The organism is Paracoccus haeundaensis (genome assembly GCF_006239215.1).
Taxonomy (GTDB): Bacteria; Pseudomonadota; Alphaproteobacteria; order Rhodobacterales; family Rhodobacteraceae; genus Paracoccus; species Paracoccus marcusii.
In genome coordinates, this window is the sequence record NZ_VDDC01000034.1 from 1 (window position 1) to 47386 (window position 47386).

Genomic DNA, 47386 nt, shown 5'->3' on the forward strand with positions numbered 1-47386 from the left:
GCCTGCCCCCGACGCCCCGGCACCCGCCGCGACGGCCCCGGCGGCGGCGCCCGACGCCGCGGCGGAACCCGCCACCCCGGACACCGCGCCCGCACCGGCGAACTGACGACAGACACCACTGCGGGGGGCGCCAGGCGCCCCCCTTCCACTTGCGGTCCGTTGCGGCCACGGGGCGAATCGGTTATTTCGTGGGTCCCGTGATCGTCGTCATTCGGACGGCCCGCTAAGACAGAATTGCACATCACGGGGGCCTCATGGCGCGTTACATCTTCATCACCGGCGGCGTCGTATCCTCGCTTGGCAAGGGGCTGGCTTCGGCGGCGTTGGGGGCGCTGCTGCAGGCCCGGGGGTTCACCGTCCGGCTGCGCAAGCTGGACCCGTATCTGAACGTCGACCCCGGCACGATGAGCCCGTTCGAGCATGGCGAGGTCTTCGTCACCGATGACGGGGCCGAGACCGACCTGGACCTGGGCCATTACGAACGATTCACCGGCGTCGCCGCGCGCCGCACCGACAGCATCAGCAGCGGGCGCGTCTATTCCAACGTGCTGGAGAAGGAACGCCGGGGCGAATACCTGGGCAAGACCATCCAGGTGATCCCGCATGTCACCAACGAGATCAAGGACTTCCTTGCGATCGGCGACGACGAGGTCGACTTCATGCTGTGCGAGATCGGCGGCACGGTCGGCGACATCGAGGGCCTGCCCTTCTTCGAGGCGATCCGCCAATTCATCCACGAGCGGCCGCGCGGCGAATGCATCCTGATGCACCTGACGCTGCTGCCCTATCTGGCCGCCAGCGGAGAGCTGAAGACCAAGCCGACCCAGCACAGCGTCAAGGAGCTGCAGTCCATCGGCCTGGCCCCCGACGTGCTGGTCTGCCGCTCGGAACACCCGATTCCGGAAAAGGAACGCGCCAAGATCGCGCTGTTCTGCAACGTGCGTCCCGATGCGGTCATCCCGGCCTATGACCTCAAGACCATCTATCAGGCGCCCCTGGCCTATCATCGCGCGGGCCTGGACCGTGCCGTGCTGGACGCTTTCCAGATCAGCCCCGCGCCGCGCCCCGACCTGTCGCGGTGGGAGGACGTGATGGACCGGCTGGAGCATGCCGAGGGGCAGGTGAACATCGCCATCGTCGGCAAGTACACCCAGCTGGAGGACGCCTACAAATCCATCGCCGAGGCGCTGACCCATGGCGGCATGGCCAACAAGGTCCGCGTCAAGGCCGACTGGGTCGACAGCGAGAAGCTGGAGGGAGAGGGCGCGCATCTTCTGGACGGCTATCACGGCATCATCGTGCCCGGCGGCTTCGGCGAACGCGGGACCGAGGGGATGGTCGCCGCCGCCCGCTATGCCCGCGAGAAGAAGGTGCCCTATCTGGGGATCTGCCTGGGGATGCAGATGGCCGTGATCGAGGCCGCGCGGAACCTGGCCGACATGCCCGACGCGGGTTCCGAGGAGTTCGACCACGAGGCCGGGCAGACGCGGTTCACCCCGGTCGTCTATCACCTCAAGGAATGGGTGCAGGGGAACTATACCGTCAGCCGCAAGGTCGGCGACGACAAGGGCGGCACCATGCGCCTCGGCTCCTACACCGCCGTCCTGTCCCAGGGGTCGCGGATTTCGGACGTCTACGGCGGCGCAACCGAGATCGAGGATCGCCACCGTCACCGCTATGAGGTCGATGCGACCTATCGCGCGCAGCTGGAGGCCGCGGGCCTGCGCTTTTCGGGCATGTCGCCCGACGGCAAGCTGCCCGAGGTCGTGGAATATGCCGACCACCCGTGGTTCATCGGCGTGCAGTCCCACCCCGAGCTGAAATCCAAGCCCTTCGAACCCGCGCCCCTGTTCGCAGGCTTCGTCCGCGCGGCGATGGAGGAAGGGCGGCTGGTCTGACCGCGCCCGCGCCCGACCCGGACCGGCTTGCCGCCGCGCTGTCCCTGACGGCGCGGCGGTATGCGTTCGCGCGGGTCGAACCGGTGGCCGGGCATCCGCTGGCCGGGTTCTTTCGCCGCGACGTGGCGGCGCTGGCGCGGGCGGCGGTGGCCGGGCGTCCCGAACGCCTTCTGGTGCGGGCCAGCACCGGCGCGCCGGGTTGGGCGGCGGTGCCCTGGGTCGCGTGGTTCGCGCCGCATGTGACGCGCAGCATGCGCCACGGGCTTTACGTCGCCTGCTTCGTGAACGCCCCGGACGAACGGATCGTGCTGTCGCTGCAGCATGGCGCGGCGGACGCGCTGCGCGAGCATGGCCACGACGCCGGCCTGCGCCATCTGCGCGACCGGGCGGCACGCACGCGGGACGGCCTGCCGGGACATGGCTTTGACACGAGGCCCATCGCCTTAGGGTCGGACGCGACGCTGCCGCAAGGCTATCAGGCCGGCTGCGTCCTGTCGCGCAGTTGGGATGCGGCTGCGCCCGATCCGGACGGGTTCGACAGGGCGCTGATGCGCATGCTGGACCTGTATCGCGCGCTGGTCTAGCGGGTGCTTGCGCGGCGGGTGGACAGGATCAGGTTCGTCTCGGATGTCATGACGCCGTCCAGGTCGCGGATGCGGCGCAGGACGTCGTCCAGTTCCGACAGCGACCCCGCCGCCAAGTCCACGATCAGATCCCACCGCCCGTTCGTCGAATGCACCGCCGTCACCTGCGCCATCGCGGTCAGGCGGGCCATGATGCGGTCTGCGCCCCGCCCCTCAATCCCGATCAGCATCAGGCCGCGGACCGGCGCATCCTGCGCATCGGCGCGGGTGATGGCGGTGAAACCCAGGATCTCCTGCCGCTCCAGCAGCCGGGCCAGGCGCAGGCGGACGGTCGCGCGGCTGACGCCCAGCCTGTCCGCCAGGTGCAGCACCGAGGCCCGCCCGTCGCGGCGCAGCTGCGCGATCAGCGCCTGATCCAAATCGTCCATAATGGCACCATTCCCTGCCAATATGGGCAATGATCCCGCCATTCCTGCTGCCTGTCCAGTTGAAACCGACCCATATCGCGCAGCATCATGGACGAAACCCTGCAGGAGAAGACCGATGACCCCGCCCTCGCGCCAGGCGCTTGTTCCCTTTGTCAGCGTCGATCACATGATGCAGCTGGTCCATCACGTGGGCATCGAGCCGCTGCTGGTCGAACTGGCCGACGCGATCGAGGCCGACTTTCGCCGCTGGCCCGATTTCGACAAGACCCCCCGCGTCGCCAGCCATTCCGACATCGGCGTGATCGAACTGATGCCGACGTCGGACGGACAGCATTACGGGTTCAAATACGTGAACGGCCATCCCGGCAACATGCGCCAGGGGCTGCAGACGGTCACCGCCTTTGGCGTGCTGGCCGATGTCGCGACCGGCTATCCGCTGCTGCTGTCCGAGATGACCATCCTGACCGCGCTGCGCACCGCCGCGACCAGCGCCATGGCCGCCCGCTGGCTGGCCCCGCACGATTCGCGGGTGATGGCGATGATCGGGAATGGCGCGCAGGCCGAGTTCCAGGCTCTGGCCTTCAAGGCGATCTGCGGCATCGCCGAGGTGCGCCTCTACGACATCGATCCTGCCGCCACCGCGAAATGCGTGGCGAACCTGGCCGGGCGCGGGCTGCGCGTTGTCCCCTGTGCCAGTGCCGAGGAGGCGATCCTGGGCGCGCAGATCGTGACGACCTGCACCGCGGACAAGCAATATGCGACCATCCTGTCGGACAACATGGTGGGCGCGGGCGTGCATCTAAACGCGGTCGGCGGCGATTGCCCCGGCAAGACCGAACTGCACCGGGACATCCTGCTGCGCGCCGGGATCTTTGTCGAATACCCGCCCCAGACCCGCGTCGAGGGAGAGATCCAGCAGCTGGACCCCGACCATGCCGTGACCGAACTGTGGCAGGTCATCGCGGGCCACGTGCCCGGCCGCACCCGCGCCGACCAGGTCACCCTGTTCGACAGCGTGGGATTCGCGATCGAGGATTTCAGCGCCCTGCGCCACATCCACAAGCGCCTGCAGGGCACAGGGCTGTTCCTGGACCTGGACATGATCGCCGATCCCGACGACCCGCGCGACCTGTTCGGCATGCTGTGTCGCGCGGCACCCCGGCAGGACGCCGCCTGATGTGATCGCCTGCGGCACGATCGCGAATTGCGAAGCCGCAGGTTCCGCCTTAGCTGATCGGCATGTCCATCCAGATCACCCGCCCCATCGGCCCGATCCTGCTGCTTGACGACGTCGCCCTGGGGCGGATGTCGCTGTCGGCCCTGTTCATCATGCCGGGCGATCAGCCCCCGGCCCCGGTCGCCGCGCCCTCAGGTCCGGTCGCGCCTGTGGCGCTGGCCCGCTATGACGGCGCAACCGTCTGGCGGGCGCGATTTGCGCTGCCGGCGGACCGGGCCTCGACCTATGACTGGGATGGCCAGCGGTTCGAGGTCGCGGGCGATCTGACCGGGGATCTGCGGCTGGCCTATGTCTCGTGCAACGGCGAGGAGGTCGGCGACATGGACCGCGAGGGGTCCGAGCGCAACGCCATGTGGGCGCGCCTGCGCGACAACCACCGCCGCACGCCCTTCGCGCTGCTGCTGCATGGTGGCGATCAGGTCTATGCCGACGAGGTCACCGAGGGCCACCCGCTCAGCGACGACTGGCCCGACCGCGTGCCCGACAGCCCGTCGCCCCAGGCGTTGGACGGCCTTCGTGCGCATCTGCGCCAGCGGTTCTTCGACCGCTATGCCGCGCTTTATGGTGCGCCCGAGCTGGCCTGGCTTGCCGCACGGGTGCCGTCGCTGATGCAGTGGGACGATCACGACATCTGCGACGGGTGGGGCTCGCTTCCCCGGTCGCGTACCGAATCGGCAGTGGGAAAGGCGCTGTTCGCCGCCGCGCGAGACAGCTTCCTTCTGTTCCAGCACGGCACCGTGGCGGGCGATCTGCCCGCCCGCTTCGCCGACCCGCAGGGCGGGCATCTGGGCTGGGTCATCAACGCGCCCGGCCTGCGGCTGCTGGCGCCCGACATGCGGTCCGAACGCACGCGGCGCGACATCATGGGGCCGGGCGGCTGGCAGATGATGGACGCGGAGGCGCGTCGCCAGACGCAGGGCCGCACCATGCTGATGTCCAGCGTGCCCTTGCTGGGGCCGCGCATGTCGATCCTGGAATCGCTGATGGTGGCCATTCCGCGGATGCAGAAATACGAGGACGACCTGCGCGACCAGTGGCAAAGCCGCACCCATCGCGACGAATGGCGCCGCATCCTGCGCCTGGTGCGCGACATGGCGCGCCGCGACGGCCATGACGTGACCGCCCTGTCAGGCGAGATCCACCTGGCCACGCGGGCCGAGATGAACCTGGGCGGCGGGCTGCACCTGCATCAGCTGGTGGCGTCGGGCATCGCGCATCGTGCGCCGCCAAAGGGCTGGGCCCGGTTCCTGGGCGCGTTGGCCTGGCTGGGAGAGGACCCGCTGCCGGAACATCCGATCCGCATCCGGCCGCTGCCCGGACAGCGCCACCGCTACATCGCGCAGCGCAACTTCCTGGTGCTGGACCGCCGCAAGGGCGCATGGCAGGCGGCCTGGGACCTGGAGGACAGCGGGCGCACCCCTGCCCTGTCGCTCTAGAACGACAAAGGCCGCCCCGAAGGGCGGCCTTTGACTGTCGGACCATGGTGCCGCAGAAGGGACTCGAACCCCCGACCCCATCATTACGAATGATGTGCTCTACCAGCTGAGCTACTGCGGCATTCTGGTCATGGCGCGCGGATAGCATCTTCGCGCCATGACGAAAAGGGGTCAGCTGTGAAAAATTCGCATCACCGGATCAGCGTCGTGCGCGGGTGTCCGTCCAGTCCGCCGCATCAGTCGGTTCGACATCGGGGCGGACCATGACCGGTTCCGCGGCCGGGGTGACAGTCTGCTCCGGTTCGGGCTGCGGCGCGGGCTGGGGCATGGGCTCCGGCTCGGTGACCAGCACGGGCTCGGGCGTGGTCACGGTCGAGGACGGCTCGTCGATGACCCGATAGTCGCTTTCGCGCGGGACCATACCGGGGGCGACGACCGCCTGCTCGACCCGACGCGGGGCGGGCTTGCCTTCGGGCTCTGCCGGGCCGGGCGGGTGCGGCTGCACGGGTTCGGTCAGGTCTGGCACGTCATCCGCGGGCTTGGGCGCACCGACCAGCAGCGGCAGCATCTCGGCCCCGGTGGCCGATGTCGTGCTGTGCCGCGTCTCGGGCTCGCGCCAGGTCAGCGTGTCAAAGCCACCACAGCTGTCGCAGACCGGGGCCCAGGCCTGCATGACGTTGTGGCACTTGTCACAGCACCACTGGGGTCCACGCGATGCCGACAGGGCACGGGTCAGCCAGCCACGCACGACGCTGTCGTCGGCACCCTCGCCGCGTTCGACGGCAGCCATTATCGACAGAGTCCGTACGGTCGGATGCTTTTCCGCCAGATCGCCCAAGGCGCGGCGCGCGCCGGGAAAGTCCTCTGCGGCCAGCAGCAGTTCGGCCTTCAGCAGGCGGGTTTCCTCGTGATCGGCGTTCTTCTTGATCAGTGCGTCAAAGCGGCGCAGGCGGGCGGCCGGGGTCTCGTCCGGGACGATCTCGGCATAGGCGGCCGCGACGTCGGGATGCGGGCGCACCGACCAGGTCTTCTCCAGGATCCGCGAGGCGTTGCGGTAATCCTTCTGCGCGACATAGCTGCGCGCGGCCAGAACGGCGGCGGGGACCAGGTCCGGCGACGCCTTGGCGGCCGAAATCGCCGCCTCGCGCGCGCTGATGGAATTGCCCTGCGCCAGCACGTCGCTGGCCTCCTGCAGGGCCAGGACGGCATCGCGGCGCAGCGCCACGTCCTTGGGCAGGTCGCCCTGCGTGCGCTTGTCCTTCAGAGTCCGGCGGGCACCCTTCCAGTCCTGTTCCCGGGTCTGCAGGTCCAGCAGAGTGTCCTGAACCTCCTTGTGGCGCGGCTTCAGCGCATAGGCCTTCTGCGCCAGCAGCAGCGCCTTGTGGGTGTCACCCTCGGCTAGCTTCTGGCGCATCAGCCCGCGGATGCCCACAAAGCGGGTGCGGTCGTCGTCCAGCAGCGTGCGATAGATGCCGATGGCCTTGCCGGTGTCGCCCGACGTTTCGGCCGCCTGCGCGGCCAGAAGGTTCGTCAGATGCGGCTGGTTCAGGTACTTCGCGGCCTTCGCGGCCTTGTCCTGCGCCAGCTTCCCCTCGCCCGAGGCGACGGCCAGCATGCCCTCGCCAAAGGCGGCATAACCCTTGCGCTCGCGCGAGCGGGCGAAATGGCGGTTGATGGCGGTTTCGTCGCCCACCAGGAACCGCAGGACGGCCAGTGCCAGCCCCAGCAGCTTGAAGATCAGCCAGGCGGCGATCATCAGCACGAACAGCGCCACCAGCGCCTTCAGCGGCGACAGCGCGTATTCGATGCCGCCATATTCGATGCGCAGCACCTGCCCGGTTTCGGACAGGTGGACCGCCCCCAGGGCCAAGGCCAGGACGACGGCAAAGAAGAACAGGATTTTCAGCAGTGACAACAGCATCGGGCGGCCCTCAGTTCGTGCCCGAGGACAGGTCGGACAATGCCGCCCGTGCCTGGGAATAGGCGGTTGCGCGGGACAGCCAGTCGGCCATCGCGGGAGCTGCCGTGGCGGGCTCCGGCAGGGCCTGCATCTGCGTCAGCGCGGCGTCGATCCGGCCCGCCTGCACGTCGGCATCGGCCCGCGACAGAATCGCGTCGGCATCGTCGCCCTCGCGCGGCTCGACCGACCGGGCGCCCGTCTGGGCGCGCAGGAAGTTGGTCAGCAGGTTCCCCTCGCCGCTGGCGCTGGTGTTGCGCAGGCTAGCGCGCAGCGCGGCACGCGCGGCCTCGGGGAAATCGGCCTGCAGTTCGGTCAGGCTGGGTACCTGCGCCTGCAGCGCTTCGGGCGTGTCCAGCCCCGCACCTTCCAGCGCTTCGCGAGCCTGGTCGGGCGTCACGCCCGCGTCCAGCGCGGTCTGCAGCGCCGCGATGGCGGCCACGGCCTCGGCCCGGCGGGTGCTTTCGGTGGCGGCACTCTGCAGCTCCTCGGCCTGGGCGCGGGTCTGGTCCAAGCTGGACTGCGCCTCGGCGGCGGCTGCCTCGATCTGCTGCTGCAATTCGGCTGCGGCCTCAGGGTCGAAGGCCGGGCGGGCCGCCAGTTCGTCCAGGCGGGCCTGCTGTTCGTCCAGACGGTCGCGCAGGGCGGCAAGCTCCTCCGTGCCAGCAGCCGGCGTCGCGTCGCCATCGGCCTGCGGGGCGTCCGATTCGGGGGCGGGCTGACCAAGGGCCGCGACCTGCTCCTCCAGCGCCTCGATGCGGGGCATCAGATCGTCGGGCACGCCACCGGCAGCCGGGGCCGCGGCGATCGCCTGTTCGGCGGCCTCGCGTCCGGCCTGCGAGGCTGCGTCGATCATCGCCTGATCGTCACCCTGCTGCGCCATCGGCGCGGCAGGCACCCAACCCGCGGGCAGATGCGGCAGCGCATAGATCGTGGCAGCGGACCCCAGCCCGGCCGCGACGACGCCACCCAGGACCACGGGCCAGAAGCCGGTCTTGCGCACCGGCGCCGCCGCTCTCGCGGGCGTCGTGTGCGGGGGCACGCTGTCGGTCTTGGGATGATCGGATTTGGGCTGATCGGATGTCGGGGCGAAGGGGATGTCCTTCGGCGCAGCCGTCGCACGCGTGCCGGGCACGGGCTTCTTCTCCGCCGCGGGCATGGTGTCGGTGCTGTCGCCCACCAAGGCCGACGACGCGGGGCGAACCTCTCCGGGCTGGCCCGCCTGCGCGGGGGTGCCTGCGCCTACGGGCGCGTGGTCGATCACGCCGACATGGGCAGGGATCTTGCGGATCTCGGGTCCGGTAGTGGATTCGTTGGCCGGGGACTTGTCCCCGTTGGTGGTGTCTTTCGGTGTCTTCACGTCCCTGTCCCCGTCTTGTGCCCGTATGGATGGCGGTCGCGCGGCACATGCGCCGGCCGCAGCCTAATCAGCGCGGGCTGAACGCTCAACCCGCCCATCTCAGCTTTGTTCCGCCGCCAGCATCGCGCGGATTGCCGCATCCATCGCCCGCCCTGACGGCTGGTCGGCGACCGCCCGGCGCGCGGCGGGCGCGGTCCAGGCCGCGGCCGCGGCATCGCTGATCGCGACCAGCCACAAGGGCGCCCGCGCCCCCGTCGCCATTCCCGCCAGAAGCCGCGCCGATCGCGGCGAATAGACCGGCACCACCACCGGGCGCGCGCCCATCAGCGCCGCGCGGGCGCGGGCCGTCAGGGGCTGGGGCCGCTGGTCATAGACCACGACCCCCGGCACAGCCAGCCGCTGTGCCAGGTGCCGCCCATGCGGATGGACCAACGGAACCGGGCTGGCCGCGATCAGGGGCGCCAGGCTGTCGGCGGTGCCCGCCCCCTGGATCACCGCGAATCCCGCGTCGCGCGCCACTTGGCCCGTACGTTCACCGACGCAGATCGCGGGCCGGCCGCGCCCGGGCCCCGCGGACGCCACCGCATGGGCCGAGGTGAAGACCAGACCGGGCGCCCGTGCCAGGGCCGCGCCGTCATGGTCCACCGGCACGATCTGCAGGATCGGTGCCACGATGACATCCACGCCGATCCGCGCGGCGGTACGCTCGGAATCGTCGCCGGGGCGGGTCATCAGCAGGATCGGGCGGGGCGCGGGCGGCATTGGCATCCTGTCGGGCGGGTGTTACGCCCCTGTGGGTACGCGTCCCCCCTCATCCGGGCAAGAGCCATGACCGAGACGATCTTTCTGGGCATCGAGAGCAGCTGCGACGACACCGCCGCCGCGGTGGTCACCGGCGACCGGCGCATCCTGTCCAGCGTGGTCAGCAGCCAGTCCGACCTGCATGCCGATTTCGGCGGCGTCGTGCCCGAGATCGCGGCCCGCGCCCATGCCGAACGCCTGGACCTGGTCGTCGAACAGGCGCTGGCTGATGCCGGGCTGGGTCTGGACGCGCTGACGGGCGTCGCGGTCACCGCCGGGCCCGGCCTGATCGGCGGCGTGATGGCGGGCGTGATGTGCGCCAAGGGCATCGCCGCCGGCACCGGCCTGCCGCTGGTGGGAGTGAACCACCTGGCGGGCCACGCGCTGACCCCGCGTCTGACCGACGGGGTCGACTATCCCTATCTGATGCTGCTGGTGTCGGGCGGGCATTGCCAGTTCCTGCGCGTGGACGGGCCGGACGCCTTCACCCGCCTAGGCGGCACCATCGACGACGCGCCCGGAGAAGCCTTTGACAAGGTCGCGAAACTGCTGGCCCTGCCGCAGCCCGGCGGCCCGCATGTCGAGGCCGAGGCGGCAGGCGGCGACGCCCATCGCATCCCCCTGCCCCGCCCGCTGCTGGACCGCCCCGGCTGCGATATGAGCTTTTCGGGGCTGAAGACCGCTGTGCTGCGCGCCCGCGACACGCTGATCGCGGATCAGGGGGGCCTGCGCGCCGCCGACCGGCGCGACCTGTGCGCGGCCTTCCAGTCGGCCGTCGCCGATGTGCTGGCGGAAAAGTCGCGCCGCGCGCTGGCGCTGTCGCCGGTGCCGGTGCTGGCCGTCGCCGGGGGCGTCGCCGCGAACGGCGAGATTCGCGCGGCGCTGGAACAGGTCGCGGCACGCGCCGGCGCGCGGTTCCTGGCCCCGCCCCTGCGCCTGTGCACCGACAACGGCGCGATGATCGCATGGGCCGGGATCGAGCGGTTCCGCATGGGTCAGCGCGACGACATGACGCTGTCGGCGCGCCCGCGCTGGCCGCTGGATCAGGGCGCCGCGCCCATGCTGGGCAGCGGCAAGCGGGGGGCCAAGGCATGATCGGCATTCTGGGCGCGGGCGCCTTTGGCACGGCGCTGGCCGTGGCGCTGACCGCTAACAGGCCGGTGACCCTGTGGGGCCGCCGCATCGACTGGCAGGGGGAAAACCCGCGTCTGCCCGGCGTGGCCATGCCCGATGCGGTGACCGTGACGCAGGACCTGGACGCCGCGCTGGCCTGCGACACGATCCTGCTGGCGCTGCCCGCGCAGGCCCTGGGGTCGTTCCTGGACGAACAGGGCCCGCGCCTGGCGGGCAAGGCGCTGGTCAGCACCGCCAAGGGGATCGACCTGCAGCATCTGACCGGACCATCGGCGCTGATCGCGCAGGCGGCGCCCGATGCGGTGGTGGCGGTCCTGACCGGGCCGTCCTTCGCCGCCGACATCGCGCGTGGGTTGCCCACGGCGCTGACGCTGGCCTGTGCGGACGGGGCCGCGGCGCAGGTGCTGCAGGACCGCCTGTCGACGCCGGTCCTGCGGCTTTACCGCACGACGGACGTGACCGGGGCCGAACTGGGTGGCGCGCTGAAGAACGTGATCGCCATCGCCGCGGGCACGGTGATCGGCGCGGGCCTGGGCGACAGCGCGCGCGCCGCCATCATCACCCGCGGCTTTGCCGAGATGACGCGGCTGGCCATCCATCTGGGCGCGCGGCCCGAGACGCTGACCGGTCTGTCCGGCCTGGGCGACCTGACGCTGACCTGCACCTCTGCGGGGTCGCGGAACTTCCGGTTCGGCTGTGCGATCGGGTCGGGATCGGCCTGGGACAGCGCGACCACCGTCGAAGGTGCCGCCACCGCCCGCGCCCTGGCGCTGATGGCGGCGCGCGACGGGCTGGACCTGCCCATCGCCGCGATGGTCGCCCGCCTTGCCGAGGGGCGCGTTTCGGTGGAAAAGGCCATGGACCACCTGCTGAGCCGACCCCTGAAGGAGGAATGATGCCCCTGTTCGCCGTGATCTGCCGGGACAAGCCCGGTGCGCTGCAAGTCCGCCTGGACACCCGCGACGCCCATCTGGCCCATATCCGCGACAGCGGCATCGTGGCGATGGCCGGTCCCCTGATGGAGGACGGGCAGATGTGCGGATCGCTGGTCGTCCTGGACACCGACGATCTGGACGCCGCGCAGGCCTGGGCCGCGGCCGATCCCTACAAGGCGGCGGGGCTGTTCGCCTCGGTCGACGTGATCGCCTGGAACAAGGTCATCGGCTGATGGCGCATTGGCTGTTCAAGTCCGAACCCGACGTCTTCGGCTGGGACGACCTGGTCGCCCGGGGCGACGCGGGGGAACAATGGGACGGGGTGCGCAACTATCAGGCGCGCAACAACATGCGCGCGATGCAGGTGGGCGAACTGGGCCTGTTCTATCATTCCAACATCGGCAAGGAGGCCGTGGGCATCGTCGAGGTGATCGCCCCGGCCCATCCCGACACCACCGCGTCCGACCCGAAATGGGAATGCGTGGACATCCGCGCGGTGCGCAAGCTGCCCCGCGCGATCAGCCTGGACGAGGCCAAGGCCGAACCCCGGCTGCGCGACATGGTGCTGGTGAACAATTCGCGCCTGTCCGTGCAGCCGGTCAGCGATGCGGAATGGACGGTGATCCTGGAACTGGCGGGCGATAGGGGCTGACGGCGTCGGTTGCGGCGCGCGACCGGCCCGCCAAGGCGCCGGATCGCGGCCGCGCTGCGGGCACACCCCGTCCCCGCGATGGTTCCGGGCTTCTGCCCTCACCCCAGCATAGGGGCGCGCGGGGGCGGCTGGCAAAGGCCGAACGCGTCCAGTTTTACGCGTTTGCGCTTCAATCCCGGGCGGTCGCGCGCTAGGGTCGCGGCCGTTCCCATCCCTGCACATCCCCTTGGAGGTCCCATGTCCCAACGTCTGCATCTTGTCTTCGGAGGAGAGCTGGTCGACCCGTCCAGCACCAAGTTCCGCGACCCCTCGCAGATCCACATGGTCGGCATCTTCCCCGATTACGACAGCGCCTTCGCCGCCTGGAAATCCGAGGCGCAGCGCACCGTCGACAGCGCCCATACCCGCTATTTCATCGCCCATCTGCACCGCCTGCGCGACGAGGAACGCGCCGTCAGCGCGACCGAGGAACTGGGCGACTGATGGCCACGGCGGGGTCCGGGCTGGGCCAGCTGGGGCTGTGGCTGCATCTGCGCGGCCGCCGCGGCGACGGCCCCGCCCTGCCCGCCATCCCCGCCGGCACCGGCCCTGCGCTGGCGATCCACACCAGCGCCGACGCCCTGCGCGCCGAACCCCAGATCCTGGGCCGCCTGTCGCGCGCGCGGCCCGGCCTGCGCCTGGTGCGCCTGTCGGTCCAGGGACCGGACGATCCGGGCGACGACCCCGCGCTGGTGTCGCAGGTGCTGGACCGGGCAAGGCCGCGTGCCGTCCTGCTCTTGGGCACCGACCTGCCGCCGGCGCTGATCGCGGCCGCCGTCGCGCGCCAGATCCCGGTCATCCTGGCCGAATTCCGGCTGACCGGCAACGATCTGGGCTGGGGCCTGCATGCCCGGATGCGTCGCCAGTTGCTGTCGCAGATGCGGGCGGTGATGGTCTGCGACGCGACCAGCCTCGATCTGGCCCGGCGCATGGGCCTGGGCGCGGGCGATCTGGCGATGACCGGCCCCGTATCCGAGATCCGCGAACCGCTGCGCTGTTCGGAAACCGAACGGGCATCGATGGCCCAGCAGATGAACGGCCGCCACGCCTGGTTCGCGGCCAGCCTGCCCCCGGCCGAGGAGCAGGCCATCCTGTCCGCCCATCAGGCCGCCCTGCGCCGCTCGCACCGGGCCCTGCTGATCATCGCGCCCGATGATCCAAGGCGCATCGACGGCCTGGCCCGCGACATCGAGGCCTGCGGCCTGACCGTCGCCCGTCGCAGCGAGGACGAGGATTTCGGCGACGAGATCCAGGTCCTGCTGACCGACGGCCCGACCGAGATGGGCCTGTGGTACCGGCTGGCACCCGTCAGCTTCATGGGCGGCACCCTGTCGGGCGACGCCGACGCGATGCGCCACCCCTTCGAACCCGCGGCCCTGGGATCGGCGATCGTGCACGGGCCGCAGGCCGGACCGCATGCGACCGAATGGCAGCAGCTGACCGGCGCCCATGCGGTGCGTCAGGTCCGCACCGCCGACGACCTGGCCCAGGCCGTCACCGAACTGACCCAGCCGGAAACCATCGCCACGCTGGCCAGCAATGCCTGGATGGTCAGCACCGGCGGCGCCGATGTCGCGATCCGCATCGCTGACCGGGTGATCGCCGCCCTGGACCCTGTCGAAAGCCCCGCCCCATGACGGTGACCCGCGCCCCCGGCTTCTGGTTCCACAGCCCGCCCACCGCCACGGCCCGCCTGCTGGCGCCCCTGGGGGCGGCCTATGCCCGCGCCACGGCCCGCCGCCTGGCGCAGGGTGCGCGGGCGCGGGTCGGCGTGCCGGTCATCTGCGTGGGCAACCTGAACGCGGGCGGCACCGGCAAGACGCCCACGGTGATCCACCTGCAGATGGCGCTGGCGGCGCGCGGGGTGGCGGCGCATGTCGTATCCAGGGGCTATGGCGGGTCGGCCACAGGGCCGCTGCGCGTGGACGAACGGCGCCACGACGCGGCCCTGACCGGGGACGAGCCCCTGCTGATGGCGGCGTTCGGCCCGGTCTGGGTCGCGGGCGACCGCGTGGCGGGGGCGCGGGCCGCGGCGGCCGACGGCGCGCAGGCGATCATCCTGGACGACGGCTTCCAGGACCCGGCCTTGGCGCATGATCTGGGCATTGTCGTGGTGGACGCGGCCAAGGGGTTCGGCAACGGGCTGTGCATCCCCGCGGGTCCGCTGCGCGAGCCGGTGGCCGTGGGGCTGGCGCGCGCCGACCTGCTGCTGTCCATCGGACCCGATGCGGCGCAGGCGGGCTTTGCCCCGCCCCCCGGCGCGCCCGTGCATCTGCGCGGTCAGCTGGCACCGTTGCAGATGGGGTTCGACTGGCGCGGCCACCGGGTGCTGGCCTTTGCCGGCATCGGCCACCCCGAGAAGTTCTTTGCCACCCTGACGGGCCTGGGCGCCCAGATCGTCCGGGCCGAGGCGCTGGACGACCATCAGCCCTTCACCCCGGCGCTGTTGACCCGGCTGGAGACCGAGGCCCGGCTGGTCGGCGCGCAGCTGGTCACCACCGAAAAGGACGCGGCCCGCCTGCCCCGCCCTTTCCGCCCCAAGGTGATGGCGCTGCCCGTGCGGCTGGCCTTGGCTGACGACGCGCCGCTGACGGCCGCGCTGGACCGGCTGTTTGAAATCGCGCCCCCGATGCCGATATAAGGGCGAACGATGCCCGAAAGGATCACCATGTCGCCCACTGCCAAAAGCCGGCTGAGCTTTTACCTGCTGCTGCTGCTGACGCTGTACGCGGCCCTGGCCGGCGCGGGCTGAGGGGGCATCATGTCGCAACGTTTCGGCGGGCGCTTTTCGCCCGACGCGCAGCCGGGGACGCGCCCGGGCGCATCCCTGCCCCCCACCCCCCGCCACCCGCACGAGGGTCGGCCCAAGTGGATTACCCTGGCGGCGACGCCCTTCCTGCTGGGGGCGTTCTTCCAGGGGGCCACGGGGATGGTCACCGACCTTGCAGCCTTCGGCCTGGTTGCAAGCGGCATGGTCCTGACGCGCGAGGGGCTGGTCGCGCAGGCGACCTATGCCGCGCGTCGCGTGGCCAAGCGCCCGGCCATTCCGCGCAAGCTGTTCGGCGGCGTGCTGGCAGGGATCGGATTGGGCCTGGGGGCCGCCGAACCGGGGGTCTGGGCCGAGGCCGGGTTGATCGGCATGGCCGGTCTGGCCCTGCACCAGCTGTCCTTCGGCCTTGACCCGTGGCGCGACAAGACCGCGGCGGGCGTGAACAGCTTTCAGCAGGATCGCGCACAGCGCATGATCGACGAGGCCGAGGGCCATCTGGACCAGATGCGCGACGCGATCGCGCGCAGCGGCGACCGCCGGCTGGTCGCGCGCGTGGCGATGTTCGACGCATCCGTGCGGCACCTGTTCGACCGGGTGCGCGACAATCCCGCCGGGCTGGCATCCGCGCGGCGCTATCTGGGCGTCTACCTGATGGGCGCGCGCGACGCGACGATCCGCTTTGCCGACCTCTATGCGCGGACGCAGGACCAGAAGGCGCGGCGGGATTATGAGGTGTTCCTGGACGATCTGGAAAAGGACTTCATCGCCCGCGCCGACCGGCTGATGGACGGCGACCGCGATGCGCTGGATGTCGAGATGTCGGTCCTGCGCGACCGGCTGGCCCGCGAGGGGCTGACCGGCGCCGCGACGCGCGTCGACCCTGCCGAACGCCCCGCCCTGCAAAGCGCGGAGGCGCAGACGCTGGACGATCTGCTGCGCACCCCGTTCCCGGGACAGAAGGTCCCGCGCGACTGATGCCCCGCTTTGCCCTGCAGGTCGAATATGACGGCGCGCCCTTTGCCGGATGGCAGGCGCAGGCCGACCAGCCCAGCGTCCAGGGCGCGATCGAAACCGCGCTGGCGCGGCTGGACCCCGCTTTCGCCACCCGCCGCATCGCGGCCGCCGGGCGCACCGATGCGGGCGTGCATGCCACCGGACAGGTGGCCCATGCCGACCTGGATCGCGACTGGGACCCCTTCCGCCTGTCCGAGGCGTTGAACTGGCACCTGAAGCCCGCGCCCGTCGCCATCCTGCGGGCGGCGCGGGTGCCGGATGATTTCCACGCCCGGTTTTCGGCCGTGGAGCGGCGCTATCTGTTCCGGCTGGTGGCGCGGCGGGCGCCGCTGACGCATGGGCGCGGACAAGTGTGGCAGGTGCTGAACCCGCTGGACGTGGATGCGATGCGCGCGGGCGCGGCCCATCTGATCGGGCATCACGACTTTACCACCTTCCGGTCGTCGATCTGTCAGGCGAAAAGCCCACTGAAGTCGCTGGACGAGATCAGGATCGAGGTCGCGGACATCCCGCAGGGATACGAATACCGCTTTCACCTGCGCGCGCGGTCCTTCCTGCACAACCAGGTCCGGTCCATCGTTGGGACACTGGAACGGGTCGGCGCGGGATCATGGGCGCCGGAACGGGTGGGACAGGCGCTGGCGGCGCGCGACCGGGCGGCCTGCGGGCCGGTCTGTCCGCCCCACGGCCTGTACCTGACCGGGGTGGGCTACCCCTGCGACCCCTTCGACGGGCCGATCGGCAGGTAGGACTGACCGCGACGGCGACGGCGCGGACGTTCGTCGCGGCGCGAGATCACGATCTTGAGCGTGTTCCACAGGATCCACAGATCCAGCCGCAGGCTGCGATGGCGCTGATAGATCAGGTCGATCTTCAGCTTGGCCGGCAGGCAGCGGCGGTAATAGGCCATCTCGGTCGCCTCGGCCGACTTGCAGCGGGCCAAGATGCGGTCCTCGTGGCGGTGATAGATCAGCGTGGCCAGCCCGGTGACGCCGGGGCGCGAATGCAGCACCTGGGCATAGACGGCAGGAAAGCGTTCGACATATTCGCGCAGCGGCGGGCGGGGTCCGACAAAGCTCATGTCGCCGCGCAGGATGTTGAACAGCTGCGGCAGCTCGTCGATACGCGACCGGCGCAGGAAGCGGCCCATCGGCGTGATGCGCCACGCCTTGTGCGCGCCGGTGGCCCCGAAATCGTCCTCCTCGCACAGCATGGTGCGGAATTTCCACTGCGTGAAGGGCTGGTTCGGGGCACGCATGCGGTGCGCGGCATAAAGGATCGGCCGGCCCTGCAGCAGCAGCAATAATCCCGCGACGGTCAGCATCACGACCGACAGCGGCACCAGCAGGATCAGCACCAGGATCAGGTCGAACGCGCGCTTGGAGACCGGCATGGGATTGACGCCGGGAGCCCGCGCCTCGCCGATGAACCATGCCATGCGGGGCGCGCTGAGCGGTCCCAGATGCGCGGCATCGGCCTTTTCCCAATCATGGTGGATCGTCACGACACCGTCCGCATTGCACATTTCACGCCAGTCAACCTCATCGCGACTAGCACGACATGCAAGCATTGGAAACGGGTGCGGCGCTTTCCTGCGCACTGACTTGCGCGGGCATGGCACTTCGGCCACTGTCGGGGCGAAAGAGGCGGAGGCCCGGCGACACGATGCGGAAATTTCTGGTCCTTCTGGACGACAGCAGGGAATGCCTGAACGCGATGCGCTTCGCCGCGATGCGCGCGGCCAAGTCCCAGGGGGCGGCGGTCGTGATCCTGTCGGTCATTCCCGCCGAGGAGATCCAGCACGGATTCGGCGTGGCAGACGTGATGCGCGCCGAGGCCCGCGAGCGGATCGAGGCGCATTTCGAGGTCTTTGCCAAATGGATGCGGTCGCGCCCCGGGGTCGAGCCGGAGCTGGTCATCCGCGAGGGCGACACCGCCGAGGAGCTGCTGGCCCAGATCACCGAGGACGGAGAGATCGGCGTGGTCGTGCTGGGCCTGTCCTCGGACAAGAGCAGCACCAACCCGGTCCTGACGCGGCTGATGCGCGATCCGACCGCCCTGCCCTGCGCCATTTCGCTGGTGCCCGGCGATCTGTCCAAGGAGCGGCTGGAGGCCATCACCTGAGATCCCCGGCGGCTTGACCCAAGCGCCCCGGATCGCCATATCGGGATCAAAGGAGCGCCCCCATGTTCATCCAGACCGAGACGACGCCGAACCCCGCAACGCTGAAATTCCTGCCCGGAGAGACGGTGCTGGGCAGCGGCACGGCCGATTTCCCGACCCCCGAGACCGGGGCCGCATCGCCCCTGGCGCGGCGGATCTTTGCGGTGGACGGCGTGACCGGCGTGTTTCTGGGCCGTGATTTCGTGACCGTCACCAAGGCCGACCAGGTGCCGTGGGATCACCTGAAGCCGTCCGTGCTGGGCGCGATCATGGAGCATTTCCAGTCGGGTGCCCCGGCGATCGAGGGCGCGGCGGCGGACACCGGCGGCCATGTCGCCCATGAAGCAGGCCCGGACGCCGAGATCGTGGTGCAGATCAAAGAGCTGCTGGACACGCGCGTCCGCCCGGCGGTTGCGCAGGACGGCGGCGACATCACCTTCCACGGCTTCGATCGCGGCATCGTCTATCTGCACATGCAGGGGGCCTGCGCGGGCTGCCCGTCCTCGACCCTGACGCTGAAGATGGGGATCGAGAACCTGCTGCGTCATTACATCCCCGAGGTCGTCGAGGTCAGGCCCGTTGCCTGACCAGATCACTCCCGATCCAGTGGTTCTGGGTTTCGACACATCGGCCGCGCATTGCGCGGCCGCTTTGCTGCGCGGCGACGCGGTTCTGGCGGCGGTCCATGAGGACATGGCCAAGGGACAGGCGGAGCGCCTGATGCCGATGCTGGAGGAGATGCTGACCGGCGCGGGCCTGGGCTGGGGCGACCTGGATGTGATCGGGGTCGGCACGGGGCCGGGTAACTTCACCGGCATCCGCGTGGCGGTGGCGGCGGCGCGCGGCCTGGCCCTGTCCCTGGGCATCCCCGCCATCGGGGTCGAGGCGCCCGAGGCGCTGGCCTGGGGCCTGCCGCGGCCTTGCCGGGTGGTGATCGCGGGCCGGGGCGACATGGTCATCTGGCAGGACTTTGCCGAGGGCGCGGAGGGCCGGCCGCAGCAGGCTGCGGCTGGCGCGCTGCCGCCCGGCCCCGCGCAGGCTGCGCCTGCGACAGGAATTGCCGAGGGTGTGGCGCGCCTGGCCGCGGCCCGCGCGCATCTGCCGCAGCCCCGCCCCGCGCCGGTCTATCTGCGCCCAGCGGACGCGGCGCCCGCCCGCGATGCGCCCCCGGTGATCCTGGCGTGACACCCGAGGATCTGGCCGCACTGCATGCGCGGTGCTTCGACAGCCCGCGCCCCTGGTCGGCCGACGAATTCGCCAGCCTTCTGGCGGGTCGTGGGACGTTCCTGCTCGAGGCGCCGCACGGTTTCCTGATGGGGCGCGCCATCGCCGGCGAGGCCGAGTTGCTGACCGTGGCCGTGGACCCGCAGGCGCGGCGGGCGGGCACGGGCCGCGCGCTGGTTGCCGCATTCGCGGGCAAAGCGGCGGCGATGGAGGCCGAGGAGGCCTTTCTGGAGGTCGCGCATGACAACCTTGCGGCACGGCGGCTGTATCAGGCCACGGGATGGCTGGAAGCGGGCGTCCGGCGTCGATATTACGGGCCTGCGACGGACGCGATCGTGATGCGTCTGACGCTGCGTGCGACCCAAGAAGGCGGTTGACCGGACCCTGTGCGATGCGCCCTAATCGGGCGATCAGCGGGCCCGTTGAATCGCCCGCGAAAAACAGGATGAGGTTCCTTTATGTCCCTGATGAAATCGCTGCTGGCGGGCTCTGCCCTGGCCGTGCTGTCGACCGGTGCGGCGCTGGCCGATCCGGCGCTGATCTATGACCTGGGCGGCAAGTTCGACAAGTCGTTCAACGAGGCGGCGTTCGGCGGCGCGCAGCGTTGGGTCGAGGAGACCGGCGGCACCTATCGCGAGCTGGAGATGCAGTCCGAGGCACAGCGCGAACAGGCCCTGCGCCGCCTAGCCGAAAGCGGATCGAACCCCATCGTCATGACCGGCTTCGCCTTTGGCGACGTGCTGACCAAGGTCGCGGGCGATTACCCGGACACGAAATTCGCCATCATCGACATGGTGGTCGAGGCGCCGAACGTGCAATCGGTCGTCTTCACCGAGGAGCAGGGCAGCTATCTGGCCGGCGTCATGGCCGGGATGGCGTCCGAATCCGGCACCGTCGGCTTCATCGGCGGCATGGACATCCCGCTGATCCGCAAGTTCGAATGCGGCTTTGCCCAAGGCTTCAAGTCGGTCCAGCCCGAAGGCTCGCTGGTCAGCAACTATACCGGCACGACGCCCGCCGCCTGGAACGACCCCGTCAAGGGTGGTGAGCTGGCGCGCGCGCAGAAATCGCAGGGCGCCGACGTGATCTATGCGGCCGCCGGCGGCACCGGCATCGGCGTGCTGCAGGCCGCCGCCGACGAGGGCATCCTGGCCATCGGCGTGGACAGCAACCAGAACGCGCTGCATCCGGGCCAGATCCTGACCTCGATGGTCAAGCGCGTGGACAATGCGGTCTTCGACGCCTTCACGGCGGGCACCGACCTGGAGCCGGGCGTCAAGGTCATGGACCTGGCCGCGGGCGGCGTGGACGTCGCGGTCGACGACAACAACGCCGAGCTGGTCACCGCCGAGATGCAGGCCGCCGTGGACGAGGCCAAGGCTGCCATCGCCTCGGGCGAGGTCACGGTGCATGACTTCATGACCGACAACGCCTGCCCGGCGTCGTAATGACCACTGCGGGCGACATGCTGGGGGGGCGGTCGGACACGGCCGCCCCCGCTGCCATCGAGCTGCGCGGCATCTCGAAGGCGTTCGGGGCCGTTCAGGCGAACCGCGACATCAGCCTGGCCGTGCCCAAGGGCACGATCCACGGCATCATCGGAGAGAACGGCGCCGGGAAATCGACGCTGATGTCGATCCTGTACGGGTTCTACAAACCCGATGCGGGCCAGATCCTGGTGGGCGGAAAGCCGATCAGCATCAGCGACAGCCAGACCGCGATCCGTGCGGGCATCGGCATGGTGTTCCAGCACTTCAAGCTGGTGCAGAACTTCACCGTGCTGGAGAACATCATCCTGGGCGTCGAGGATGGCGCCCTGCTGCGCCCGTCGCTGTCCAAGGCGCGCGGCGTCCTGAAGCGCCTGGCCGCCGAATACCAGTTGAACGTGGACCCCGACGAGGTGGTGGAAAACCTTTCCGTCGGACACCAGCAGCGGGTCGAGATCCTCAAGGCGCTGTATCGCCAGGCCGACATCCTGATCCTGGACGAACCGACCGGCGTGCTGACGCCCGCCGAGGCCGACCACCTGTTCCGCATCCTCAAGGGGCTGCGCGACGAGGGCAAGACGATCATCCTGATCACGCACAAGCTGCGCGAGATCATGGAGATCACCGACAACGTGTCCGTGATGCGCCGCGGCGAGATGGTCGCCTCGGTCCGGACCGCCCAGACCAGCCCCGAGCAGCTGGCCGAGCTGATGGTCGGCCGCAAGGTGCTGCTGAACGTGGACAAGCAGCCGGCGCGGCCGCAGGCCCCGGTCCTTGAGGTGCGCGGCCTGACCATGGTCGATGCCGAGGGGGTGGAACGCCTGCGCGGCATCGACCTGGACATCCGCGCCGGAGAGATCCTGGGCATCGCGGGCGTCAGCGGCAACGGCCAGACCCAGCTGCTGGAGATCCTGGGCGGATACCCGGAAAAGGGCGCCAAGGTCACGGGCGAGGTGCGCATGAACGGCGCCGCCCTGCCCCTGACCGGATCGGGCTGCGATGCCGGTCAGCGCCGCCGCGACGGCGTGGGCCACATCCCCGAGGACCGTCAGGTCGAAGGCCTGATCATGGATTTCGCCGCGTGGGAGAACGTGGCCTTCGGCTGGCACGACGCGCCCGAGTTCAACAAGGGCTGGCTGATGGACAACGACGCCATCCGCCGCGACGCCCAGGCCAAGATGGAGCGGTTCGACGTGCGCCCGCGCGACTGCCACCTGGCGGCGCGCAACTTCTCGGGCGGGAACCAGCAGAAGATCGTCGTCGCCCGCGAGATCGAGCGCAACCCCGACCTGCTGCTGATCGGCCAGCCCACGCGTGGCGTGGACATCGGCGCGATCGAGTTCATCCACAAGCAGATCGTGGCGCTGCGCGACGCGGGCAAGGCGATCCTGCTGGTCAGCGTGGAGCTGGACGAGATCCTAGCCCTGTCGGACCGCGTGGCCGTGATGTTCGACGGCCGCATCATGGGCGAACGCATGCCCGCACAGACCACCACCGGGGAACTGGGCCTGCTGATGGCGGGCATCACCGACACTAGGAACGTCCCCGACGATGCGGGCATCCCGCCGGGAACCGCCCATGACCTGCCGGAGGGACGCGCCTGATGGACAAGATGCCGAAATGGGCGGACGTCATCCTGACGCCGCTGATCTCTCTGGTGCTGGCGATGGGCATCTCCGCGCTGGTGATCCTGGCCATCGGGGAAAGCCCCTGGATGGCGCTGACCACGATGGTCGAAGGGGCGCTCGGCTCCAGCTATGGCTGGGGCTTCACGCTGTATTACGCGACGAACTTCATCTTCACGGGGCTGGCGGTGATGGTCGCTTATCACGCCGCCCTGTTCAACATCGGCGGCGAGGGGCAGGCGGCGATGGGCGGCCTGGGGGTCGCGCTGGTGCTGCTGTTCCTGCCGCTGCCGCATTGGGCGATCGCCCTGCCGGTGGCGATGCTGGGCGCCGCGGCCTTCGGGGCGGCCTGGGCCTTCATCCCCGCGATCCTGCAGGCGAAACGCGGCAGCCACATCGTGATCACCACGATCATGTTCAACTTCATCGCCGCGGCCACGCTGAACTATGTGCTGGTGAACCAGCTGCGCCCGACGGGCAGCATGGACCCGGCCTCCGCCCGCTTTCCCGAGGCCACGAACCTGCCCGCGCTGACCGACATCGCGGCGGGCATGGGGTTTGAATGGGGCCGCAACACCCCGGTCAACGTGACCTTCCTGGTGGCGCTGGCTGCCTGCTTCCTGATCTGGGTGCTGATCTGGCGCACGCGTCTGGGCTATCAGATCCGCGCCTTCGGCAAGTCCGAACCGGGCGCGGTCTATGCGGGCATCAACCCGGTGCGCATCACCGTCATCGCCATGCTGATCTCGGGCGCGCTGGCGGGGATGATGGCCATCAACAACGTGATGGGCGAATCCGAACGCCTGGTCCTGAACGCGGTCGAGGGTGCGGGCTTCATCGGCATCGCGGTCGCGTTGATGGGCCGCAACCACCCCCTGGGCATCCTGCTGGCGGCACTGCTGTTCGGCTTCCTGTATCAAGGTGGCGGAGAGCTGGCGCTGTGGACCACCATCCCGCGTGAGCTGATCATCGTCATCCAGGCCCTGGTGATCCTGTTCACCGGCGCGCTGGACAACATGGTCCGCATGCCGTTGGAACGGTTGTTCCTGACCATGAAACGGACCAGCCGGGGGGCGGTGAAATGAACATCCGCGACTCGCTGATCGCAATCATCGTCCTGGCCATCTGCCTGGTCTGGGCCTTTGCCGACGGCGCCGCCGCCCAGCAGGGCATCGGCAGCGCGCTGCGCCTGATGACGCCGCTGCTGCTGGCCTGCCTGGCGGGGCTTTACTCCGAACGCGCCGGGGTCTTCGACATCGGGCTGGAGGGCAAGATGCTGATGGCGGCCTTCACCGCCGCATCGGTCGCCTACATCACCGGCAGCGCCTGGCTGGGCCTGGCCGCGGGCATCGCCGGGTCGCTTGCGCTGTCGCTGATCCATGGCCTCGCCTCGATCACCTTCATGGGCAATCAGCTGATCTCGGGCGTGGCGATCAACTTCCTGGCCTCGGGGCTGACGGTGCTGGTCGGACAGAACGCCTTCGGGCTGGGCGGGCGCACGCCGGCCCTGACCGGTGCAGGGCGGTTCAACCCGATCACCCTGCCCGGCGCCGAGGCGCTGCGCGACGTGCCCGTGCTGGGCCCGATCTATTCCGGGCTGATCTCGGGGCAGACGATCCTGGTCTATGTGGCCTTTGCGCTGGTGCCGATCACGTGGTGGGTGCTGTACCGCACCCGGTTCGGCCTGCGCCTGCGCGCGGTGGGGGAAAACCCCGCCTCGGTCGATACGGCGGGCGTGTCTGTCACCCGGCTGCGCTATACCGCGGTGGCCATCGCAGGGGTGCTGTGCGGCATCGCGGGCGCCTATCTGGCGACCGGCCTGTCGGCGGGCTTCGTCAAGGAGATGACCGCCGGGCGCGGCTTCATCGCGCTGGCCGCGCTGATCTTCGCCAAGTGGCGGCCGTGGCAGGCGCTGTTCGCGACCTTCCTGTTCGGCCTGCTGGAGGCGATCGCCAACCTCTATCCCAACCTGGACCTGGGGATCATCACGGTGCCGTCCATGTTCATGAACGCGCTGCCCTATATCCTGACGGTGGTGATCCTGGCCGGCTTCGTCGGCCGCGCCATCCCGCCCCGCGCCGGAGGAGAGCCCTATGTCAAGGAGCGCTGAGCTTGCCGCCCTGATCCGCGACCGCGCGGGTCAGGAGGCGCCCGAATACGGGCTGATCCTGGGGTCCGGGCTGGGCCACCTGTCGGCATGCGTCGACGGCGTGGCGATCCCCTATGACGATCTGCCGGGCTTTCCCCATGCGGGCGTGTCGGGCCATGTGCCCCAACTGGTCATCGGCCAGCTGGAGGGGGTGCGGGTCGCGGTCTTCGGGGGGCGGTCGCATTACTATGAATCCGGGCGGGCGGACGCGATGCGTCTGCCGCTGGAGGTGCTGGCGGCCTTGGGATGCGACAAGCTGATCCTGACCAACGCCGCCGGGTCGCTGCGCCCCGACATCCCGACCGGCGGGCTGATGCTGCTGAACGACCACATCGCGTTTGCCGGCACCAACCCCCTGATCGGAGAGGCGACCGACGCGCGCTTCGTGCCCATGACCGACGCGCATGACGCTACGATGCGCGCGGCCCTGCTGGCCGCGGCCGAGGCCGAGGGGGTCGAGATGCCCCAGGGCGTCTACTGCTGGTTCTCGGGGCCCAGCTTCGAGACCCCGGCCGAGATCCGTGCCGCGCGCACGCTTGGCGCAGATGCGGTGGGCATGTCGACGGTGCCCGAGATCATCCTGGCACGGTTCCTGGGCCTCAGGGCGGCGGCAATCTCGGTCGTCACCAACATGGGGGCGGGGCTGTCGGACGAATCGATCAGCCACGACCACACCAAGGCAATGGCCCCTCTGGGCGCGGCCAAGCTGGAAACCGTGCTGCGCCGTTTCCTGAAGGATCAGGCCAGGTAGCGGGCGAACCAGTCCAGCGTCCGCTGCCACGCCAGTTCCGCGGCCTCGGGGTCGTATCGCGGCGTGGAATCGTTGTGAAAGCCGTGGTTGGTGCCCGGATAGACATGCGCCTCGTAGGTTTTGCCGGCCTCCTTCAGCGCGGCCTCGTAGGCGGGCCAGGTGGCGTTGACGTTCTCGTCGATCTCGGCGAACTGGAACAGCAGCGGCACCTCGATCTTGGGAACGTCCGCCACGGGGGCCTGCCGGCCATAGAACGGCACCGACGCGCCCAGTTCCGGATAGGCCACCGCCAGCGCGTTGCATACGCCCCCGCCATAACAGAAGCCCACCGCGCCGACCTTGCCCGTCGACTGCTCATGCGCCATCAGATGTTCGGCCCCCGCAAAGAAATCGTTCATCAGCAGGGTCGGATCGACCTCGGCCTGCAGGGCGCGCCCCTCCTCGTCATTGCCGGGATAGCCGCCCTTGGAGGTCAGCCCGTCCGGCGCCAGCGCCAGATAGCCCGCCTTGGCCAGGCGCCGCGCGACATCCTCGATATAGGGGTTCAGGCCGCGGTTCTCGTGGATCACCAGGACCGCGGGCCAGGGCCCCTCGCCCGCCGGGGCCACCTGATAGGCACGAACCTCGCCATGCCCCTCGGGCGACGGATAGGTCACGTATTCGGGAAGGATATCGGGATCGGTAAAGCTGACCTGCTGGGCCAGCGCATAGTTCGGCCGCAGCATGTTCAACAGCGCCAGCGCCGTGACGCCGCCGACCGCGAACTTGCCAGCCCGGTCCAGGAACTGCCGCTTGGTGATGCGGCCGTGGGCATAGAAATCGTACAGCTCCAGCAGTTCCTGCGGGAAATCCTTGGCACTCATCCGGGTCATCGCGCTCTCCTGACATGGGGTCGCGGTCAGACTAGGCCAGCCCGCCCCCCTGCCCGATCACAAATCGGCGACCGCCCTGCGCGCGGGGCCTGCATCCGCCGTCCGCGACGAACCGCCCGCGGTCATCCGGGCCAGCCCCGCCTCGACCAAGCCGGTGGCGGCGTCCAGGTCGGACAGGTCGTCCAGTGCGACGATCTGTCCGCGCCCGTCGTCATGACGCGACCGGTGCTTGTCATAGCGCGGGTCGTAATGATCGCGCAGCAACCCCTCGGACAGATGCTGCCACCGGCCCTGCGCCAGCGCCTGCCGCCAGCGCTCGACACGCTCGGCGGGGTGCAGGGGGGCCATCAGGTCCAAAATCGCGGCGACGCGCGCGGGATCGTCGACCATGTCGCGATAGGTCGCGGCGGTGAACGCCGCGCGCGCGGCGACCGGCACCTGCATCTGCAGGCGGGGCGCGGCGCAGATCGCCTGCCACATCGCCTTGGGGACGGTGATTTGGCCGATGCGGCTACTCTCGGCCTCGACCAGCAGGGGGCGGGCGGGGTCCAGACACTCCAGCGCGACGGCCAGGCGTCCTTCGAACATCTTCTGGCTGGGCTGGCCCTCGGGGTGGCCGCCGAACAGGCTGCCGCGATGGTTGGCCAGCCCCTCCAGGTCGATCACCTGATGGCCGCGCTGCGCCAGCCGCTGCAGGATCGCGGTCTTGGCGCTGCCCGTGTTGCCGTCCAGCACGATCACGGGGGCCGCGATCGGACCGTTCTGCACCCGGTCCACGACCAGCGACCGCCATGCCTTGTAGCCGCCCTGAACCCGCGCCACGCGCCAGCCGATCTGGCTCAGGATCGTGCCGAAGCTGCCAGAGCGCTGCCCACCGCGCCAGCAATAGACCAGCGGCTGCCACGCGCCGCCCCGATCGGCCAGCGGCCCCTGCAGGTGCCGCGCCGCATTGGCCGCGACCAGCGCCGCGCCCAGCTTGCGGGCGTCAAAGGGTGACACATGCTTGTAGATCGTGCCCACGCGGGCACGTTCCGCATCCGACAGGACCGGCAGGTTGATCGCTCCGGGCAGGTGATCCTCGGCGTATTCCGCCGGGGCGCGGACATCGATGATGTCGTCGAACCCGGCCAGAACCGGGTCCGCCGCGCTGGCAAGCGTCAGATCCAAGATCAGAAGACGTAGACGGGCGTGCCGATGGGCACCTGGTCGAACAGGCTCATCACGGCCTCATTGCGCATGCGCAGGCAGCCGTTGGAGACCGCCCGCCCGATCGATCCGGGATCGGTCGTGCCGTGGATGCGGATGGCGGTGTCGTTGCCCCGGTCGTCATACAGGTACAGCGCCCGCGCCCCCAGGGGGTTCTGCGGACCGCCGGGCATGCCGTCGGCGTATTTGGCATAGGCGCCGGGGTTGCGTTCGATCATGTCGTCGGTCGGGCGCCAACTGGGCCATTCGACCTTGCGGCCGATCGTGGCCTTGCCCTTCCAGACCAGTTCGGCCGTGCCGACGGCGACGCCGTAGCGGACCGCCTTGCCCGGTGCCACGACGTGATACAGGAAGAAATCGCGGCTGACGACGACGATGCTGCCGGTCTCGAAATCGTCCCGGATCTCGACCTCGATGGGGGCATAGGGATCGACCGCCGCCTCCTGGGCGCCGGCCAGCGTCGGGGCCAGGGCGGGTGCGGCCACCAGCAGGGCGGCCAGAGAGATCATCTGACGACGGTTCATGGCGCAGTTCCAATCGGTTTGCTTTTCCTCCGGATACAGCGAAACGCCCCCGGCCCGCAACTCACGAGGGCGTTCGGCCGCCTCGCGGCCTTGACCGCGCGTCCCCCGCGCCACATCTGTCACCCATGACCCAAGCCGCAGCCCCGATCCCCGCCGATGGCCTGCCCGTCACCCGCCTGGCCATCCGGGGCATGAGCTGCGCGGCCTGTTCGGGACGCGTGGGCCGCGTGCTGTCGGCCCGCCCCGATGTGGCGGATGCGCAGGTGAACCTGGCCACACACCGCGCCCAGGTCAGCCACGATCCCGCCCTGACCCCGCAGGCCTTGGCGCAAATCGTGACGGATCTGGGCTATCCCGCGACCGTCATCGCCGACCGCGCCCCCCCACCCCCGGACGAGGCCCCTGCCCTGCGCCGTGCGGCCCTGACCGCCGCCGCCCTGACCCTGCCCGTCGCGGTGGTCGAGATGGGTGGCCATCTGGTCCCGGCCTTCCACCACTGGCTGCATACGCTGGTTCCCATGCGCGCGTTGTGGGTCGTGCAGATGATCCTGACGCTGGCGGTGCTGGCCGGACCGGGGCGGCGGTTCTTCGGCACGGGGCTTGCCGCCCTGCGCCGCGGCGCCCCCGAGATGAACAGCCTCGTGGCGCTTGGCGCGGGCACGGCCTTTGCCTTTTCCGCCGTCGTGACCCTGGCCCCCGGCCTGGTCCCCGCCGCCTCGCGCCAGGTGTGGTTCGAGGCCGCGGCGGTGATCGTCACACTGATCCTGACCGGCCGCTGGCTGGAGGCGCGCGCCAAGGGCCAGGCCGGCGCCGCGATCCGCGCGCTGCTGGCCCTGACGCCCGATCACGCGACCGCCCTGCGCGACGGGCATCCGGTGCGTGTCGCGGTGGCCGACCTGCAGCCGGGCGATCTGGTGCAGCTGGCGCCCGGCGAACGCATCGCGCTGGACGGCGTGCTGACCGAAGGCGAAGGCCATGTCGACGAATCCATGCTGACGGGTGAACCCGTCCCGGTGCTGCGCGCGCCCGGCGACACGGTGACCGGCGGCACGGTCAACGGCGCAGCCGCGTTGACCTATCGCGTCACGGCCACGGGGCCGGACACCGTGCTGTCGCGGATCGTGGCCCTGGTCGAAGAAGCGCAGGCCGCCCGCCTGCCGGTGCAGGCGCTGGTCGACCGGGTCACGCGGATCTTCGTTCCGGTGGTGATGGGCCTGGCGGTGCTGGCCTTTGCGCTGTGGCTGACCTTTGGCCCCGACCTTGCGCATGCGGTGGTGGCGGCGGTGTCGGTGCTGATCATCGCCTGCCCCTGCGCGATGGGCCTGGCGGTGCCGATGTCGATCATGGTGGGCAGCGGGCGCGGCGCGCGGCTTGGCATCCTGTTCCGCCAGGGCGATGCCCTGCAGAAACTGGCGGGCGCGCGGGTGGTGGCCTTTGACAAGACCGGGACGCTGACGCAAGGCCGCCCCCGCGTGACGCAGATCTGGACCCACGGCATCGACCGCGACGCCGCCCTGCGCCTGACCGCCGCGGCCGAGGCCCGATCCGAACACCCCCTGGGCCGCGCGATCCTGGCCAAGGCAGGCGGCATGACGCTGTCCCCGGCGCAATCGGTGACCGCTCTGCCCGGACGCGGCCTGACCGCGATGGTCGAGGGGCGGTCGCTGCTGATCGGCAATGCCGCAGCGCTGCAGGCGGCGGGCATCGTGCCGGACGCAGCCCTGATCCGCCATGCCGATGCCGCATCGACCGATGGCGCGACCCCGGTGCATCTGGCCGCCGACGGCCGCCACGTGGCGACATTCGCGCTGGCCGATCCCGAGCGCCCCGAATCCGCCGCGGCCATCGCCGCCCTGCGCAACATGGGCCTGCGGACCCAGATGCTGTCGGGCGACCTGCCCGCCACCGCGCAGGCCATGGGCGCGCGGCTTGGCATCGACGGGGCGCAGGGCGGGCTGACCCCCGATGACAAGCTGACCGCGATCCGCGCGATGGGGCCGGGCAGCGTCTTCGTGGGCGACGGCATCAACGATGCGCCGGCGCTGGCCGCCGCCGACACGGGCATCGCCATCGGCACCGGGACCGACATCGCCATCGAGGCCGCCGATGCGGTCCTGATGGCGGGCGATCCGCAGGGCGTCGCCCGCGCGATCCGTCTGTCGCGCGCCGTGATGCGCAACATCCGCCAGAACCTGTTCTGGGCATTCGCCTACAATGCCGCGCTGATCCCGGTTGCCATGGGCGCGCTGGTGCCCTTTGGTGGGCCGCAACTGTCGCCCATGCTGGGGGCGGGCGCGATGGCGCTGTCCTCGGTCTTCGTGGTGACCAATGCCCTGCGCCTGAGGACTGCCGCATGACCTTGACCCGCCGCCACCTGCTGACCACCGCCGCCGCCGCCACACTGGTCCGCCCCGCCCAGGCACAGGCGCTGCCGCGCATCCTGTGCTTTGGCGACAGCCTGACCGCCGGTTTCGGCCTGGGCCCGACCGAGGGGCTGGTCCCGCAGCTGTCGGCCTGGCTGGCCGATGCGGGGCGCCCGGCGGACCTGATCGATGCGGGGCTGTCGGGGGACACGACCTATGGCGGCCGCGTGCGGATCGAGCTGTCGATGCGCCGCCACCGCCCCGATGCCGTCATGGTCGAGCTGGGCGGCAACGACATGCTGCGCCGCTGGCAGCCCGCCGATGCCGAGGCGAACCTGGACGCGATCCTGCAGACCGCGGGCAGCGGCAGGCGGCCCCTGCTGCTGGTCGGCATCCACGCCCCGGCGGGCCAGCCTGACTGGCGCCGTGCCTGGAGCGGGATCTGGCCGCGTTTGGCAGAACGCCACGGCGCCCTGCTGCTGCAGGATCTGTATGCGCCGCTGGCACAGGTGCCCGCGACCGACCGGGCGCCCCTGCTGCTGCGGGACGGGGTTCACCCGTCGGCGCAGGGGGTGGCGCTGATCGTTCGGCACCTGGGTCCGGTGGCCGCCCAGCTGGTCGAACGGGCGGCCTGAGGGCCCTCAGTGGCCCTGATGGTCGCCGTGGTCGTGATCGGCGGGGGCGGCATCCTCGCGCTGGTTGTCGACGACGACCTGCACCTCCTCGGTGCCGCAATCGCCAAAATCCATCGACAGGGTCAGCGTGTCGCCATCGGCCAGCGGTTCGGCCAAGCCCAGCATCATGATGTGGTCGCCGCCGCGGTTCAGGGCGTGGGTCTGACCGGCGGCGACGGCGATCCCGTCCTCGATCCGGGTCATCTTCATGACGCCGCCTTCCTCGACATGGGTGTGCAGCTCGACCCGCTCGGCCGCGTCGGACGACACGCCCTGCAGGGTGCAGGCGACCTGACGGTGGTTTTCCAGCTGCATGAAGACCGCGCCCACCTTGGGGTTGGTGCTGCGCGCATAGGCGTCGTTGGCGTGCATGCCGTCATGGGCAAGGGCGGCCACCGGGGTCAGCATCGCGACGGCGGCCAGGATCGACAGTTTCATTCGGCAAGGTCCTTGGATGGGGCCGGGGCGGGCACAGGCCGCACCGCACGGGCCGGGGTTCCGGACATGCAAAAGCCCCGCCGGAACGGCAGGGCCATGCATCATCCGACGATCATCGGATCAGGCGGTCGCGGCAGCCGATTCGGCCTTGACCAGGTCGCGCTTGATCTTCTGGGCGCGGTCCGACAGCTCGGTGTCCTTGGCTTTGGCCAGGAAGGCGTCCAGGCCGCCACGGTGATCGACCGAACGCAGCGCCGCGGCCGAGATGCGCAGCGAGTAGCCACGGCCCAGCTTTTCGGACAGCAGCGTGACCTCGTTCAGGTTCGGCAGGAACCGGCGACGGGTCTTGTTGTTGGCATGGCTGACATTGTTACCGCTCATCGGGCCTTTGCCGGTCAGTTCGCAGACGCGCGACATGGTGTGTTCCTTCGTCTCAGCTGTGCGGGCGGGGGGTCCGTCCCAATGTGAAAAGGCGCCGCGAGGCAGCGCCCGGAATTCCGTTCGCGGGTGGCTACCGCATGAGGGGCGCGTCGTCAAGCCTTGTCAGGTGATTCCATAGCCGCGCTCCAGCGCGATCAGGCGCTCCTTGCGCCACAGGCCGCCCGCATATCCGGTCATGCTGCCATCGGTGCCGATGACCCGGTGACAAGGTACGACCAGCGCTAGCCGGTTCGCCCCATTGGCCGCCGCGACCGCGCGGACGGCGGTGGGATGGCCGATGGCTGCCGCAAGCTGGGCATAGCTGCGTGTCCGGCCCGCGGGAATCGCCTGCAGTTCCTGCCAGACGCGGGTCTGGAACGGCGTGCCGCGCAGGCGCACCGGCAGGTCCAGCCGCCCGTCGCTGCCCGCGAAGAACCGGGCCAGGGCGGCCTCGGCCCGGTCGGTCACCGCGGTGCGGCCCAGCCCGATCCGCCCCCCCGCCATCACCGACAGCCGCCGCAGCCCCTGGGGCAGCGCCTTGCGGTCGGTGAATTCCAGCAGGTGCAGGGCGTCGTCATCGGCGATGGCGATCATCCCGCCCAGGGGCGTATCGATCCAGTCCGCGCGCAGGTCCGCGGCCCCCCGCATCTGGTGCGGCGCATGCCCGAACAGGCGTGCAAAGGCCTGCCGGAACCCCGATGCCGAATCGAACCTCGCGTCCAGCTGTGCGTCGATCATCCTGCCTCCTTGCGTCAATGTGGTCAGGCCCGCGCGCAGCCGTGCCGCGCGCGCCAGCTGCAGAAAGCTGGTGCCCAGATGCTGGCGGAACAGCCGCCGCACGGTCGAGGGGTCATGCCCCAGGGCGGTCAGATCCGCCTCGGACCAGCGGCGGGCGGGGTCGGCGGCCAGCGCCGCGCCCAACGTGGCGACCAGCGGCGGCACCTGCCCCTCGGGACGGCAGCGCAGGCAGGGGCGGAACCCCGCGGCCCGCGCGGCGGCGGCATCCGCGAACCAGCGGCAGTTGTCGCGCCGCGGCTTGCGCGCCGGGCAGCTCAGCCGGCAAAATATCCCGGTCGAGGTGACGCCGACCAGCGCCCGCCCGTCATATCCCGGATCGCGCGCCAGCAGCGCGGCATACAGATCGTCATGGTCCGGCATCGCCCCCTCCTGTGCGGACCGATCTAGCCGATTCGCGGACAGGGCGGGGCGCGTTTTCGGGCATTTCATCGCGGCTGCCGCAACCAGTCCAGCATCTGGCGCGCGGCCTCGACCGGGGGCAGCGCGCCTTGGGTGACACGGGCGCCCAGATCACTGATGCGCGCGCGGGCGTCCGGGGCGTCCAGCTGCGCCAGAAGCCCGCCCTGCAGTTCGGCCATGAACCAGTCGCGCGCCTGTTCAGCCCGGATGCGGTCGAAATGACCGGCCTCGCGGCGCCAGTCGGCCAGATGGCGCATGCAGGACCAGGCCTCGGGCAGGCCCGCGCCGGTGGTCGCGCTGACCGGCATGGCCTTTGGAAAGCCGTCGGGGTCCTGCGGACGCTTGCGCAGCAGGCGCAGCGCGCCCGTGTAATCGGCCACCGTCCGGCGCGCGGGCGACAGCAGGTCGCCATCGGCCTTGTTCACCAGAATCAGGTCGGCCATCTCCATGATGCCGCGCTTGACCCCCTGCAATTCATCGCCGCCCGCAGGCGCCAGCAGTAGGATGAACAGGTCCGACATCTGTGCGACCAGGGTTTCGGACTGGCCGACGCCCACCGTCTCGATCAGGACGACGTCGTGGCCCGCGGCCTCGCACAGGCGGATCGCCTCGCGCGTGCGGCGGGCGACGCCGCCCAGATGGGCGCTGGACGGGCTGGGCCGGACATAGGCGCGCGGGTTGCGCGACAGAAGCTCCATCCGCGTCTTGTCCCCCAGGATCGAACCGCCCGACCGGGTCGAGGACGGATCGACCGCCAGCACCGCGACGCGCAGCCCCTGTTCGGTCAGCATCGTGCCGAACGCCTCGATGAAGGTCGACTTGCCCACCCCCGGCGTGCCCGACAGCCCGATCCGCAAGGCCGTGCTGTCGGGCAGCGCCGCGATCAGGCGGCCTGCGCGGTCGCGGTGGTCGGGGCGGGTCGATTCCACCAGCGTGATCGCGCGCGACAGCGCCCGCCGATCGCCCCGCAGCAAGGGTGTCAGAAGATCGTCCGTCGTCATCGCCGCCTTGTCCCGCTTTGCGCGAGACACTGGACCAGCCACCGCCGGGGGGCAACCCCGTCGACCTTGTGCCATGGGCTGGCAGGGCTTAATCTGGCGCCATCCCGCGTGGAGGTCCCGTCATGCCCATCCTGTCCCGCCGCACCGTCCTGATGGGCGCCGCGGCCGTGATGCTGCCCCTGGGGGTGCGGGCTGCGCCGCCGTCGGGCTGGCGGCTGATGATGGTCGAATCGCCCGCCTGCCACCATTGCCGCGCCTGGCACGCGCAGATTGGGCCGGGCTATGCGACCTCGGCCGCGGGGCGGGCCGCGCCGATCCTGCATGTCGACGTGGATGGCCCCTATCCCGATGGGCTGGCACTGGCGCGGCGACCCTGGATCACGCCCACCTTCGTGCTGCTGTCGGACGGATCCGAGGCGGGCCGGATCGAGGGTTATGTCGGCCAGCGCTATTTCTATCCCGTGCTGGAGGAGATGATGCGCGGTGCGGGACTGACACTGGGCGCGTGATATTCCCGCGGTGGCGGCGGGCCGGGCTTTCTGTCGCGGTCGGCATGCGCTAGTCAGGCACCCAGACAATTTGCGAAGGTGCCGCCATGCATGACATCCGTGCGATCCGTGACAATCCCGATGCCTTCGAGGCGGCGCTGAACCGCCGCGGGCTGACCGGCCTGACCGCGCAGATCCTGTCGCTGGACGAGGCCCGCCGCGGTCACATCGCCGCCGCCGAGACCGCGCAGGCTGACCAGAACAAGGCCAGCAAGGACGTGGGCGCCGCCAAGGCGCGGGGCGACGACGCCGAGTTCGAGCGTCTGCGCGCGCTGGTCGCCACGACCAAGGCCGACATCGCCCGCATGCAGGCAGAGGCCGCCGATCTGGACACGCAGCTGCGCGATCTGCTGCTGGGCATCCCGAACCTGCCGCTGGACCGTGTCCCCGAGGGCCGGGACGAGGACGACAATGTCGAGCTGCGTCGGTGGGGCACGCCTGCGGCCCTGGACTTCGCCCCGGTCGAGCATTTCCAGATCCCGGGCGTCGTGCCGGGCATGGATTTTCAGACCGGCGCCAAGCTGTCCGGCAGCCGCTTCGTCGTGCTGAAGGGGGCGGTCGCGCGCATCCATCGCGCGCTGGCGCAGTTCATGGTCGACCTGCATGTCGACCAGCACGGGCTGGAGGAGACCTGGACCCCGGTCCTGGTGCTGGAACAGATGATGCTGGGCACCGGCCAGCTGCCCAAGTTCGGAGAGGACAGCTATCTGACCCGCGAAGGGTACTGGCTGATCCCCACATCCGAGGTGACGCTGACGAACACCGTGAACGGCGACCTGCTGGACCAGGCCGCCCTGCCCCGCCGCATGGTCGCCCACAGCCAGTGCTTCCGATCCGAGGCAGGCAGTGCGGGCCGCGACACCACCGGCATGCTGCGCCAGCACCAGTTCGAGAAGGTCGAGATGGTGTCGATCACCGACGCCGATTCCGGTCTGGCCGAACATGACCGCATGACCCGCTGCGCCGAGGCCGTGCTGGAGGCGCTGGAGCTGCCCTATCGCACGATGATCCTGTGCACCGGCGACATGGGCGCGGGCGCACGCATCACCCACGACCTGGAGGTCTGGCTGCCGGGCCAGGACCGCTATCGCGAGATCAGCAGCGTCAGCTATTGCGGCGACTATCAGGGACGGCGGATGAACGCGCGCTATCGCCCGGCGGGCGGGGGCAAGCCGGAATTCGTGCACACCCTGAACGGGTCCGGCCTGGCCGTCGGACGCGCGCTGATCGCGGTGCTGGAAAACGGCCAGCAGGCCGACGGATCGGTCCGCCTGCCCGCGGTCCTGCACCCCTATCTGAAGGGCGCGACCACGCTGACTGCCCAGGGATCGCTGGCCTGACACCCCGATTGCGGACGGCGCGAAACTGCCGCAGGCCGGCGCGCGTTGGCCTGCATGACACGGATCGGTTCAGTCTTGCATCTGGTGGTCGCCGCGATCTTCGTGATCTGCGGCGTGATTTTTGCGATGCAGCCCGATGCGCGCATCATCACGGACGCGGCGCGTCTGGCGGCGCCGCTGCTGCCGCCCGTCGCGCCGACCAGCATCGCCATTCCCCACCTGTACCTGAACCCCGACAACCTGTTGATGTGGATGCTGCTGATCGCCGTCTGGATGATGGTGATGCTGGATGCGGTCGGGCAGTGGATCGACCCGTCTGATGACGAGCCGATCCGCGCGGGCCGACCGCGCGTGTGGCCGATGCTGCTGGGGGCGCTGGTCCTGGCATCGGTCTGGCCGCTGCTGATCGACAATCCGGGCGTGCTGACCCTGGCCTCTGTCGCCGGGGCCATCGCCGCCACGGTGGGTGCCCGGCGCGCGGCAGGTCGGCACCGCCCCGCGATCGGGTTTCTGGCCGGATGGGCCACCGCCCTGGCCTCGGCCGCGCTGGCGGAGCTGACCGCCGTGCAGTTCGGTCTGTCCGCGCAGGTCGTGTCGGCGGTGGCGATCCTGCCCGCCGCGGCCCTCGGCATGGCCGCGCAGATGTGGATCGGCCCAAGCGTGGGCTATTCCGTGGCGCTGATCTGGGCATTCTGCGGGCTGGCCATCTCGACCATGGGCAGCGATCCGATGATCGCGCTGGCCGCGATCATCGGGATCAGCGCGATGGCCACGGTGCTGATCCGCGCGGCCAGCTGAGCCGGGTCAGCTGCCCTTGGGTTTCTGGCGATGCTTATGCTTGGACAGCGCGCCAGACTGCACGATCTTGGTGGCCTTGGCCTTGTAGGGGTTCTCGCCGCCCTGATCGCGGAAGAACAGGCGGATCGGCGTGCCGGGCATGTCGAAATCGGTCCGCAGTCCGTTGATCAGATACCGCTGATAGCTGGTGGGGATCTGGTCGGTATGGGTCGATTTCACGATGAACGCGGGCGGACGCGTCTTGACCTGCGTCATGTAGCGCAGGCGGATGCGGCGACCGCCGGGGGCCGGGGGCGGATGGCTTTCGGTCATCGCGCCCAGCCACTGGTTCAGGCGGGCGGTCGGCACGCGGCGGTTCCAGACCTCGTGCGCCTTGATGACAGCGTTGTGCAGGCGGTCCAGCCCCTTGCCGGTCTTGGCCGACACGGTGATCAGCGGCGCGCCGCGCAGCTGCGGCAGCAGCTTTTCGAAACTGGCGCGCATCTCGTTCAGCTTGTGGGACTTGTCGTCCTCGGTGTCCCACTTGTTGACGGCAATGACGACGGCGCGACCCTCGGTCTCGGCGAAATCGGCGATGCGCAGATCCTGGGTCTCGAAGGGGATCTCGACGTCCAGCAGGACGACGACGACCTCGGCGAAACGCACGGCCCGCAGGCCGTCGGCCACCGACAGCTTCTCCAGCTTCTCGGTCACGCGGGCGCGCTTGCGCATGCCGGCCGTGTCGAAGATGCGCATGGGCGTGCCCATGAAGTTCGTGGTCACGCTGATCGAATCGCGGGTGATCCCGGCCTCGGGACCGGTCAGCAGGCGGTCCTGCCCCAGGATCTTGTTGATCAGCGTCGACTTGCCCGCATTGGGGCGGCCGATCACGGCGATCTGCAGGGGACGGGCCTCGGATGGGCGCCAGTCCTCGGAACCCTCGCCCGATTCGGCGTCCTCCTCGGACAGGTCCAGGTCAGTCACGGCCTCGATCGGGGCGGGACGCTCGGCCTCGATCCGGTCGGCCAGGGGCATCAGCACGCCGTAAAGGTCGTCCATCCCCTCGCCATGCTCAGCCGAGATGCGCAGGGGCTCGCCCAGGCCAAGGGCATAGGCCTCCATGGCCCCCGCCTCTCCGGCACGGCCCTCGGACTTGTTGGCGGCGACAATGACATGCTTGGCGCGGCGGCGCAGGATCTCGGCGAAATACTCGTCGGCCGCGGTGATGCCGATACGAGCATCGACGACGAACAGGCAGATGTCGGCCTCGTCAACGGCGCGTTCGGTCAGGCGGCGCATGCGCCCCTGAAGGCTGTCATCCTCGGCCATCTCCAAGCCCGCGCTGTCGATCACGACAAAGCGCAGGTCGCCAAGGCGGCCCGCGCCCTCGCGGATGTCGCGGGTCACGCCGGGCTGGTCATCGACCAGTGCAAGTTTCTTGCCAACCAGACGGTTGAACAGGGTGGACTTGCCCACATTGGGCCGCCCGACGATCGCAAGGGTGAATGTCATCTGAACGCATGCAACTGGCCGTTGCGCGCAACGACGTAAAGGGTTTGACCGGCGACCACCGGGGCCGATGCCGCCCCACCGGGGATCGCCACCTGACCGACCAGCGCGCCGGAGGCGGGATCGAAGCTGCGCAACATGCCATCGCTGGAGGCGATATGCAACCGCCCCCCGGCCAGCACGGGACCGTAATGCGCGTGGACCGCATCCTGACGCCGCACGCGCTGCGTGGTGTAATACGGCAGGGGCTGGCGCCAGACGACGCCGCCCGTCGCCGCATCCAGCCGGACCAGCTGGGCCTGGTCGTTCACGGCAAAGACCGACCCGCCCGCGACGACGACCGGGCTGTTGGCGCCCTCGTCCGCGGTCCAGTCGTTCAGGCCGGTTGACAGCTCGACCGCGCTGATGCGCCCCGAGGAAGTGCCCGAATAGACGCGCCCGCCCGCGATCACCGGATCGCCGGTCACGTCACGGACCACCGCGATGGCGCGTCCGGGACGGGTGCCCGCGATCTGCGACGTCCAGTTGGTCAGGCCCGACTGACGGTCCACCGCCACGATCTGCCCCGACGAGAACGGGAACACCACCGTGTCGCCCTGTACGGCCGGGACCGACACGCCCATGACGCCGGACCCCGACGGCGTGCCTGCCGCCTGCCACAGCACGCGCCCGTCGCTGGCGCGCACGGCCCAGCCCACGGCGTTCCGGGCCGCGACATAGACCACGCCGTCCTGCACGGCCGGGCCGCCGCCGATCGAGGCCTCGACCCGCTGGCGCCACAGCACGGCGCCGCTGGCCGCGTCCAGCGCGACCAGTTCGCCGAAACCGGTGGTGACGAAGACGCGCCCGCCCTCATAGGCCAGACCGCCGCCCGAGGCGCTGTCGACATTCTCCAGCGCAGGCGTCACGTCGGTGGACCAGGCGCGCCCGCCGTTCAGCGCGGTCGCGGTGACGCGGGCGCGGCTGTCCAGGGTGAAGACCCGGCCCGCCGCCACGACGGGGTCGGCGGTGATGCGGTGACGACGGGTTTCGCCCTGGCCGATGGACGCGGACCACAGGGCCGTGCCGCCCGCGCCCAGGGCCAGATGGCCCGGCGCATGGGCGGCGTTGCCGCCGCGATGGGTCCATTCGCCGTTGGTGACCGGGGCGGACAGGGACAGCGCGGTGCCGGTGATCCCCGCCGCACCCTCGACCGCGGGACCGTCGGCCGAGATGACGGCCAGGGGGTCCAGGCGCTCTCCGGGCAGGATGATTTCGCGGTCGCCGCAGCCGGCAAGTCCCAGTCCGGCGGCCATCGCCAAGGTCAGTCGCAGCATGGCGGTCATCCCTGTCTCTCAGTCCGTTATTCGGTCGGTTCGGGCGTCTCGCCCAAGGCGATCATCATCTCGGACAGGCGACGACGCAAGGCCTCGGTCAGGCCGTCCTTGTCCTGGATCTGACGGATCAGGGTGATCGCATCCTCGGGGCGCCCGGCACCGATCAGGGCCACGGCCTTCTGTTCCAGCGCCAGCAGCTCGAACGGTGCACCGGCGCGCGACAGGCGGGTCAGGATGGCATCGCGTTCGGCCGCATCCATCTGCGCGCCCTGCGCCATCACCAGCTTCAGTTGCGCCAGCTCTCCCAGAACGCTGTCGGGCTGGGCATCGGCCACGCCCTGCAGCGCCTGTGCGCGGGCATCGGGATCGGTCTGCGCGCCCGCGGCCAGCAGCCCGGTCAGCGCCTGCCGCCCGGCCGAGCCGCGCGGATCGACGGCCAGAACGGCGGCGGGGTCGTTCTCGGCCTCGGCCGCCAGGATTGCATCGCCCCAGGCCTGCGCGGCGGCGCGGTCCTGGGCGGCGCTGTATTCGCGCCAGGCGGTGAATCCGACCACCGCCACGATCACCAGGACCACGATCCAGCCGTAACGGCGCATCGCCCTGTACAGGCGGTCGCGCCGCAGCTCTTCGGTGACTTCGTCGATGAAGGTGTCGCTCTGGTTGGCCATGCCCGCCCTGCCGATCTGTCCTGTGTTCCCGTGGTCTTATACCGCGATGGACGGAAATGCCAATGCCGGCGCGGGCGCTACGCAAAAGGCCCGCCACAAGGGGCGGGCCTTTCGATCGATGCGTCCGACCTCACATGCGCGAGGCGACGTTCTCCCAGTTCACCAGCTTGTCCAGGAAGTTCTCCAGGTACTTGGGGCGCGCGTTGCGGAAGTCGATGTAGTAGCTGTGCTCCCACACGTCGCAGCCCAGCAGCGCCGTCTGACCGGTGCACAGCGGGTTGACGCCGTTCTCGGTCTTGGTGATCTCCAGCTTGCCGTCGGCATTCTTGACCAGCCAGACCCAGCCCGACCCGAACTGGCCGACGCCGGCCTCGGCGAACTTCTTCTTGAACTCCTCGACCGAACCGAAGCTGTCCTTGATCGCGGCTTCCAGGTTGGCGGGCATCGGGCCGGGGTTCGGGCCCATCATCTCCCAGAACTGGGCGTGGTTCCAATGCTGGCTGGCATTGTTGAAGATGCCGTTCTGCGCCACGGCGCCCTTCTGGTAGGTGCCCTTGACGATATCTTCCAGCGACTTGCCTTCCCACTCAGTCCCGGCCACCAGCTCGTTCAGCTTGGTGACATAGGCGTTGTGGTGCTTGTCGTGGTGATACTCCAGCGTCTCGCGCGACATGCCGCCGGCTTCCAGGGCATCGTGCGAATAGGGAAGATCGGGAAGGGTGAAGGCCATTTTGCGGTCCTTTCGAAAGGGTTGGTTCGGCTCGGCGCGAACGGTCGCGCATTCGGGGGACCAACGCAAGGGGTGGACCGGGGTTCCGATCCCCCCTTGCGCCAAGGCGGTCAGCGCGGCGCCAGCTGGCTGCCCGGCGTGGCCGCATTGGTCAGGATCAGCGACAGGTAATCCGCCGTCGAGCGAAAGCCGATCACGCGGAACCCGCCGTCCACCCGCCAGAAGGCCGCGGCGGTCTGCGCCATGCGCGTGCGGCGCAAGACGCCCGACGGCAGGGCCGCGGCATCGACCGGGGCCAGTTTCGCGATCACGTCTGCGGCATGGGGGCCCGTCACATCAAAGACCGCACGCGCATCCGACATGTCGGCCACCAGCCCGTGTTCACCCGTCAGCGCCTGCGTCAGGTCCGACAGCGCGGCGGAAAGGTCCGATGCGGGCAGGATCAGCAACAGCTCGTCCGACGACATCCACGCCAGGGTGCGGCTGCCGTCGGTCACGGTGCCGGTCGCGTCGGGGATGGCCAGGCCCGCGGCCTCGGCCAGGGCGTCGCCCGCGCGGTCCAGATCGGCCCGGATGGTGATCATGCCCAGGCCCGCGACGGGGGTGATGGTAGCCAGCGCTTCAGCCATTCTGACGGCTTCCTTCCTTGTCGTAGAAGACCGGATCGACGATCCGCGCCTGCATCACCGCACCGTCCGGCATCGGGAAATCCAGGACCTGCCCCATGCGGGCCGGACCGTGGCGGACCAGGCCCATCGCGATGGGCTTGTCCAGCGTCGGCGAGTGATAGCTGGAGGTGACGCGCCCCTGGGTCTTGCGCTGGCCGTTGCCGTTCGTGCCGTCGGCCACCGCATAGGCGCCGTCGGGTATGACCTTGCCGGACAGGCTCTCCAGCCCCACCAGCTTCCAGCGGGTGCCGTCGGTCATGTGGCTGCGGCGTTGGGCGCGCTTGCCGATATAGTCGGCCTTCTTTTTGGATATCGCCCAGTCCAGCCCCAGATCCTGGGGGATGATGGTGCCGTCGGTCTCGTCCCCGATCATGATGAAGCCCTTTTCGGCGCGCATCACGTGCATGGCCTCGGTCCCGTAGGGGGTGATGCCCAGGTCGCGGCCGACCTCGTGCAGACGCTCCCACAGCTCCAGCCCGCGATTGGCGGGCACCGCGATCTCATAGCTGAGCTCGCCCGAGAAGCTGATGCGGAAGATGCGGGCGGGGATGCCGGCGATGTCGCCTTCGGCCCATTGCATGAAGGGAAGCGCCTCGGCCGACAGATCGATGCTGCCCGGCAGGCGTTCCAGCAGGGCGCGGGCCTTGGGTCCGGCCACGGCGATCTGTGCGAACTGTTCGGTCAGGTTGGCGGTATAGACCTTCCAGTCCCACCATTCGCATTGCAGCCAGTCCTCCATGTGCCCATGGATGCGGTCCGCGCCGCCGGTGGTGGTGTGGCACAGCCAGGTGTCGTCGGACAGGCGCGCCACGACGCCGTCATCCATCAGGAAACCGTTCTCGTTGCACATCAGGCCATAGCGGCATTTGCCGACCGGCAGGGTGGACATCATGTTGGTGTACAGCATGTCCAGGAACCGCCCGGCATCGGGCCCCTTGACGATGATCTTGCCCAGGGTCGAGGCGTCCAGCGTGCCGACGCCCGCCCGCACCGCCAGAATCTCGCGGTTGACGGCGGCGTGGCGATCCTCGGTCGCGCGGGGATAGGCATAGGGGCGGCGCCAGTGGCCCACCGGCTCCCAACTGGCGCCGTTGCGGTCGTGCCAGGCGTGGATCGGCGTCTTGCGCAGCGGCTGGAACGCCTCGTCCTTGGCCTCGGCCGCGATGGTGGCCAGGGTCAGCGGCGTGTAGGGCGGGCGGAACGTGGTGGTGCCGGTCGCCTGGATGGGCTGGTTCAGCGCGTTGGACAGCACCGCCAAGCCGTTGATGTTGGACAGCTTGCCCTGGTCGGTCGCCATGCCAAGCGTGGTATAGCGCTTGGTGTGCTCGACGCTGGCATAGCCCTCCTGGGCGGCCAGTTCGACATCGGTGACCTTCACGTCGTTCTGGAAATCCAGCCACATCTTGGCGCGCAGCTTGTAGGGCGCGCGGGCGGGCATGACCCAGACGGGCATGGTCGCACCCGCAGGGCTTTCCAAGTCGCCGGCGCAGTGCAGATCGCCATTGGCGGCCCCCGCGACGGTCACGTTGCCCTGCCCGTCCGCACCCAGGGGCGGGCGGTCGGGGTCGGGGCGGAACATCGATTGCGCCTCGTCCCAGGTCAGCTTGCCGCCGCAATGCGAATAGAGGTGCACGACCGGCGACCAGCCGCCCGACATGGCCACCACGTCGCAATCGACGGTCTGGCGCGGCGCGCCGTCGCCTTGGTGGTCGCACAGCACCACCCCCTCGACATGCTTGGCGCCCTTGACCTTGGCGACGGCCGTGCCGGTCAGGACGGTGATGCCCGCGGCCCGCGCGGCCTGGGGCAGCGCCCCGTCGGCGGTGGGTCGGGCATCGACGATGGCCGGCACCTCCAGCCCCGCGGCATGGGCCGTCAGGGCGGTGCGATAGGCGTCGTCGTTGTTCGTGACCACGACGATGCGCCGCCCCGGTGCCACGGCGTAATCGGTGATGAAATCGCGGACGGCGCTGGCCAGCATCACGCCCGGCACGTCGTTGCAGGCAAAGGACAAGGGACGCTCCAGCGCGCCGGTCGCGGCGATCACCCGGCCCGCCCGGATGCGCCACAGGCGCTGGCGGGGGATGCCCTGGTTCGGGTCGTGATCGGCCAGCGATTCCCGCGCGATCAGATAGCCGTGGTCGTAAAGGCCGGTGGCCATGGTGTTGCGGCGCAGCGTGACGGTGTCGCGGCCCCGCAGGTCGGCCAGCAGCGCGTCGATGGCGGCCTGTCCGCCGTCGTGGTCGGTGGGCGTGCGCCCGCCCCAATGGGCGCCCTGTTCCAGGACCAGGACCGTGCCGCCCGCCTTGGCCGCATCGCGGGCGGCGGTCAGGCCCGCGATGCCGCCGCCGACCACGACCGTGTCGGCAAAGCCGTAGGCCTGTTCATAGCGGTCCGGATCGGGGTCGGTCGGTGCCCGGCCCAGGCCCGCGCTGCGGCGGATGATCGGTTCGAACAGGTGCTTCCAGAAGGGGCGCGGATGGATGAACGTCTTGTAGTAAAAGCCTGCGGGAAAGACCGGCGACAGCCAGTTGTTCACCGCGCCCACATCGGCATCCAGGCTGGGCCAGCAGTTTTGGCTGCGCGTGACCATGCCGTGGGTCAGGGGCGTGGTGGTGGCGCGCTGGTTCGGTTCGAACCGGCCGCCCTGGCCCAGGCCCAGCAGCGCGTTCGGCTCCTCGGCGCCCGAGGCCAGGGGACCGCGTGGGCGGTGATACTTGAAGGACCGGCCCATCAGCATCTGGCCGTTGGCCAGAAGCGCCGAGGCGATGGTGTCGCCCGTCAGCCCGCGCAGGTGGCGGCCGTCAAAGCGGAACGGCACCTGCCAGGCACGGTCGATGCGGCGGCCACCGGCGGGCAATCGGAAGGGGGGCGTGTGGGTCATTCGGCGATGCCTTCGGCGGGGGTCCAGTCGGGTGTCCAGTCGGGGCGGACCTTGCGGATCGCCTCCACGATCTGGGCAGGGGGATGGGGCGTCTGCGCCTTGTAGGTGCCGAACACCTGCAGCGTGGCGGTGCAGCGCGCGGCCAAAAACCACTTGCCGCAGCCATAGGCGTGGCGCCAGCGTTCGAAATGCACGCCCTTGGCGTTCTTCCGCGCGAACAGGTAGCTTTCGAACTCCTCGTCGGTGCCGTTCGGGCCGATGCGGGCCAGGTGCGCCTCTCCGCCCGGATGCAGTTCGGTTTCCTCGGCGTTCACACCGCAATAGGGACAGGTCAGGATCAGCATCGGGCTTCCTTGGGGTGCGAGAGTTGCGGATGCGAAAAGGCACCGCAGCGGCGCAAGCCGGCGGTGCCGTCTGTCCGACATACCGTCGGACGCAGGCCGGGGGCTGACCGCCCCCGGACCCCCGTGGTCGCGCAGGACGACCGGGCCGTCCCGCGCGTCAGGGCATCAGTTGGCCGGAGCCGGGGTTGCCGGTTCGGCAGGGGCGTCGACGGCCGCGGGGCTGTCGGTCTCGACAGAGACGGCAGGGGCGTCGGCCGCAGGTTCGGCCGCCGGCGTGTCGACGCTGATGTTGGTCGTGTCGCCTTCGACCGGGTCGGTCGTGGCAACGCCGGTCGGTTCGCCTGACATGAAGAAGAACAGCAGTGCAACGACGACGACGATGCCGCCGACGATGAAGTAGAGGCCATTGTTGTTGCGGTCAGCCATGATGAACCCTTTCGGTCGGACCTGTCATGGCAAGGCAATTCGCGGATGGCGTCCGGGGTTCCGTCGCGGGAAAACATCGGCGCGCCCTCGCCTAATGCGCGACGCCGGCGGCGACCGATTCGTCGATGAACCGGCCCTCGCGGAAGCGGTTCAGCCCGAAATCGGCGGCCAGCGGACCCGGCGTTCCCTTGGCAACCAGCTCGGCCATCGCCCAGCCGGAACCGGGGATCGCCTTGAACCCGCCGGTGCCCCACCCGCAGTTCACGAAGATGCCACCCACCGGGGTCGACGACAGGATCGGGGACCGGTCGCCGGTCATGTCGACGATGCCGCCCCATTGGCGCAGCATCTTCAGGCGGCTGATCATCGGGAAGGTCTCGATCAGGGCGCGGACGGTCTCCTCGACATGCTGCCAGGAGCCGCGCTGGGTAAAGTTGTTGAACCCGTCGGTGCCGCCGCCGATCACCATCTCTCCCTTGTCGGATTGCGACATGTAGCCGTGGACGGTGTTTGCCATCACGACCACGTCCATGCAGGGCTTGATCGGTTCGCTGACAAGCGCCTGCAGCGCGACGCTTTCGATGGGCAGGCGGAACCCGGCCATGGCCGCCAGCTGGCTGGAATGGCCCGCGACCACGATCGCCAGCTTGTCGCAGCCGATGCGCCCCTTGGCGGTGTTGACGGCGCGGACCTGGCCGCCCTCGGTCTCGACCCCGGTCACCTCGCAGTTCTGGATGATGTGCATGCCCATGTCGGAACAGGCCCGCGCATAGCCCCAGGCCACCGCGTCATGGCGCGCCGTGCCCCCGCGGGCCTGATAAAGGCCGCCCAGCACCGGATAGCGCGGCCCGTCCAGGTTGATGATCGGCACCTTGGCCTTCAGCTGCTGGGGGTCCAGCCATTCGGTCTGAACGCCCTGCAGGTTGTTGGCATAGACGGTGCGCTTGTAGCCGCGGATCTCGTGCTCGGTCTGGGCCAGCATGATCAGCCCGCGCGGGCTGAACATGATGTTGTAGTTCAGGTCCTGGGACAGGGTCTCGTACAGGCTGCGCGACTTTTCATAGATCGCCGCCGACGGGTCCTGCAGATAGTTCGACCGGATGATGGTCGTATTGCGACCCGTGTTGCCGCCGCCCAGCCAGCCCTTCTCGATCACCGCGACGTCGGTGATGCCGAAGTTCTTGCCCAGGTAATAGGCCGTCGCCAGCCCGTGCCCGCCCGCACCGACCACGATCACCTTGTAGCGCGATTTCGGTTCCGGGCTGGCCCAGGCCCGCGTCCAGCCCTTGTGCTGACGCAGCGCCTCGCGGGCGATGGCAAAGACGGAATAGCGTCGGGCGCGGGGGGCTTCGGGCATGGTGCCTCTCAGGAAACGGGTTGCCTGCACCATGGCTGTGGCGGGCCCGACCCTCAAGGCGGCTTGCGGCAGATCGCGGCGAAATGCGACATGCGACATTCGGACAGCCCTGTCGCAGCGCGCTTTCGGTCCGCCGCCATCCGCGCTAGGAACGGGGCCAACCGGAGGTGACGCATGTTCTGGATCCTGGCTGCCGCCCTGACGGCCATCACGGCCCTTGCCATCCTGTCGCCCCTGCGGCGGGGTCGCGGGGGTGCCGCCCCTGCCGCGGCCTACGACCTGCGCGTCTATCGCGACCAGCTGGCCGAGGTCGAACGCGACCTGGACCGCGGCGTGATCGGCCCCGACGACGCGCAGCGCCTGCGCGCCGAGATCGGGCGCAAGGTGCTGGACGCCGACCGTCGCGCCGCGCTGTCGGCCCCTGCCGCGCGCGGCGGCCGCGCGCTGTGGCCCGCGGTCGCGCTGGTCGCGATGCTGGCC

General features: G+C 70.0%; 49 protein-coding genes and 1 tRNA gene. 28 read left to right on the top strand and 22 right to left on the bottom strand.

All coding sequences use genetic code 11. The annotated features are described in order from the left end of the window. Positions 1-254: 254 nt before the first annotated feature. Both FHD67_RS15745 and FHD67_RS15750 read left to right on the top strand, forming a co-directional pair. Entirely contained in the window at positions 255-1898 is a 1644-nt protein-coding gene (locus tag FHD67_RS15745; RefSeq protein ID WP_045983291.1) for a CTP synthase, read from the top strand. Beyond that, positions 1787-2482, top strand: coding sequence for an MrcB family domain-containing protein (locus FHD67_RS15750; protein ID WP_139599262.1), 696 nt, complete (start codon positions 1787-1789; stop codon positions 2480-2482). Before FHD67_RS15745 ends, FHD67_RS15750 begins: the two co-directional genes overlap by 112 nt. Here FHD67_RS15750 and FHD67_RS15755 read toward each other — a convergent pair. Beyond that, a complete protein-coding gene (locus FHD67_RS15755; protein WP_046001327.1) occupies positions 2479-2910 on the bottom strand; it encodes an Lrp/AsnC family transcriptional regulator in 432 nt (143 codons plus the stop codon). The two genes, FHD67_RS15750 and FHD67_RS15755, sit on opposite strands and share 4 nt — an antisense overlap. Before the next feature lie 115 nt (positions 2911-3025). Here FHD67_RS15755 and FHD67_RS15760 point away from each other — a divergent pair, with 115 nt between their 5' ends. Both FHD67_RS15760 and FHD67_RS15765 read left to right on the top strand, forming a co-directional pair. Then, positions 3026-4087, top strand: coding sequence for an ornithine cyclodeaminase (locus tag FHD67_RS15760; protein ID WP_139599263.1), 1062 nt, complete (start codon positions 3026-3028; stop codon positions 4085-4087). Positions 4088-4149: 62 nt separating this feature from the next. Then, the gene (locus FHD67_RS15765) at positions 4150-5583 is read left to right on the top strand and encodes an alkaline phosphatase D family protein (RefSeq protein WP_139599264.1); all 1434 of its coding nucleotides are present in this window, start codon (positions 4150-4152) and stop codon (positions 5581-5583) included. 45 nt (positions 5584-5628) lie between these two features. Here FHD67_RS15765 and FHD67_RS15770 read toward each other — a convergent pair. The 4 genes from FHD67_RS15770 to FHD67_RS15785 form a co-directional block, all read right to left on the bottom strand. After that, positions 5629-5704 (bottom strand) — tRNA-Thr (locus FHD67_RS15770). A gap of 78 nt (positions 5705-5782) precedes the next feature. Beyond that, complete coding sequence (locus tag FHD67_RS15775) at positions 5783-7504, bottom strand: heme biosynthesis protein HemY (RefSeq protein ID WP_139599265.1); 1722 nt, start codon at positions 7502-7504, stop codon at positions 5783-5785. 10 nt (positions 7505-7514) lie between these two features. After that, positions 7515-8900, bottom strand: a complete 1386-nt coding sequence (locus FHD67_RS15780) for a hypothetical protein (RefSeq protein ID WP_139599266.1) — start codon at positions 8898-8900, stop codon at positions 7515-7517. 99 nt (positions 8901-8999) lie between these two features. Further along, complete coding sequence (locus FHD67_RS15785; protein ID WP_139599267.1) at positions 9000-9662, bottom strand: uroporphyrinogen-III synthase; 663 nt, start codon at positions 9660-9662, stop codon at positions 9000-9002. 66 nt (positions 9663-9728) lie between these two features. On the opposite strand from FHD67_RS15785, the gene tsaD reads away from it, so the two are divergent. The 9 genes from tsaD (at position 9729) to truA (ending at position 16994) form a co-directional block, all read left to right on the top strand. Further along, entirely contained in the window at positions 9729-10796 is a 1068-nt protein-coding gene (gene tsaD, locus FHD67_RS15790) for a tRNA (adenosine(37)-N6)-threonylcarbamoyltransferase complex transferase subunit TsaD (protein WP_139599268.1), read from the top strand. Beyond that, a complete protein-coding gene (locus tag FHD67_RS15795) occupies positions 10793-11731 on the top strand; it encodes an NAD(P)H-dependent glycerol-3-phosphate dehydrogenase (RefSeq protein WP_139599269.1) in 939 nt (312 codons plus the stop codon). Before tsaD ends, FHD67_RS15795 begins: the two co-directional genes overlap by 4 nt. Further along, complete coding sequence (locus tag FHD67_RS15800; RefSeq protein WP_045983301.1) at positions 11731-12003, top strand: YciI family protein; 273 nt, start codon at positions 11731-11733, stop codon at positions 12001-12003. Before FHD67_RS15795 ends, FHD67_RS15800 begins: the two co-directional genes overlap by 1 nt. Beyond that, entirely contained in the window at positions 12003-12422 is a 420-nt protein-coding gene (locus tag FHD67_RS15805; RefSeq protein ID WP_046001318.1) for an EVE domain-containing protein, read from the top strand. Before FHD67_RS15800 ends, FHD67_RS15805 begins: the two co-directional genes overlap by 1 nt. A gap of 237 nt (positions 12423-12659) precedes the next feature. Continuing rightward, positions 12660-12905, top strand: a complete 246-nt coding sequence (locus FHD67_RS15810) for a DUF4170 domain-containing protein (protein WP_045983303.1) — start codon at positions 12660-12662, stop codon at positions 12903-12905. Then, positions 12905-14098 carry a 3-deoxy-D-manno-octulosonic acid transferase gene (locus FHD67_RS15815; protein WP_139599270.1) on the top strand — a complete coding sequence of 398 codons (1194 nt, stop codon included), beginning with the start codon at positions 12905-12907 and terminating at the stop codon, positions 14096-14098. Before FHD67_RS15810 ends, FHD67_RS15815 begins: the two co-directional genes overlap by 1 nt. Further along, positions 14095-15102: a tetraacyldisaccharide 4'-kinase gene (lpxK, locus tag FHD67_RS15820; protein ID WP_139599271.1), complete on the top strand. Its 1008-nt coding sequence runs from the start codon at positions 14095-14097 to the stop codon at positions 15100-15102. Before FHD67_RS15815 ends, lpxK begins: the two co-directional genes overlap by 4 nt. Before the next feature lie 120 nt (positions 15103-15222). Next, positions 15223-16206, top strand: coding sequence for a 5-bromo-4-chloroindolyl phosphate hydrolysis family protein (locus FHD67_RS15825; RefSeq protein ID WP_139599272.1), 984 nt, complete (start codon positions 15223-15225; stop codon positions 16204-16206). Further along, positions 16206-16994, top strand: a complete 789-nt coding sequence (gene truA / locus FHD67_RS15830; RefSeq protein WP_139599273.1) for a tRNA pseudouridine(38-40) synthase TruA — start codon at positions 16206-16208, stop codon at positions 16992-16994. The genes FHD67_RS15825 and truA overlap by 1 nt, the downstream gene beginning before the upstream one ends. Here the strand turns inward: truA and FHD67_RS15835 are convergent. Beyond that, entirely contained in the window at positions 16955-17749 is a 795-nt protein-coding gene (locus FHD67_RS15835; RefSeq protein ID WP_084693897.1) for a sugar transferase, read from the bottom strand. The two genes, truA and FHD67_RS15835, sit on opposite strands and share 40 nt — an antisense overlap. A 161-nt stretch (positions 17750-17910) precedes the next feature. Here FHD67_RS15835 and FHD67_RS15840 point away from each other — a divergent pair, with 161 nt between their 5' ends. The 9 genes from FHD67_RS15840 to FHD67_RS15880 all read left to right on the top strand — a co-directional run bounded on the left by FHD67_RS15840 (position 17911) and on the right by FHD67_RS15880 (position 25644). Beyond that, positions 17911-18369, top strand: coding sequence for a universal stress protein (locus FHD67_RS15840; protein ID WP_042250295.1), 459 nt, complete (start codon positions 17911-17913; stop codon positions 18367-18369). Between the two features lie 62 nt (positions 18370-18431). Continuing rightward, a complete protein-coding gene (locus FHD67_RS15845; protein ID WP_046001314.1) occupies positions 18432-18995 on the top strand; it encodes a NifU family protein in 564 nt (187 codons plus the stop codon). Continuing rightward, positions 18988-19593 (top strand): tRNA (adenosine(37)-N6)-threonylcarbamoyltransferase complex dimerization subunit type 1 TsaB, encoded by a 606-nt coding sequence (gene tsaB, locus FHD67_RS15850; protein ID WP_246071321.1) that lies wholly within the window; start codon positions 18988-18990, stop codon positions 19591-19593. Before FHD67_RS15845 ends, tsaB begins: the two co-directional genes overlap by 8 nt. Further along, positions 19590-20009, top strand: a complete 420-nt coding sequence (locus FHD67_RS15855; protein ID WP_139599274.1) for a GNAT family N-acetyltransferase — start codon at positions 19590-19592, stop codon at positions 20007-20009. Before tsaB ends, FHD67_RS15855 begins: the two co-directional genes overlap by 4 nt. An 81-nt stretch (positions 20010-20090) precedes the next feature. Further along, positions 20091-21080, top strand: a complete 990-nt coding sequence (locus tag FHD67_RS15860) for a BMP family lipoprotein (RefSeq protein WP_046001312.1) — start codon at positions 20091-20093, stop codon at positions 21078-21080. Next, positions 21080-22723, top strand: a complete 1644-nt coding sequence (locus tag FHD67_RS15865; RefSeq protein WP_246071322.1) for an ABC transporter ATP-binding protein — start codon at positions 21080-21082, stop codon at positions 22721-22723. The genes FHD67_RS15860 and FHD67_RS15865 overlap by 1 nt, the downstream gene beginning before the upstream one ends. Further along, complete coding sequence (locus tag FHD67_RS15870) at positions 22723-23829, top strand: ABC transporter permease (RefSeq protein ID WP_046001311.1); 1107 nt, start codon at positions 22723-22725, stop codon at positions 23827-23829. Before FHD67_RS15865 ends, FHD67_RS15870 begins: the two co-directional genes overlap by 1 nt. Further along, entirely contained in the window at positions 23826-24854 is a 1029-nt protein-coding gene (locus tag FHD67_RS15875) for an ABC transporter permease (protein WP_139599275.1), read from the top strand. Before FHD67_RS15870 ends, FHD67_RS15875 begins: the two co-directional genes overlap by 4 nt. Then, positions 24838-25644, top strand: coding sequence for a purine-nucleoside phosphorylase (locus FHD67_RS15880; RefSeq protein WP_139599276.1), 807 nt, complete (start codon positions 24838-24840; stop codon positions 25642-25644). Before FHD67_RS15875 ends, FHD67_RS15880 begins: the two co-directional genes overlap by 17 nt. Here the strand turns inward: FHD67_RS15880 and yghX are convergent. From yghX to FHD67_RS15895, 3 genes are read right to left on the bottom strand one after another with little or no spacing between them, the layout of a single operon-like run. Then, entirely contained in the window at positions 25632-26516 is an 885-nt protein-coding gene (gene yghX / locus FHD67_RS15885; RefSeq protein ID WP_045983273.1) for a YghX family hydrolase, read from the bottom strand. The genes FHD67_RS15880 and yghX overlap by 13 nt on opposite strands. A gap of 57 nt (positions 26517-26573) precedes the next feature. Then, on the bottom strand, positions 26574-27683 hold the full coding sequence (gene mnmH, locus FHD67_RS15890) for a tRNA 2-selenouridine(34) synthase MnmH (protein ID WP_139599277.1): 1110 nt from the start codon (positions 27681-27683) through the stop codon (positions 26574-26576). A 2-nt stretch (positions 27684-27685) separates the two neighbouring features. Next, positions 27686-28246 carry a L,D-transpeptidase gene (locus tag FHD67_RS15895; RefSeq protein ID WP_046001308.1) on the bottom strand — a complete coding sequence of 187 codons (561 nt, stop codon included), beginning with the start codon at positions 28244-28246 and terminating at the stop codon, positions 27686-27688. A 125-nt stretch (positions 28247-28371) separates the two neighbouring features. Here FHD67_RS15895 and FHD67_RS15900 point away from each other — a divergent pair, with 125 nt between their 5' ends. Further along, positions 28372-30603, top strand: a complete 2232-nt coding sequence (locus FHD67_RS15900) for a heavy metal translocating P-type ATPase (RefSeq protein WP_139599278.1) — start codon at positions 28372-28374, stop codon at positions 30601-30603. Then, positions 30600-31244, top strand: a complete 645-nt coding sequence (locus FHD67_RS15905) for an arylesterase (RefSeq protein WP_139599279.1) — start codon at positions 30600-30602, stop codon at positions 31242-31244. The genes FHD67_RS15900 and FHD67_RS15905 overlap by 4 nt, the downstream gene beginning before the upstream one ends. A gap of 6 nt (positions 31245-31250) precedes the next feature. On the opposite strand, the gene FHD67_RS15910 is transcribed toward FHD67_RS15905, so the two are convergent. From FHD67_RS15910 to meaB, 4 genes are all read right to left on the bottom strand, one after another. Then, the gene (locus FHD67_RS15910) at positions 31251-31721 is read right to left on the bottom strand and encodes a copper chaperone PCu(A)C (RefSeq protein ID WP_046001307.1); all 471 of its coding nucleotides are present in this window, start codon (positions 31719-31721) and stop codon (positions 31251-31253) included. A gap of 120 nt (positions 31722-31841) precedes the next feature. Then, entirely contained in the window at positions 31842-32138 is a 297-nt protein-coding gene (rpmB, locus tag FHD67_RS15915; RefSeq protein WP_046001306.1) for a 50S ribosomal protein L28, read from the bottom strand. 126 nt (positions 32139-32264) lie between these two features. Then, on the bottom strand, positions 32265-33299 hold the full coding sequence (locus tag FHD67_RS15920; RefSeq protein WP_139599280.1) for a bifunctional transcriptional activator/DNA repair enzyme AdaA: 1035 nt from the start codon (positions 33297-33299) through the stop codon (positions 32265-32267). Between the two features lie 65 nt (positions 33300-33364). Continuing rightward, positions 33365-34339 carry a methylmalonyl Co-A mutase-associated GTPase MeaB gene (gene meaB, locus FHD67_RS15925; protein ID WP_046001304.1) on the bottom strand — a complete coding sequence of 325 codons (975 nt, stop codon included), beginning with the start codon at positions 34337-34339 and terminating at the stop codon, positions 33365-33367. Between the two features lie 122 nt (positions 34340-34461). Here meaB and FHD67_RS15930 point away from each other — a divergent pair, with 122 nt between their 5' ends. The 3 genes from FHD67_RS15930 to FHD67_RS15940 all read left to right on the top strand — a co-directional run bounded on the left by FHD67_RS15930 (position 34462) and on the right by FHD67_RS15940 (position 37025). Beyond that, positions 34462-34848: a SoxS protein gene (locus FHD67_RS15930; RefSeq protein WP_246071323.1), complete on the top strand. Its 387-nt coding sequence runs from the start codon at positions 34462-34464 to the stop codon at positions 34846-34848. An 86-nt stretch (positions 34849-34934) separates the two neighbouring features. Next, complete coding sequence (gene serS, locus FHD67_RS15935) at positions 34935-36227, top strand: serine--tRNA ligase (RefSeq protein WP_139599282.1); 1293 nt, start codon at positions 34935-34937, stop codon at positions 36225-36227. A gap of 75 nt (positions 36228-36302) precedes the next feature. Then, complete coding sequence (locus FHD67_RS15940) at positions 36303-37025, top strand: hypothetical protein (protein WP_046001302.1); 723 nt, start codon at positions 36303-36305, stop codon at positions 37023-37025. Positions 37026-37031: 6 nt separating this feature from the next. Here the strand turns inward: FHD67_RS15940 and der are convergent, their stop codons facing one another. The 9 genes from der to FHD67_RS15985 all read right to left on the bottom strand — a co-directional run bounded on the left by der (position 37032) and on the right by FHD67_RS15985 (position 46906). Further along, the gene (gene der / locus FHD67_RS15945) at positions 37032-38516 is read right to left on the bottom strand and encodes a ribosome biogenesis GTPase Der (protein ID WP_046001301.1); all 1485 of its coding nucleotides are present in this window, start codon (positions 38514-38516) and stop codon (positions 37032-37034) included. Beyond that, on the bottom strand, positions 38513-39829 hold the full coding sequence (locus tag FHD67_RS15950; RefSeq protein ID WP_045983618.1) for an outer membrane protein assembly factor BamB family protein: 1317 nt from the start codon (positions 39827-39829) through the stop codon (positions 38513-38515). Before FHD67_RS15950 ends, der begins: the two co-directional genes overlap by 4 nt. 26 nt (positions 39830-39855) lie before the next feature. Next, positions 39856-40497, bottom strand: a complete 642-nt coding sequence (locus FHD67_RS15955) for a tetratricopeptide repeat protein (protein ID WP_139599284.1) — start codon at positions 40495-40497, stop codon at positions 39856-39858. 130 nt (positions 40498-40627) lie between these two features. After that, positions 40628-41227, bottom strand: coding sequence for a superoxide dismutase (locus FHD67_RS15960; RefSeq protein WP_045983614.1), 600 nt, complete (start codon positions 41225-41227; stop codon positions 40628-40630). Positions 41228-41337: 110 nt separating this feature from the next. Next, positions 41338-41856, bottom strand: a complete 519-nt coding sequence (locus FHD67_RS15965; protein ID WP_139599285.1) for a sarcosine oxidase subunit gamma — start codon at positions 41854-41856, stop codon at positions 41338-41340. Further along, the gene (locus FHD67_RS15970) at positions 41849-44779 is read right to left on the bottom strand and encodes a sarcosine oxidase subunit alpha family protein (protein ID WP_139599286.1); all 2931 of its coding nucleotides are present in this window, start codon (positions 44777-44779) and stop codon (positions 41849-41851) included. Before FHD67_RS15970 ends, FHD67_RS15965 begins: the two co-directional genes overlap by 8 nt. Beyond that, positions 44776-45123 carry a sarcosine oxidase subunit delta gene (locus FHD67_RS15975; RefSeq protein ID WP_139599287.1) on the bottom strand — a complete coding sequence of 116 codons (348 nt, stop codon included), beginning with the start codon at positions 45121-45123 and terminating at the stop codon, positions 44776-44778. Before FHD67_RS15975 ends, FHD67_RS15970 begins: the two co-directional genes overlap by 4 nt. Before the next feature lie 165 nt (positions 45124-45288). Further along, entirely contained in the window at positions 45289-45549 is a 261-nt protein-coding gene (locus FHD67_RS15980) for a hypothetical protein (RefSeq protein ID WP_046001296.1), read from the bottom strand. Positions 45550-45640: 91 nt separating this feature from the next. Then, positions 45641-46906 (bottom strand): sarcosine oxidase subunit beta family protein, encoded by a 1266-nt coding sequence (locus FHD67_RS15985; protein ID WP_139599288.1) that lies wholly within the window; start codon positions 46904-46906, stop codon positions 45641-45643. Positions 46907-47080: 174 nt separating this feature from the next. On the opposite strand from FHD67_RS15985, the gene ccmI reads away from it, so the two are divergent. Then, positions 47081-47386: c-type cytochrome biogenesis protein CcmI (ccmI, locus tag FHD67_RS15990; protein WP_139599290.1), on the top strand; the 306-nt coding region annotated here is incomplete at its 3' end.

What these genes read in the sequence shown, in the direction of transcription:
- FHD67_RS15800 (WP_045983301.1), top strand. Translation starts at nt 11,731, where the DNA reads ATGCCCCTGTTCGCCGTGATCTGCCGGGACAAGCCCGGTGCGCTGCAA.
- FHD67_RS15815 (WP_139599270.1), top strand. Translation starts at nt 12,905, where the DNA reads ATGGCCACGGCGGGGTCCGGGCTGGGCCAGCTGGGGCTGTGGCTGCAT.
- FHD67_RS15785 (WP_139599267.1), bottom strand. Translation starts at nt 9,662, where the DNA reads ATGCCGCCCGCGCCCCGCCCGATCCTGCTGATGACCCGCCCCGGCGAC.
- FHD67_RS15760 (WP_139599263.1), top strand. Translation starts at nt 3,026, where the DNA reads ATGACCCCGCCCTCGCGCCAGGCGCTTGTTCCCTTTGTCAGCGTCGAT.
- rpmB (WP_046001306.1), bottom strand. Translation starts at nt 32,138, where the DNA reads ATGTCGCGCGTCTGCGAACTGACCGGCAAAGGCCCGATGAGCGGTAAC.
- FHD67_RS15860 (WP_046001312.1), top strand. Translation starts at nt 20,091, where the DNA reads ATGTCCCTGATGAAATCGCTGCTGGCGGGCTCTGCCCTGGCCGTGCTG.
- FHD67_RS15870 (WP_046001311.1), top strand. Translation starts at nt 22,723, where the DNA reads ATGGACAAGATGCCGAAATGGGCGGACGTCATCCTGACGCCGCTGATC.
- FHD67_RS15880 (WP_139599276.1), top strand. Translation starts at nt 24,838, where the DNA reads ATGTCAAGGAGCGCTGAGCTTGCCGCCCTGATCCGCGACCGCGCGGGT.
- FHD67_RS15980 (WP_046001296.1), bottom strand. Translation starts at nt 45,549, where the DNA reads ATGGCTGACCGCAACAACAATGGCCTCTACTTCATCGTCGGCGGCATC.
- FHD67_RS15845 (WP_046001314.1), top strand. Translation starts at nt 18,432, where the DNA reads ATGTTCATCCAGACCGAGACGACGCCGAACCCCGCAACGCTGAAATTC.
- FHD67_RS15950 (WP_045983618.1), bottom strand. Translation starts at nt 39,829, where the DNA reads ATGCTGCGACTGACCTTGGCGATGGCCGCCGGACTGGGACTTGCCGGC.
- serS (WP_139599282.1), top strand. Translation starts at nt 34,935, where the DNA reads ATGCATGACATCCGTGCGATCCGTGACAATCCCGATGCCTTCGAGGCG.
- FHD67_RS15825 (WP_139599272.1), top strand. Translation starts at nt 15,223, where the DNA reads ATGTCGCAACGTTTCGGCGGGCGCTTTTCGCCCGACGCGCAGCCGGGG.
- FHD67_RS15970 (WP_139599286.1), bottom strand. Translation starts at nt 44,779, where the DNA reads ATGACCCACACGCCCCCCTTCCGATTGCCCGCCGGTGGCCGCCGCATC.
- FHD67_RS15755 (WP_046001327.1), bottom strand. Translation starts at nt 2,910, where the DNA reads ATGGACGATTTGGATCAGGCGCTGATCGCGCAGCTGCGCCGCGACGGG.
- yghX (WP_045983273.1), bottom strand. Translation starts at nt 26,516, where the DNA reads ATGACCCGGATGAGTGCCAAGGATTTCCCGCAGGAACTGCTGGAGCTG.
- FHD67_RS15965 (WP_139599285.1), bottom strand. Translation starts at nt 41,856, where the DNA reads ATGGCTGAAGCGCTGGCTACCATCACCCCCGTCGCGGGCCTGGGCATG.
- FHD67_RS15745 (WP_045983291.1), top strand. Translation starts at nt 255, where the DNA reads ATGGCGCGTTACATCTTCATCACCGGCGGCGTCGTATCCTCGCTTGGC.
- FHD67_RS15865 (WP_246071322.1), top strand. Translation starts at nt 21,080, where the DNA reads ATGACCACTGCGGGCGACATGCTGGGGGGGCGGTCGGACACGGCCGCC.
- FHD67_RS15795 (WP_139599269.1), top strand. Translation starts at nt 10,793, where the DNA reads ATGATCGGCATTCTGGGCGCGGGCGCCTTTGGCACGGCGCTGGCCGTG.
- meaB (WP_046001304.1), bottom strand. Translation starts at nt 34,339, where the DNA reads ATGACGACGGACGATCTTCTGACACCCTTGCTGCGGGGCGATCGGCGG.
- FHD67_RS15765 (WP_139599264.1), top strand. Translation starts at nt 4,150, where the DNA reads ATGTCCATCCAGATCACCCGCCCCATCGGCCCGATCCTGCTGCTTGAC.
- FHD67_RS15975 (WP_139599287.1), bottom strand. Translation starts at nt 45,123, where the DNA reads ATGCTGATCCTGACCTGTCCCTATTGCGGTGTGAACGCCGAGGAAACC.
- FHD67_RS15905 (WP_139599279.1), top strand. Translation starts at nt 30,600, where the DNA reads ATGACCTTGACCCGCCGCCACCTGCTGACCACCGCCGCCGCCGCCACA.
- FHD67_RS15985 (WP_139599288.1), bottom strand. Translation starts at nt 46,906, where the DNA reads ATGCCCGAAGCCCCCCGCGCCCGACGCTATTCCGTCTTTGCCATCGCC.
- tsaD (WP_139599268.1), top strand. Translation starts at nt 9,729, where the DNA reads ATGACCGAGACGATCTTTCTGGGCATCGAGAGCAGCTGCGACGACACC.
- FHD67_RS15810 (WP_045983303.1), top strand. Translation starts at nt 12,660, where the DNA reads ATGTCCCAACGTCTGCATCTTGTCTTCGGAGGAGAGCTGGTCGACCCG.
- FHD67_RS15930 (WP_246071323.1), top strand. Translation starts at nt 34,462, where the DNA reads ATGCCCATCCTGTCCCGCCGCACCGTCCTGATGGGCGCCGCGGCCGTG.
- truA (WP_139599273.1), top strand. Translation starts at nt 16,206, where the DNA reads ATGCCCCGCTTTGCCCTGCAGGTCGAATATGACGGCGCGCCCTTTGCC.
- FHD67_RS15895 (WP_046001308.1), bottom strand. Translation starts at nt 28,246, where the DNA reads ATGAACCGTCGTCAGATGATCTCTCTGGCCGCCCTGCTGGTGGCCGCA.
- FHD67_RS15900 (WP_139599278.1), top strand. Translation starts at nt 28,372, where the DNA reads ATGACCCAAGCCGCAGCCCCGATCCCCGCCGATGGCCTGCCCGTCACC.
- FHD67_RS15805 (WP_046001318.1), top strand. Translation starts at nt 12,003, where the DNA reads ATGGCGCATTGGCTGTTCAAGTCCGAACCCGACGTCTTCGGCTGGGAC.
- FHD67_RS15920 (WP_139599280.1), bottom strand. Translation starts at nt 33,299, where the DNA reads ATGCCGGACCATGACGATCTGTATGCCGCGCTGCTGGCGCGCGATCCG.
- FHD67_RS15875 (WP_139599275.1), top strand. Translation starts at nt 23,826, where the DNA reads ATGAACATCCGCGACTCGCTGATCGCAATCATCGTCCTGGCCATCTGC.
- lpxK (WP_139599271.1), top strand. Translation starts at nt 14,095, where the DNA reads ATGACGGTGACCCGCGCCCCCGGCTTCTGGTTCCACAGCCCGCCCACC.
- FHD67_RS15955 (WP_139599284.1), bottom strand. Translation starts at nt 40,497, where the DNA reads ATGGCCAACCAGAGCGACACCTTCATCGACGAAGTCACCGAAGAGCTG.
- FHD67_RS15910 (WP_046001307.1), bottom strand. Translation starts at nt 31,721, where the DNA reads ATGAAACTGTCGATCCTGGCCGCCGTCGCGATGCTGACCCCGGTGGCC.
- FHD67_RS15840 (WP_042250295.1), top strand. Translation starts at nt 17,911, where the DNA reads ATGCGGAAATTTCTGGTCCTTCTGGACGACAGCAGGGAATGCCTGAAC.
- FHD67_RS15775 (WP_139599265.1), bottom strand. Translation starts at nt 7,504, where the DNA reads ATGCTGTTGTCACTGCTGAAAATCCTGTTCTTCTTTGCCGTCGTCCTG.
- der (WP_046001301.1), bottom strand. Translation starts at nt 38,516, where the DNA reads ATGACATTCACCCTTGCGATCGTCGGGCGGCCCAATGTGGGCAAGTCC.
- FHD67_RS15960 (WP_045983614.1), bottom strand. Translation starts at nt 41,227, where the DNA reads ATGGCCTTCACCCTTCCCGATCTTCCCTATTCGCACGATGCCCTGGAA.